Origin of the sequence: Haloferax prahovense DSM 18310, from assembly GCF_000336815.1 — an archaeon.
Lineage (GTDB): Archaea > Halobacteriota > Halobacteria > Halobacteriales > Haloferacaceae > Haloferax > Haloferax prahovense.
The window spans coordinates 1-57,671 of record NZ_AOLG01000058.1; the positions used below are offsets into that span (position 1 = coordinate 1).

At 64.5% G+C, this 57,671-nt stretch carries 51 protein-coding genes and 1 pseudogene (1 of these 52 running past the window's edge); 26 read left to right on the plus strand and 26 right to left on the minus strand.

Features of this window, described 5'->3' with window-relative positions; translation table 11 throughout:
• Window positions 1–749, minus strand: a pseudogene (locus C457_RS18535) (fumarylacetoacetate hydrolase family protein); the annotation flags it as partial.
• Window positions 750–808: 59 nt separating this feature from the next.
• Between C457_RS18535 and C457_RS20285 the strand changes: the two are divergent.
• Window positions 809–1,210 (plus strand): hypothetical protein, encoded by a 402-nt coding sequence (locus tag C457_RS20285; protein ID WP_152420042.1) that lies wholly within the window; start codon window positions 809–811, stop codon window positions 1,208–1,210.
• Between the two features lie 278 nt (window positions 1,211–1,488).
• Here C457_RS20285 and C457_RS18540 read toward each other — a convergent pair whose 3' ends face one another.
• Window positions 1,489–2,262, minus strand: coding sequence for an SDR family NAD(P)-dependent oxidoreductase (locus C457_RS18540; RefSeq protein ID WP_008097058.1), 774 nt, complete (start codon window positions 2,260–2,262; stop codon window positions 1,489–1,491).
• Window positions 2,263–2,360: 98 nt separating this feature from the next.
• Between C457_RS18540 and C457_RS18545 the strand changes: the two genes are divergently transcribed.
• Complete coding sequence (locus tag C457_RS18545; RefSeq protein ID WP_008097059.1) at window positions 2,361–3,401, plus strand: zinc-dependent alcohol dehydrogenase; 1,041 nt, start codon at window positions 2,361–2,363, stop codon at window positions 3,399–3,401.
• A 390-nt stretch (window positions 3,402–3,791) separates the two neighbouring features.
• Here the strand turns inward: C457_RS18545 and C457_RS18550 are convergent, their stop codons facing one another.
• The 6 genes from C457_RS18550 to C457_RS18575 form a co-directional block, all read right to left on the minus strand.
• A complete protein-coding gene (locus C457_RS18550; protein ID WP_008097060.1) occupies window positions 3,792–5,909 on the minus strand; it encodes a dipeptide ABC transporter ATP-binding protein in 2,118 nt (705 codons plus the stop codon).
• The gene (locus tag C457_RS18555; protein WP_004041131.1) at window positions 5,906–6,826 is read right to left on the minus strand and encodes an ABC transporter permease; all 921 of its coding nucleotides are present in this window, start codon (window positions 6,824–6,826) and stop codon (window positions 5,906–5,908) included. The genes C457_RS18550 and C457_RS18555 overlap by 4 nt, the downstream gene beginning before the upstream one ends.
• Window positions 6,823–7,818, minus strand: a complete 996-nt coding sequence (locus C457_RS18560) for an ABC transporter permease (protein WP_049913740.1) — start codon at window positions 7,816–7,818, stop codon at window positions 6,823–6,825. Before C457_RS18560 ends, C457_RS18555 begins: the two co-directional genes overlap by 4 nt.
• A 51-nt stretch (window positions 7,819–7,869) precedes the next feature.
• Entirely contained in the window at window positions 7,870–9,738 is a 1,869-nt protein-coding gene (locus tag C457_RS18565; RefSeq protein WP_008097063.1) for an ABC transporter substrate-binding protein, read from the minus strand.
• 183 nt (window positions 9,739–9,921) lie between these two features.
• Window positions 9,922–10,677 (minus strand): helix-turn-helix domain-containing protein, encoded by a 756-nt coding sequence (locus tag C457_RS18570; protein WP_008097065.1) that lies wholly within the window; start codon window positions 10,675–10,677, stop codon window positions 9,922–9,924.
• Window positions 10,678–10,835: 158 nt separating this feature from the next.
• Window positions 10,836–12,206: an SLC13 family permease gene (locus tag C457_RS18575; protein ID WP_008097067.1), complete on the minus strand. Its 1,371-nt coding sequence runs from the start codon at window positions 12,204–12,206 to the stop codon at window positions 10,836–10,838.
• A gap of 262 nt (window positions 12,207–12,468) precedes the next feature.
• Between C457_RS18575 and C457_RS18580 the strand changes: the two genes are divergently transcribed.
• Window positions 12,469–13,332 (plus strand): ParA family protein, encoded by an 864-nt coding sequence (locus tag C457_RS18580; protein ID WP_004972235.1) that lies wholly within the window; start codon window positions 12,469–12,471, stop codon window positions 13,330–13,332.
• Complete coding sequence (locus C457_RS18585) at window positions 13,329–13,742, plus strand: hypothetical protein (RefSeq protein WP_008097069.1); 414 nt, start codon at window positions 13,329–13,331, stop codon at window positions 13,740–13,742. The genes C457_RS18580 and C457_RS18585 overlap by 4 nt, the downstream gene beginning before the upstream one ends.
• 472 nt (window positions 13,743–14,214) lie before the next feature.
• On the opposite strand, the gene C457_RS18590 is transcribed toward C457_RS18585, so the two are convergent.
• The 4 genes from C457_RS18590 to solA form a co-directional block, all read right to left on the minus strand.
• On the minus strand, window positions 14,215–16,728 hold the full coding sequence (locus tag C457_RS18590; RefSeq protein ID WP_008097072.1) for a GcvT family protein: 2,514 nt from the start codon (window positions 16,726–16,728) through the stop codon (window positions 14,215–14,217).
• 174 nt (window positions 16,729–16,902) lie between these two features.
• Complete coding sequence (locus C457_RS20735; protein ID WP_008097074.1) at window positions 16,903–17,061, minus strand: hypothetical protein; 159 nt, start codon at window positions 17,059–17,061, stop codon at window positions 16,903–16,905.
• Between the two features lie 34 nt (window positions 17,062–17,095).
• Window positions 17,096–18,850 (minus strand): BCCT family transporter, encoded by a 1,755-nt coding sequence (locus C457_RS18595; protein ID WP_008097076.1) that lies wholly within the window; start codon window positions 18,848–18,850, stop codon window positions 17,096–17,098.
• A gap of 284 nt (window positions 18,851–19,134) precedes the next feature.
• The gene (gene solA / locus C457_RS18600) at window positions 19,135–20,277 is read right to left on the minus strand and encodes an N-methyl-L-tryptophan oxidase (protein WP_008097077.1); all 1,143 of its coding nucleotides are present in this window, start codon (window positions 20,275–20,277) and stop codon (window positions 19,135–19,137) included.
• 198 nt (window positions 20,278–20,475) lie between these two features.
• On the opposite strand from solA, the gene C457_RS18605 reads away from it, so the two are divergent.
• Window positions 20,476–21,618 (plus strand): aromatic ring-hydroxylating oxygenase subunit alpha, encoded by a 1,143-nt coding sequence (locus tag C457_RS18605; protein WP_008097078.1) that lies wholly within the window; start codon window positions 20,476–20,478, stop codon window positions 21,616–21,618.
• A complete protein-coding gene (locus C457_RS18610) occupies window positions 21,611–21,985 on the plus strand; it encodes a hypothetical protein (RefSeq protein WP_008097080.1) in 375 nt (124 codons plus the stop codon). Before C457_RS18605 ends, C457_RS18610 begins: the two co-directional genes overlap by 8 nt.
• Window positions 21,986–22,016: 31 nt before the next feature.
• Here the strand turns inward: C457_RS18610 and C457_RS18615 are convergent, their stop codons facing one another.
• A complete protein-coding gene (locus tag C457_RS18615) occupies window positions 22,017–22,667 on the minus strand; it encodes a helix-turn-helix domain-containing protein (RefSeq protein WP_008097082.1) in 651 nt (216 codons plus the stop codon).
• A gap of 248 nt (window positions 22,668–22,915) precedes the next feature.
• Between C457_RS18615 and C457_RS18620 the strand changes: the two genes are divergently transcribed.
• The gene (locus C457_RS18620) at window positions 22,916–23,788 is read left to right on the plus strand and encodes a hypothetical protein (protein ID WP_049913725.1); all 873 of its coding nucleotides are present in this window, start codon (window positions 22,916–22,918) and stop codon (window positions 23,786–23,788) included.
• Between the two features lie 5 nt (window positions 23,789–23,793).
• Here the strand turns inward: C457_RS18620 and C457_RS18625 are convergent, their stop codons facing one another.
• Both C457_RS18625 and ilvA read right to left on the minus strand, forming a co-directional pair.
• Window positions 23,794–24,174 (minus strand): Rid family detoxifying hydrolase, encoded by a 381-nt coding sequence (locus C457_RS18625; protein WP_004972257.1) that lies wholly within the window; start codon window positions 24,172–24,174, stop codon window positions 23,794–23,796.
• 122 nt (window positions 24,175–24,296) lie between these two features.
• The gene (gene ilvA, locus C457_RS18630; protein WP_008097085.1) at window positions 24,297–25,538 is read right to left on the minus strand and encodes a threonine ammonia-lyase; all 1,242 of its coding nucleotides are present in this window, start codon (window positions 25,536–25,538) and stop codon (window positions 24,297–24,299) included.
• Window positions 25,539–25,908: 370 nt separating this feature from the next.
• Here ilvA and glyA point away from each other — a divergent pair, with 370 nt between their 5' ends.
• Both glyA and C457_RS18640 read left to right on the plus strand, forming a co-directional pair.
• Window positions 25,909–27,156: a serine hydroxymethyltransferase gene (gene glyA, locus C457_RS18635; protein ID WP_008097091.1), complete on the plus strand. Its 1,248-nt coding sequence runs from the start codon at window positions 25,909–25,911 to the stop codon at window positions 27,154–27,156.
• Window positions 27,157–27,388: 232 nt separating this feature from the next.
• A complete protein-coding gene (locus C457_RS18640; protein ID WP_004972263.1) occupies window positions 27,389–27,808 on the plus strand; it encodes a GlcG/HbpS family heme-binding protein in 420 nt (139 codons plus the stop codon).
• Window positions 27,809–27,868: 60 nt separating this feature from the next.
• Here the strand turns inward: C457_RS18640 and C457_RS18645 are convergent, their stop codons facing one another.
• The 3 genes from C457_RS18645 to C457_RS18655 all read right to left on the minus strand — a co-directional run bounded on the left by C457_RS18645 (window position 27,869) and on the right by C457_RS18655 (window position 31,806).
• A complete protein-coding gene (locus tag C457_RS18645; RefSeq protein WP_008097094.1) occupies window positions 27,869–29,026 on the minus strand; it encodes a M20 family metallopeptidase in 1,158 nt (385 codons plus the stop codon).
• Between the two features lie 116 nt (window positions 29,027–29,142).
• Window positions 29,143–30,375, minus strand: a complete 1,233-nt coding sequence (locus tag C457_RS18650) for a Cdc6/Cdc18 family protein (protein ID WP_004041152.1) — start codon at window positions 30,373–30,375, stop codon at window positions 29,143–29,145.
• An 864-nt stretch (window positions 30,376–31,239) separates the two neighbouring features.
• On the minus strand, window positions 31,240–31,806 hold the full coding sequence (locus tag C457_RS18655) for a TATA-box-binding protein (RefSeq protein WP_008097102.1): 567 nt from the start codon (window positions 31,804–31,806) through the stop codon (window positions 31,240–31,242).
• Between the two features lie 289 nt (window positions 31,807–32,095).
• Between C457_RS18655 and tenA the strand changes: the two genes are divergently transcribed.
• The 3 genes from tenA to C457_RS18670 are packed head-to-tail and all read left to right on the plus strand — an operon-like array spanning window position 32,096 to window position 35,111.
• A complete protein-coding gene (gene tenA, locus C457_RS18660; protein WP_008097104.1) occupies window positions 32,096–32,761 on the plus strand; it encodes a thiaminase II in 666 nt (221 codons plus the stop codon).
• Entirely contained in the window at window positions 32,758–33,588 is an 831-nt protein-coding gene (locus C457_RS18665) for a TenA family protein (RefSeq protein WP_008097105.1), read from the plus strand. Before tenA ends, C457_RS18665 begins: the two co-directional genes overlap by 4 nt.
• Window positions 33,582–35,111, plus strand: a complete 1,530-nt coding sequence (locus C457_RS18670; protein WP_008097106.1) for a sodium:solute symporter family transporter — start codon at window positions 33,582–33,584, stop codon at window positions 35,109–35,111. The genes C457_RS18665 and C457_RS18670 overlap by 7 nt, the downstream gene beginning before the upstream one ends.
• Before the next feature lie 47 nt (window positions 35,112–35,158).
• Here C457_RS18670 and C457_RS18675 read toward each other — a convergent pair whose 3' ends face one another.
• Entirely contained in the window at window positions 35,159–35,551 is a 393-nt protein-coding gene (locus C457_RS18675; RefSeq protein WP_008097107.1) for a pyridoxamine 5'-phosphate oxidase family protein, read from the minus strand.
• 285 nt (window positions 35,552–35,836) lie between these two features.
• Between C457_RS18675 and C457_RS18680 the strand changes: the two genes are divergently transcribed.
• Window positions 35,837–36,856 carry a lipid II:glycine glycyltransferase FemX gene (locus C457_RS18680; protein ID WP_008097108.1) on the plus strand — a complete coding sequence of 340 codons (1,020 nt, stop codon included), beginning with the start codon at window positions 35,837–35,839 and terminating at the stop codon, window positions 36,854–36,856.
• 18 nt (window positions 36,857–36,874) lie between these two features.
• On the opposite strand, the gene C457_RS18685 is transcribed toward C457_RS18680, so the two are convergent.
• Together C457_RS18685 and C457_RS18690 are read right to left on the minus strand one after the other, a co-directional pair.
• A complete protein-coding gene (locus C457_RS18685; protein WP_008097109.1) occupies window positions 36,875–37,885 on the minus strand; it encodes an aldo/keto reductase in 1,011 nt (336 codons plus the stop codon).
• 81 nt (window positions 37,886–37,966) lie between these two features.
• Window positions 37,967–38,704 (minus strand): sporulation protein, encoded by a 738-nt coding sequence (locus tag C457_RS18690; RefSeq protein WP_008097110.1) that lies wholly within the window; start codon window positions 38,702–38,704, stop codon window positions 37,967–37,969.
• 318 nt (window positions 38,705–39,022) lie between these two features.
• Here C457_RS18690 and C457_RS18695 point away from each other — a divergent pair, with 318 nt between their 5' ends.
• On the plus strand, window positions 39,023–39,586 hold the full coding sequence (locus tag C457_RS18695) for a hypothetical protein (RefSeq protein ID WP_233516867.1): 564 nt from the start codon (window positions 39,023–39,025) through the stop codon (window positions 39,584–39,586).
• Between the two features lie 88 nt (window positions 39,587–39,674).
• On the opposite strand, the gene C457_RS20465 is transcribed toward C457_RS18695, so the two are convergent.
• On the minus strand, window positions 39,675–39,890 hold the full coding sequence (locus tag C457_RS20465; protein ID WP_004971465.1) for a hypothetical protein: 216 nt from the start codon (window positions 39,888–39,890) through the stop codon (window positions 39,675–39,677).
• Window positions 39,891–40,275: 385 nt separating this feature from the next.
• Between C457_RS20465 and C457_RS18710 the strand changes: the two genes are divergently transcribed.
• From C457_RS18710 to C457_RS18720, 3 genes are all read left to right on the plus strand, one after another.
• A complete protein-coding gene (locus tag C457_RS18710) occupies window positions 40,276–40,515 on the plus strand; it encodes a hypothetical protein (RefSeq protein ID WP_049913727.1) in 240 nt (79 codons plus the stop codon).
• A 746-nt stretch (window positions 40,516–41,261) separates the two neighbouring features.
• The gene (locus C457_RS18715) at window positions 41,262–41,690 is read left to right on the plus strand and encodes a DUF7539 family protein (RefSeq protein WP_049913728.1); all 429 of its coding nucleotides are present in this window, start codon (window positions 41,262–41,264) and stop codon (window positions 41,688–41,690) included.
• Window positions 41,691–42,361: 671 nt separating this feature from the next.
• Complete coding sequence (locus C457_RS18720) at window positions 42,362–42,970, plus strand: hypothetical protein (RefSeq protein WP_008097117.1); 609 nt, start codon at window positions 42,362–42,364, stop codon at window positions 42,968–42,970.
• Window positions 42,971–43,075: 105 nt separating this feature from the next.
• Here C457_RS18720 and C457_RS18725 read toward each other — a convergent pair whose 3' ends face one another.
• Window positions 43,076–44,284 (minus strand): CBS domain-containing protein, encoded by a 1,209-nt coding sequence (locus C457_RS18725; protein ID WP_008097118.1) that lies wholly within the window; start codon window positions 44,282–44,284, stop codon window positions 43,076–43,078.
• Between the two features lie 312 nt (window positions 44,285–44,596).
• Between C457_RS18725 and C457_RS18730 the strand changes: the two genes are divergently transcribed.
• Window positions 44,597–45,025, plus strand: coding sequence for a universal stress protein (locus C457_RS18730; protein WP_008097119.1), 429 nt, complete (start codon window positions 44,597–44,599; stop codon window positions 45,023–45,025).
• A 123-nt stretch (window positions 45,026–45,148) separates the two neighbouring features.
• Window positions 45,149–47,329, plus strand: a complete 2,181-nt coding sequence (locus tag C457_RS18735) for a heavy metal translocating P-type ATPase (RefSeq protein ID WP_008097120.1) — start codon at window positions 45,149–45,151, stop codon at window positions 47,327–47,329.
• A 227-nt stretch (window positions 47,330–47,556) separates the two neighbouring features.
• Here the strand turns inward: C457_RS18735 and C457_RS18740 are convergent, their stop codons facing one another.
• From C457_RS18740 to C457_RS18750, 3 genes are read right to left on the minus strand one after another with little or no spacing between them, the layout of a single operon-like run.
• The gene (locus tag C457_RS18740; RefSeq protein WP_008097121.1) at window positions 47,557–48,366 is read right to left on the minus strand and encodes a molybdate ABC transporter permease subunit; all 810 of its coding nucleotides are present in this window, start codon (window positions 48,364–48,366) and stop codon (window positions 47,557–47,559) included.
• A complete protein-coding gene (locus C457_RS18745) occupies window positions 48,347–49,309 on the minus strand; it encodes an extracellular solute-binding protein (RefSeq protein ID WP_008097122.1) in 963 nt (320 codons plus the stop codon). Before C457_RS18745 ends, C457_RS18740 begins: the two co-directional genes overlap by 20 nt.
• Window positions 49,310–49,313: 4 nt before the next feature.
• Window positions 49,314–49,787 (minus strand): molybdopterin-dependent oxidoreductase, encoded by a 474-nt coding sequence (locus tag C457_RS18750; protein ID WP_008097123.1) that lies wholly within the window; start codon window positions 49,785–49,787, stop codon window positions 49,314–49,316.
• Window positions 49,788–49,992: 205 nt separating this feature from the next.
• Between C457_RS18750 and C457_RS18755 the strand changes: the two genes are divergently transcribed.
• From C457_RS18755 to C457_RS18785, 7 genes are all read left to right on the plus strand, one after another.
• The gene (locus tag C457_RS18755; RefSeq protein WP_008097124.1) at window positions 49,993–51,255 is read left to right on the plus strand and encodes a glycosyltransferase family 2 protein; all 1,263 of its coding nucleotides are present in this window, start codon (window positions 49,993–49,995) and stop codon (window positions 51,253–51,255) included.
• Window positions 51,256–51,385: 130 nt separating this feature from the next.
• Window positions 51,386–51,976 carry a hypothetical protein gene (locus tag C457_RS18760; RefSeq protein WP_233514286.1) on the plus strand — a complete coding sequence of 197 codons (591 nt, stop codon included), beginning with the start codon at window positions 51,386–51,388 and terminating at the stop codon, window positions 51,974–51,976.
• Window positions 51,977–52,069: 93 nt separating this feature from the next.
• A complete protein-coding gene (locus C457_RS18765; protein ID WP_008097127.1) occupies window positions 52,070–52,795 on the plus strand; it encodes a hypothetical protein in 726 nt (241 codons plus the stop codon).
• Window positions 52,796–52,853: 58 nt separating this feature from the next.
• Window positions 52,854–54,689 carry a spermidine synthase gene (locus C457_RS18770; RefSeq protein WP_008097135.1) on the plus strand — a complete coding sequence of 612 codons (1,836 nt, stop codon included), beginning with the start codon at window positions 52,854–52,856 and terminating at the stop codon, window positions 54,687–54,689.
• Window positions 54,690–54,695: 6 nt separating this feature from the next.
• Window positions 54,696–55,226, plus strand: a complete 531-nt coding sequence (locus C457_RS18775; protein WP_008097136.1) for a DUF2617 family protein — start codon at window positions 54,696–54,698, stop codon at window positions 55,224–55,226.
• 22 nt (window positions 55,227–55,248) lie between these two features.
• A complete protein-coding gene (locus C457_RS18780; RefSeq protein WP_008097137.1) occupies window positions 55,249–56,205 on the plus strand; it encodes a hypothetical protein in 957 nt (318 codons plus the stop codon).
• 201 nt (window positions 56,206–56,406) lie between these two features.
• Window positions 56,407–57,671, plus strand: the 5' portion of a protein-coding gene (locus C457_RS18785) for a pentapeptide repeat-containing protein (RefSeq protein WP_008097138.1). 1,039 nt of this gene lie beyond the right edge of the window; 1,265 of the gene's 2,304 nt are visible here — the first part of the coding sequence; it begins with the start codon at window positions 56,407–56,409; its stop codon lies off the right edge, out of view.

Consider the following 57,671-nt stretch of genomic DNA (forward strand, 5'->3'; position numbering starts at 1 on the left):
GTGTTCGTGGCGTCGTCGTAGACGACCTCGCCGTCGCGCTCGATGGTCATGCTCATCTCTAACTCGTGAGGGTCGTCGATGTCATCGGGCGTGACCACGCACGGGCCGAGCGAACAACAGCGGTCGTAGACCTTCGCCTGCGGCAGATACAGCGGGTTTTCGCCCTCGATCGACCGACTGCTCACGTCGTTGCCGACGGTGTAGCCGACGATTTCGCCACGCCGCAGGACGATACCGAGTTCGGGTTCGGGGACGTCCCACTGGGAGTCGTCTCTGACGCCGATGGCGTCGCCCGGTTCGACCGTCCGAGAGGGGGTGGCTTTGAAGAAAATCTCCGGCCGGTCGGCATCGTACACGTCGTAGTACATGTCCGGCATGGAACTCTCTTCTTCGCGCGCCTGCTCGCTGATCTGGTANCTTTGAAGAAAATCTCCGGCCGGTCGGCATCGTACACGTCGTAGTACATGTCCGGCATGGAACTCTCTTCTTCGCGCGCCTGCTCGCTGATCTGGTAGGTGACGCCCGCCGCCCAGACTTCTTCGGCGTCAACTGGGACGGTCGTGTGCTGGTCGACGAACTCTTGGTCGACGACGTCGGCGTTTTCGGTGAGTTCAGCGGCGAGTCGGTCGATTGGGATTCGGGCGATACCGGCCNAGGTCCTGGTCGGCGGTCGTGAGGTCGTACGTCGTGGAGTCGCGAGTTGCCGTGAGACAGCGCTCTCCCGACACCTCAAGCTGGTGGTACTGCATTCAGTATCCCCATTACCATCTATTGTTATAAAAGTACGTCCCGACGTGGACACCAACTGGTGGCGGACGGCGCGGAATCGCGGGACGAGAGCGAGTTCGAGAGGAGATCGTATCCGAGCGACGAGGAGCCGACCGCCGAACGGCGGCCGCGACGTGACCGCCGAGGGCTCGGAACCGTCGTGCTGGCATCCGACAGAGATGTTCTCATCGTCAGAACACGGGCGCAGAGAGACGGAACGTTCGACGTTCATGATTTCGGCCGTTTCGGACGTGTTCTCACAGTCTGCCGCCTCCCCGAAGAGACACGTCTGCCAGAGACAGGAGAGATAGTCCGTCTTTGCGTGCGTATCGTTGACATTCAGCGTATCTTCGGCCCGGGGGCGGCCGAATCAACAAGTTCTCTATCACAGAACGATAGGTCGTCGATATCGACCGGGAATGTTCACAACGCAAGCGCTTGACGCTGGACGGTCGCGGTCCAGATTACACAGGTACGCTTGTAATTCAGAAGGGCGGACGCCGGCGAAAGCGACCGGACTGGGCGAGCATCGAGGGGAGTCATGATGCGAGACCGAGTGTGATTCCGCGCCGTAGACACCGTTCTCCATTACAGAATTTCCATCAGGTCACCCTTCGGAACCGGCGGTGACCGCGCGTCGAAGACAGTACGGATGTTCGAGAGAACCCTCTCGGCCGGCGACGGGATGACGACGTGCGGAAGAAGATACGGAGGGTCGCGTCAGAACGCGCTGTCGGCGAACCCGCCGTCGACGGTGACGACCTCACCGGTCACGAACGAAGACGCGTCGCTCGCGAGGTAGACCGCCGCGCCGACGATTTCCTCTCGCTCCGCGACTCGGCCGAGCGGCGTTCGCTCGTCGATTCGCGTGCGTTTTTCGGTCCCTTCGGCGTAGGTGTCGGCGTTCTGTGGCGTGATGACGAATCCCGGCGCGATGGCGTTGACGCGTATCTCGGGCGCGAGCTCCTTCGCCGACGCGCGGGTGAACGCCTCGACGCCACCCTTCGCCGCCGAGTAGGCGGGGAGGTTCGCCATCGAGAGCCGCGCGGCCAGAGAGGAGATGTTGATAATCGACCCGCCGTCGGCGACCGCCGGGGCCATCGCCTGCGTGACGCGGCGGACGCCCCCGAGCGCGATGTCGGTGACGTGGTCCCAGGCGTCGTCGTCGATGCCGCGGACCGAGTCGCGCGAAATCGCGCCCTGCGAGGCGACGACCACGTCGATACCGCCGAACTCCTCGACGGCGCGCTCGCGGACGCGTTCGAGCGAGGCCCGGTCGGTCACGTCGCACGTCTCCCGAACCGCGTTCGCGCCCAACTCCTCGACGGCGTCGGCCGTCTCGTCGACCGCCGACTGGCGTCGACTGGTTGCGAGTACGTCCGCCCCCTCGCTGGCGAATCCGAGAGCGATTGCCTGTCCGATGCCGCTTGTCCCGCCGACGACGACAGCGCGCTTGTCACTGACGGAGACTGGCGTGTGCTCGTATGCGACCATGGTTCCAGTCCGCACGGTGCCGACATGATAGTTGCGGAACGCGCGATGGGAGTGCCGCATGCAATACGTTTTTACCGACCCGTGCCACATGTGCTCTCATGCGAGGACTTGCCAAAGTGGAGCGTAGCTCCGGCGCTATGGAGTTCGTCGAGCGACAGAAACCGGAACCGGACGCCGGAGAGGTGCTCGTGGAGGTCGACTACGCCGGCCTCTGCGGAAGCGACGCGGGCATCTACGAGTTCGAATCCGCCTTCGAGCGGATGGAGCTCCCGACCGTCATCGGCCACGAGTACGCCGGGCGCGTGGTCGAAGTCGGCGACGGCGTGACTGAGTTCGGCGTCGGCGACCGCGTGGTCGAACGGCCGATTCGGGGCTGCGGCGAGTGCTATCAATGTCGCATCGGCGAGGAGAACGTCTGCCAGGACGCGGTCATCACGGGCGTCGACCACGACGGCGCTTACGAGCGGTTCATCGCCGTCCCGGAACGCGCCCTCCATCCGATTCCGGACGACGTGGAACAGCGACACGCCGCGGTCGCCGAACCCACGAGCATCGCCGCACGCGCCGTCATCGAGAACTCTCGCGTCGGCGCGGGCGACCGCGTGCTGGTCGAAGGACCCGGTCCGATCGGTCTGCTCACGGCCCAAGTCGCGGCCGCACAGGGCGGCACCGTCGTCGTCTCCGGCGTGGGACAGGACGCCGACTATCGGCTCCCGCTCGCGGAGGAACTCGGCTTCGAGACCGTCAACGTCGCCGACGACGACACCGAGGCGCGCCGCGAGCGACACACCGGCGGCGTCGGCTACGACGTGGTGTTCGACACGACCGGCCACCCCTCGGGGCTCACGACGGCCGTCGAAGAGGTCCGCAAGGGCGGCCAAATCGTCCTCGTCGGTCAGACCGGTGAGACCTCGATGCCCTACTCCCCGCTCGTCCGGGCCGAAATCGACCTGCAGTGCTCGTACGCGTCCATGTACGAGGACTTCGAGCGCTCCTTCCGGCTGATTCGCGACGGCGACGTGGACTGCGAGACGTTCGTCGACACCCGGTTTTCGCTGCTCGAAGCCGACGAGGCCTTCGAGACGTTCATCGAGGGCGGGACGTGCAAGCCGGTGTTCGATATCTCGGAGTTGGCGTAAGGAGGGTTCCGGTCGACCGCAACCCAGACCGAGAACTAGTATAGTATATTAAACACAATATTAGATTCAGGCGAAGAAAGACACATCGGCCACAATCCCCCCTAACTGTGGCCATAATAAAATTTCTTGCCCAATCTAACTATTAAAAAATAAATATTCAGAATATAACATCCGCGATAGTTTGAATAAACAGTCGGATGTGTAGACTATAACACACAAAATAAACCAAAATAGGCAAATAAATTCAATTTTTTGATAGCATTTTCGATATATCTCCCGCCACTATTGTTTTCTTCATACAATTTTAATGCGCCAGTCGAACCTTGAACCGGGACATGGGACTACCGGGAGGTCGCCAAAGGACGAAGCGAGGAGAGTCGAAGGGCGGCGTCAGTCGCTGGCCGAGTCGCCGCTGGCCGGCGGCGAGAACTCAGGGTCCCCGTATTGAGAGTCCGAGCGGTCGTCGGCGAGGTCGTCTGCGGCGGGGGTCTCCCCGTCCGGGAAGTAGCATGCGGCGCGGTGCTCGCCGCTTCGGACGGTATCGAGTCCGGGCTCGCTCTCCCGGCACTCGTCTTCCGCCTTCGGGCACCGCGGAGCGAAGACGCAGCCCGACGGGAGGTCGACCGGATTCGGTGGCTCGCCGTCGAGCAGAACGCGGTCGCGGTCGACCGTCGGGTCCTTCTCGGGAGCGGCCGCGAGGAGCGAGGTGGTGTACGGGTGTTTCGGCTCGGCCGCGATGGACTCGACGTCTCCCTCCTCGATGACCCGACCGAGGTACATAATCGCGAGACGGTCCGACACCTGCACCAGACTGGCGAGGTCGTGGGAGATGTAGACGATGCCGATGTCCTCGGTGTCCGCGAGTTCACGCAGGAGGTTCAGCAGGTTCACCTTCAGCGACACGTCGAGCATCGACGCCGGCTCGTCGCAGATGAGGAAGTCGGGGTCGAGAACGAGCGCCTTGGCCACCGCGACGCGCTGACGTTGGCCCCCCGATAGCTGGTGCGGGTACTGGTCGAGGAACTTCCGCGCGGGCGTGAGCCCGACTTTCTCCAACGTCTCGATGATGGCCCGTTCGCGCTCGTCGGTCCGGTAGTCGTGGATAGTGAGCGGTTCGCCGACCAACTGCCGAACCGTCTGTCTCGGGTTGAGCGAGTCGAAGGGGTCCTGGAATATTATCTGAACCTTCCGGCGGAACTCGCGCATGTTCCCGTCCGCGTAGTGCTCGTAGGGCTCGCCGTCGAAGACGAACTCGCCGCCGGTCGGCTGTTTCAGGAGCGCGATGGTCTCGCCGAGCGTCGACTTCCCACAGCCGGACTCGCCGGCGATGCCGAGGATTTCGGACCGCCGGACGCGCAGGGAAACGCCGTCGACGGCGCGGACGTAGTTCGGGTCGTTCCCCCTGAGTTGCTCCAAGAGCGGCTGGCTCTGCTCGTAGTACTTCTCGAGACCGTCGGTTTCGAGGAGCACCTCGCCGCGGTCCGATTCGTCGTGACTGTCGGGGATGCCCCACGTCTCCGGGTCGGTGGCATCGCGCCGCATCTGGGCGGCTTTGGTGACGTGGTGGCACGCCGAGCGGTGGTTACGGTTCGGCAGGTCGACGAGGTCCGGATGGGACGCCTCGCATTCCTCGGTCGCGAACGGACACCGGTCCTTGAAGACGCACGCGCTGGGTTCCTCGCTCAGGTTCGGCGGTGACCCCGGAATCGAGACGGGGTCTTGGTCGCCCTCCTCTATCTCCGGGAAGGAGTTCTTCAGCCCCATCGTGTACGGGTTCGTGGGGTTCACGAGGACGTTGTCGACGCTTCCCTGTTCCATGGCTTTTCCGCCGTAGAGGATCGAAAGCTCGTCGCACGTCTCGGCGATGACGCCGATTTCGTGGGTGATGAGCAGCAACGAGCTGTCCATCCGGTCCTGTATCTCCAGAATCTTGTCGATAATCTTGTCCTGAACGATGACGTCGAGCCCCGTGGTCGGCTCGTCGGCGATGATGAGGTCCGGTTCGAGCGCGAGCGCCATAGCGATGGTCACGCGCTGGCGCATCCCCCCGGAGAACTCGTGGGGGTAGTCGTCGATTCGGTCGGGGTCGAGTCCGACGATTTCGAACAGCTCTCGGACCCGCGAACGCGCCTTGTCGTCGGTGACGTTCCGGTGGGTCTGAATCGCCTGCCGAATCTGCGCGCCGGTGGACATCACCGGGTCGAGCGAGTCCATCGCGCTCTGGGGGATGTAGGCGATGTCCTCCCAGAGCACGTCGCGACGCTCGCGCTCGCTGAGGCCGGTCAGGTCGCGGCCCTGGAATTCGATGCTGCCGGATTCGACGGAGCCGTTGCTGGGGAGGAGACCGAGAACCGCCTCGGCGAGCGTCGATTTCCCCGAGCCGGATTCGCCGGCGAGGCCGTAGTTGACGCCCTCGTCGATGCTGAACGACACGTCGTTGACGGCGTGGACGGTTCCGCTGTCGGTCGAGTACGTGACCGTGAGGTCTGTGATGTCGAGGAGGCTCATTGTTCGGTCTGAATCTCCGGGTTGATGACTTCTTCGTAGGCGCGGCCGATGAGGAACACCGAGGTGGTGATGGCTGCGATGCCGAGTGCGGGCGGGAGCACCCACCACCAAGCGACGCGCATGTTGCCCGATTCGAACACCTGTCGGAGCATCCGGCCCCAACTCGTGACGGTCGGGTCGCCGAATCCGAGGAACGCCAGGCTGGCCTGCGCGGCGATGGCCCACGCGATGCCGTAGGCCGTGTAGAGAAAGCCGATGGGGAGCACGTTCGGCGCGACGTGGTAGAGCATCGTCCGCAAGTCGCTCGCGCCGCTGGCGCGCGCCGACTTCACGAAGGTGCGCTCTCTGACGGAGAGGACCTCGGAGCGGACGACGCGCGCGGGCATCTTCCAGAGGAACGCGACGATGATGCCCGTCATGAGCCAGACGCTCGGCGTCACGAACGTCAGGAGTAACAGCGCCATCGGCGTGAACGGCAGCGAGAACGTGAGGTCCGTGAGACGCATGAGAACCTCGTCGACCCAGCCGCCGTAGTACCCGCTGACGAGCCCCACGAGAAAGCCGAGCGCACCGGTCCCGATGCCGCCGAACAGGCCGACGATGAACGTCGGTTGCGCGCCGGCGAGGAACTGGCTCAGGACGTCTTTGCCGTAGGCGGTCGTCCCGAACGGGGCCGCGCCGGTCGGTTCGGACAGCCGGAGCATCGAGCCGGCGTCGTCGCGGACGGTGTGCTCGATGGGGTCGTGCGGGGCGAGCGCGGGGCCGAGGAGACCGAGGAAGACGAACGCCGCGACGATGAGGACGCCGGCGAACGCGAGGCGGTCGCGTCGCAGGAACGTGAACTGGTCGCGGAGCGTCTCCGCGACCCCCTCGACGCGCTTTTTCAGTTCGGCTTCGGGCTTCGTCTCGGTGCTCACGCGGCACCACCTCCGCTGGTCGAGACGGTCGGGTCGAAGTAGGCGTACAGCACGTCGGCGACGAGGTTCGCCACGATGACCGCGAGCGCCATGATGAAGACGGCGGCCTGCACCAGCGGGTAGTCCTGCTGTTGGATGGCGAGCACGAGTTCGCGGCCGATGCCGGGCCAGCCGAAGACGACTTCGAGCAGGATGAGTCCCTGGAAAATCATCCCGAGACGCAGCGCGAAGTAGGTCAGAATCGGCAGCATGGAGTTCCGACCCGCCCGCGCGAGCTGCTGCATCTCCGAGAGCCCCTTCGCGCGGTGGAGCTTGAGGAACTCAGAGCCCCGCTTTTCGACGACGCCGTTGCGTGCCAACAGCAGGAAGTCGCCGCTGTAGTACAGCACCGACACCGTAAACGGCAGGATGTAGTGGTGCAGGAAGTCGAGCGAGGCGAACGTCTCGACGTAGCCCTCCGGCGAGGCGCTGATAGAGCGCATCCCGAATGCGGGCACCAGTTCGAGGTTGTACGCGAAGATGATGACGAACAGGATGCCCGTGATGAACACCGGCGTCGACCGGAGGAACGTCGTGGCGATGATGCTGAGCTTCTCCAGTTTGCTCCCGCGGTTCCAGCCGACGTACATCCCGAGCAGGGAACTCAGGACCGCCGTCGTCACTAACGCGGGGACGAGCAGGATGAGCGTGTTGACGAGCCGCGGGGCCAGTACCCCCCAGACGGGCTGGCTCCGCAGGATGGAGTAGCCGAACTGGAACAGCAGGATGCTCTGGAGGTAACTGAGGTACTGCCGCCACATCGGCTGGTCGAGGCCGTACATCGCTCGAATCTCGGTGATTTGCTGCTGGCTCAGGTTGCCCGCGGTGACGAGGGATTCGAACGGACTCCCCGGGAGCAACCGCAAGACGACGAAGATGACCGAGACGGCCACGAGGGTGAGCACGATGGAGATGGCGAGCCGCTTTGCGAGAAACCGCTGGAACTCGCTCACGGTCGGACCCTCCAACGCCACGAGTGGGTAGTGTTCGACATGCGTGTCACCTCACGAGAAGTCCGCCTGTCCGAGCTCGTCGCGGCGCTTGTGCATGTTCCCGGGCTGAATACGCTCGACGAAGGCGGCCCACGCGTCCCCGTTGGGGAACCGGAGGTTGCCGTCGTCGTCCCGCGTGTAGCCGGCCTGTTCGAGGAGCGATTTCGCCCCGTCGATGTCGAACTCGTAGTGGGTGGTATCCGACGTGTGCCACGGCGTGAGGTCCGAAATCGGGTTCTCCCCGCTCGGGACGGTCGCGCGGTCCTGCAGCACGTCGGCAGCGAAGCCCTCGGTATCTATCGACTTGGCGAGAGCGACGCGGAACTCCTTGTCGCGAACGAGCGGACAGGAGAACATCAGCTTCGTGTCGAGCGGCGCGAAGTTGCCCGAGGTCATCTTCTCGACGCCGGCGGTGCTCGCGGCGCGGTCGGCCTGCGAGTTCGAGAGCGTCGTGCCGATGGCGTCGATTTCGCCGCCCTGCAGCGAGCCGATCATGGAGTCGATGTTGCCGACGTTTATCCAGATGACGCGGTCGACGCCCTCGCCGGTCGTGGCCTGGTCGCCGAGCACGTCTGCCCGCCAGTCGTCGTCGAACATCCAGTGACCCTCGTTTTTCGACACCTCGAAGCGAGTACCCTGCTCCCAGTTCTCGTACGTGAACGGCCCCGTGCCGACGGGCGACTCGGGGTTGTGCTGAGACGGGTTCTCCACGTCCTCCCACTTGTGCTTGGGGATGATGACGCTGCGAACGACGCGCTGGGTCATGAACGCCGCGTCGGGGCCCTTCAGATTGAACCGAACCTCGTGGTCGCCGAGCACCTCGACCGACTCGACCGGCTCGTAGAACGGCGTCTGACTGGTCGAGGAGTGTTCCTTGTACAGTTCGACGGTGAACTTCACGTCCTCCGCGGTGAACGGCTCGCCGTCGTGCCACTCGACGCCCTCGCGAAGAGTGAGTTCGACGGTGGTGTCGTCGACGAACCCGCCGCCGGTCGCCAGCGCGGGGACGACTTCGAGGTCCGGCGTGGCGTCGAAGAGGCCGTCGTAGATGAACGTCAGCCGCTTCGCCTCCGCGCCGCCGGCGGCCCACGGGAGGTTCAGCGAGTTCATCGAGGTGGTCACGCCCTTGATGTAGGTCCGGTCGTCGGTCTGGGGTTGCAGGTTCACCTCCGACCAGACGAACGAGTCCTTCGTCGGGCCGTTACCCGGCGTCTGGACGTAGCCGCTCCAGCGCTCCGTGTTGACCGCGGTGATGATATCGGGGAACAGCGTAATGAGCGCGCCCACGTCCTCGCTGAAGATGCGCTGCGCCTCGGCGACGAGCTCCTCGCGCTCGGGTCGGTCGGTCGTCTGACTCTGTTCCGTCAGCACCTCCTGCAGGTCGGGGTGGTAGTAGTTGTCGTAGTTCGAGAGGCTCGTCTCGCTCCGCCGCATCAAAAGCGGGTTCGGGTCCAGCCCGCGTTGCGGGTCCGGACCGTGGGTACTCATCGAGATGATCGCTTCGAGCCCCTTCGTGTCCCAACTCTGGGCGTACAGTTGGTTCAGCGGTCGATCGTTGAGTTGCGTCTTGACGCCGAGGGCGTCGAGCCCACGCTGGACCATGAGCGCGTGTTCCCGCATCCACGGGTCGTCCTCGCTCGAAAATTCGAGCGGGACGGGGTCCAACACCGCACCCGCGGTCGCGCTGTAGTCGAGCGGCGGTTCGTCGGCGTCGATGGTCTCCCACTCGCGCCAGTACTTCGTCTCGACCGTCTCCGGGGTTCCAGAAGGAACGTCGGGAGTGAGGCTCGACCCGCCGTCAGTCCCGCCGTTCCCGCTCCCGCCGCCACCGGTACACCCGGCGAGTCCGGTCACGCCGAGGGCGGTCGCAGTCGCCGCCACGTAGTCGCGTCGCGTAAGGCCAGTTCCACGTTCGACACCCGAACTATCACGATTTTTCTCCGACATTGCGACAGCCTGTTATGGAGTATCTTCCATGGTGCTGTTCCCGATACGCCCCGATATCTATCGTTCTTTATATACTCGGTCGCCGAGATGCGGCAATATTCTCCAACAAGGGCTGAGCTACTCCTGTCGCGGACCGTAGATGAGTTCGAGCAGATTTCGCTCCGCGGTCCGGAGTCGTTCGCTCAGCGTGGACTGAGCGATACCCAGTTCCTCGGCGAGTTCGGTCTCAGAGGTCTCCCGCGGAATGTGGAAGTAGCCGTGGTTGAATGCCGTCTCCAGAACCGCGAGTTGGTCGTCGGTCAGCTTAGAGATTAACACCTCCTTTAATCGGCCGCTGTCGAGCGGTTCACCCGGGGCTTCGTCCTGCGTCACGGAGCGGAGTTCGAACTCCCCGAGCGTCTCCTGAATCTCGTCGGCGNCCTCCTTTAATCGGCCGCTGTCGAGCGGTTCACCCGGGGCTTCGTCCTGCGTCACGGAGCGGAGTTCGAACTCCCCGAGCGTCTCCTGAATCTCGTCGGCGAGTTCCCTGAAGTGGTCCCAGTCCTGGGCGGTGGCGACGACCTCGAAGACGCCGTCTTGGAGGACGATGCGGTTCGGAATCGTCTCCTGTCTGAGAACCAGTCCGAGGATGAACGGGTACGACTCGTTGGCGAGAATCGTCACTCGACGTATCTGCACGTCGGTCGAGGCGGTCGGAATCTCCTCGTCGTAGAAGACGGTCACGCCCGAGATGTCGGCGAGGAGGGACTCCACGTCGAAGGGGGCGTTCGAGGCGATGGTGAGCGACTCGATCCACGTCCCGTCCTCGACGTAAAACGCGTTGTCCAACTCGATGCTCCGGGCGTCTCGCAGACGGCGGTCTATCTTCGACATGACGCCGGTCGGGGCCGTCGTAAACTCAACACGTAAGATGCGAACTCACCCGTACCGGGCAGATACCGCTCACCTACAAATAGCCCGGTGGTTGTCGCAACGGGGGGCGTCACCGAAACCTGGATTCGCGCGGACGGGTCGGTGCGCCGGTCGCCGACTCAGGCGACGAGCGGCCAATAAAAGAGCCACGAGAGGGTCACGACGACGAGCGACAGGCCCATCGTCACGAACCCGAACAGCGTCACGTCCCGATTCGTCAGCGGTCCGCGGTCTAGCGAGACGAGGACGGCAGTCGTGTTGAACGGGAGAATCGTCGTCGACCCCACCACGAGGAGGACCGCGAGTCCGAGATAGAGCCGCGTCACGCCGAACGTCTCCGCGAATCGCAGCACGATGGGGAGAATCACCACGATGGCGGCCGACCCGGTCGAAAACAGCACGCGAACGGTGACCGCGAACCCGAGGAGCAGTCCGACGAGTTGCCAGTGACTGAACGCCTCGAACGGGACGAACCGCGCGAGGAGGTCGACGACGAGCGCGATAGTTTGGGTCGCTTCCAGGGCGTCCAGAATCGACAGCGTCGCGCCGATGAGAAAGAGGACGCCCCAACTGAGTCCCTTGACGTCGTCGGCGTCGATAACGTCGACTCCCGGAAGCGCGAGGACGGAGACCGCGGCGACCGCCGGGAGAATCTCGGGAAGTCCGGCGAACGACCCAACGACCCACGCGAGGACGGTCCCGGCCATCACCGCCGCGACGAGTCCCTGTTCGCGGGTCAACTCGCCGTCGGCGGACGCATCCGCAATCCCCGACGTGCCGGGGTCGACAGTCGAGTCGGCGTCGACGGTGTTGAGGAGACCGGCAGCCGCGGCGGCCAGTACGTAGAGCGCCACCGTGGGTGGGACCATCAAGACAGCCCACTCGACCCACGAGAGCGGGCGGACGCTCGTCGCGAGGATGCCCGAGGTGACGAGCGCCATCCCGCCGCCGGTCATGAGCGCCATCGACGCGATGGGGTTGATGTGACCCAAGAGGAGGAACGTCGCGCGCTCGAACCCGCTTCCCGACGGGAGGTCGAACTCCTCGGTTACCTCCTCGACGATGGGGATGAACGCGACCGCGCGCGCCATCGCCGACGGCATGAACAGCGCCAGCACGAGGACGTTCCGCGCGATGGAACGAAACGCCCCGCGGGGGGTGCTGTCCGGGGACAGCAGTCGGTTCGCTAACTGGGTGTCCAACCCCACCGACCGGACCGCGTTGCCGAGGAGTAACAACACGAGGAGGAAGTAGACGAGCGAGGAGGTGAAGCCGCTCACCGCGGCCTCGAAGGAGTCCACGACGCCGAGAGCGTACAACAGGGAGACGCAGGCCAGACTCGAAATCGCGTACGGAACCGGCTTCGTCAACCAAAGCAGGAGCGCGACGACGAAAACCGAAAGCGCGTACTGCGACCGAACCGGAAGGACGGAGACGGGGTGGAGGCCGACGACCGCAAGGAGCAAGGCGGCGGCGACCGCGAGCGTCACCGTCTGCGACGAGAGTTCGGGGGCGCGCAGCCCTCGACCGGGCAACCAATCTATCACGAATGTACCTGCACACAACGGGTCCAAATAGCTACTGCCGGCGACAATTCGGGCCGCCAGTCGGGGGGAGAGCGCGAATCGAGTCGATACAATCCCCAGCCTGAATAATTTGGATTATTTAGATAATTTGAGTTGTCCAAAGAGTCGGAGTAACCATAATTATTTCAACTGCGCCGAGAATCTCGCTATCACGGATATCCCCATCATGTCACGTGCAGTCAGCGTCTGTCTCCTCAAAGGCGGTATCGGCAAGTCGACGACCTCCATCAACCTCGCCCGCGAGCTCGCACACCGGGGCAGCGACGTACTGCTCGTGGACCTCGACCCGAACGGACACACCACGACAGGGCTCGGATTCGGCGAGGAGTTCTACTCGGAAGCGCACCTCGGCGACGTGCTCCTCGACGACGCCGAGTTGGAGCCGCGGGAGCTCATCTTGGAGACCGGGTTCGAAATCGACCTCCTCCCGTCGAACGACCGCATCGAGCAGGTCGAGTCGGACCTCGGCGGCGTGATGATGGGGTCGGCGCGGCTCAAACAGCGCGTCATCGACCCGCTTCTCGGCGATGACTACGACTACGTCGTCGTGGACTGCCCCGCGGCGCGCGGGAAACTCAACGACAACGCGCTGTACGCCACGCAGAACCTCGTCTTGCCGATGCGCCCCGAGTCGGGTGCGCTCTCGGGGCTCGAAAAGACGGTCAAGCGGCTTATCACGCCCGCGCGGGAGCACTTCGACCTCGAAATCCTCGCGGTCGTCCCGACCGACCTGCGGGACCGAATCGACCACGACCGCCCGACGAGACGGCTCGTGGAGGCGCTCGTCTCGAAGCCGAACATCGCGTCGAAGCTCCCGAACTTCGCGTACACCGACCCGGAGGTGTTCGAGGCCATCGACGACGGCGAGTGGGACGACGACCTGCCGAAGCCCGGAATTCGGCACCGCTCGGCCATCGACGCGTCGATTCGAGAGCACATGCCGCTTCGGGACTACGACAGCACCTGCGACCAGTTGGCGTGCTACGACGAACTCGCGCAGATCGTCGAAGAAGGCGAGGTGGCCCGATGAGCGAAGACCCCTTCGGCGACCTCGACGCCGCGATGGGGAGCGGGGAGTCCGCGTCGGAACCCGAATCCGAACCGGAGCCCGAGGGTGCTGACGCCAACGACGCGGCCGAATCGGAAGTGGAGCCAGAATCGGAACCGCTCGACGAAATCGACCCCCGCGAGCGCCCCGCCTTCGAGTTCGACGAGACCGTCCACAAGGCGCTGTACGTGCTCGAAGCGGTCGCCGACGAGTTCGACGACATCATCACCTACGACGTGGAGCGCGAACTGACCCGCGACCACGGACTCAAGGGCGTCACGAAGAGCGAACTCCACAACGCCGCGCTCGCCGTGGCGACCGAACATCCCGAAGAAATCGTCGAACGCGTCCTCGAACAGCGCGGCGTCGACAACGACGAGAGTTCTGAATAATTCGGATAATCCGCCTTCGTCAAACCTCTTAGCGCCGGACAGAACACGTGCGGAACGACAGCGGGAGCGAAACGCCCGTGACAGCGCTAGAGTAGTGTGACGGCCACCCACGACTAAAGTCGTGGGCTTCCCACGAGCAAAGGCCCGCTGGTTTGGGAGATTTAAGGTTTGCACACCGACCGGGTGCAGGCACCGCCACGATACCGTTACTCCTATCGTCTCCCCGTAGGGCGGATTCGGAGGTACTTGGTTGTTTAACGTCGGTATCCAACCTATTTCGAAGGGGATACCTTCGACTGTCGGTTGGGGAATCCGATACTGTCCAATTGTCCCGGTATGGGCGCGGACGTGCCGCGTCGGATAGCACCCAATACAACAGCGAACACGTTAACAGTATCGTGCGCCGATTCAGCCCACGACTTCAGTCGTGGGCTTTCTCGGCTAATCTCAGTAACGCGAGAGGAACCGGCGCTCACCGAATTATCTTGTCGCGGCCGGGGTCGAAGAGCGGCCCTGACCGGACCGTCGCGGAGTAGGCGTCACCTTCGTACCGGATTTCGACTTCCTGTCCCGCGCTGGCGTACTGTTCGGGGAGGTAGGCGTACGCGATGCCGGCGTCGATAGTGTAGCCGTAATCCGCCCGACAGCAGTAACCGACGACGTCGCCGTCGGCGAACACCGGGTGGCCCGCGTCGACGACGGCCTCCTCCTCGTCGAGCGTTATCGGGACGATGCGGTCGCTCGGGCTGTCGTCGTTTTTGTCTTCCACGAGCGCCGCCTTCCCGACGAAGTCCGTGTCGAGGTCGACCGCGAAGCCGATGCCGGCCTCGTACGGGTTGTGTTCGGGCGTGAGGTCCGTCCCCCAGAGACGGTACCCCTTCTCCATACTCGTCGAGTCGAGCGCGGCCCAGCCGACGGGAGCGATGTCGTACTCCTCGCCGGCCTCCCGAATCGCGTCCCAGAGCTGGCACCCGTACTCGGTCGGGGCGTAAATCTCCCAACCGAGTTCGCCGGCGTACGAGAGTCGAAGCATCGTCACGGGGATGCTCCCGAGATAGGTCTCCTGTGCGGAGTAGAACGGGAATTCGTCGTTCGAGAGGTCGGCCTCGACGAGGTCCGAAAGCACCTTCCGGGAGTCGGGCCCGAAGACGCCGATACCGGTCCGACTGGAGACGTGCGCGGTCACGTCGACGGAGCCGTCGTCGGGCGCGTGTTCTTTGACCCACCGCGAGTGGAGCGTCGCCGAGCTTCCGCCCCCGGTGAACAGCACGAACCGGTCGTCGTCGAGACGGGCGACCGTCAGGTCGGCGAGCACGCCGCCGTCTTCGTTGAGCATCGCCGAGTAGCGCATCCGGCCCGGGGTGACGTCCACATCGTTCGTCAGGAGCCCCTGCAGGAACTCCAGCGCACCCGGTCCCGTCACTTCGATGGGCGTGAAGGTCGTCATATCGACCATGCCGACCTTCTCGCGGAGGTGCTGGTGTTCCGCGCCGTGGACCTTCGACCAGTTCTGCGAGAGCCAGTCGGGGCGGTCCGGAACGTCGTACGTTTCGAGGAGCGTCTCGTTGGACTCGTACCACTGCGGGACCTCCCAGCCGTCGCTGTCGTAGAACTCCGCGCCGAGGTCGGCCTGCCGGTCGTAAAACGGGCTCCGGCGGAGGGCACGCTGTCCGTCCGGCTGTTCGCGCGGGTGGATGAGCTGGTACACCTCCCGGTACTGTTGTGCCCCGCGGCCGTAGGTGTACTCTCGGCTGCCCGTGTGAGACTGGAACCGGGAGACGTGCGCTCCGGAAGCGTTGACTCGGGAGCCGTCGAGCCGCGGCGTCCCGTCCTCCATCCAGCTGGCGACGATGTCGCCCGCGCCGCCGGACTGCGTGACCCAGACGGCGAGCGCCCACCAGAGTCCCTCCGTGTCCTCGTCCGGCCCGAGGATGGGCATGCCGTCGGGGGTGAACGAGAACATCCCGTTGATGGCGGAGGTCCACTCGCAGTCCGCGAAGCCGGGGACGAGTTCGCTGGCGGCGTCGAACGCCGACCGGTCGTGGTCCGGGTGGGTGTTCTCGTAGAAGTGCTCGTCCGTAAACTCGCGGAGAGACGGGTATTCGAGTCCGAGGTCGTCGAGCTTGTCGGGACCGTAGATGTCCGACGGGTCGACGAGGAGCGACTCGTGGTTGTACGAGCCGATACCGTAGCGCTCGCCGTGCTGTCGGTAGTACAGCGAGTGGTCTTGGTGCCGAAGCAGCGGCTGTTCGATTTCGCGCGACGCGCCATCGAGTTCGTCCAGTTCGTCGGAGACGAGATACTGGTGTGCGCAGGGCACGAGCGGGATGTCCGTGCCGACCATCTCGCCGAACAACGGCCCCCAGATGTTCGTGGCGACGAGCACCTCGTCGGCCTCGATTCGGCCGTGTTCGGTATCGACCGCATCGATACTGCCGCCGGAGATGTCGATGTCCGTGACCTCGGTGTGGCCGTAGAACTCGACGCCTGCCTCACGTGCCTGCTCCGCCATCGACTCGGCGGCACTAACGGCGTCGGCCTTTCCGTCCGACGGGACGTAGTACCCGCCGTAGATGACGTCGGAGTTTATCTGCGGGACGCGCGCTTCGACCTCCTCGGGCGTGAGAAGTTCGCCCTCGTCGATGCCGTACGACTGCCCCCACTCGCGCTTGCGTTTGAGGAAGTCCCAGCGCGCCTCGGTGTAGGCGACTTCGATGCCACCGCACGTCCGGAAGTCGCCGAACCCGTCGTAGAGGTCGCGCGTGTACGACGCCATCTCTGTCATCAGCTTGTTCCCGGCCGTCTGGAACACGAGTCCGGGCGCGTGAGACGTCGAGCCCCCGGTCTCGAACAGCGGTCCCCGGTCGAGGACGACGACGTCGTCGCGACCCGACTCGGCGAGGTGATACGCCGCGCTACAGCCGACACAGCCGGCCCCGACGACGACCGTTCCGGCGCGTTCGGGAAACGTAGACCATGTGCTCATATACCAAACAGTAGTGACCGCGGCCTTCGGATGTCTCTCTGGGTCCACTATCTGAGGTGTATAAGTTCCGGGGGTGACGAGAACCGGGTCTGGCCACGGACGAGCGTCACTCGCCAACGAGTATTTCTCGCCGACGAGCGTCACTCGCCAACGAGTATTTCTCGCCGACGAGCGTCACTCGCCGACGAGGTACTTCTCTCTGAGGTAGATAACGAGGCTGGCGCTCAGGAACGCGAGACCCGCGCCCTGTAGCTCACCGACAGTCATCGCGAACAGCGCGACGACGAAAAGGAAGACCGCGAACGCCGCCGAAGCGACAGCGAGCGCGTTCATCGATAGCGTAGAGTCATCGATTCGGTGCTTCCGTTCAGTCGTCCGTCGTCCCGGATTTCTCTCGGATGTTGGTCACGACCGACGTCCGAGACCGACCGACGTCGATGTCGATATCTTCGTCACCCAGGTTCTCTATCCGCTCGGCGAACTCCTCGGACTGCAGGAGTTCGTACTCCTTGTCGAGGCCGAGATAGACCGTGTAGCACGTGACGACGAGGACGATAGCGAACGGGAATCCCGTCGCGATAGCCGCCGTCTGGAGTGCGTCGAGCCCGCCGCCGTAGAGGAGAAGCGACGCGACGACGCCCTCCGTGACCGCCCAGAAGATACGCTGCGTCCGCGGAACATTGTGTTTGCCGCCCGACGTGAGATGGTCGACGACGAGCGACCCCGAGTCTGAAGAGGTCACGAAGAACGTCACTACGAGCGTCACCGCGAGCAGTCCCGAGACGGCGCTGAACGGGAACTGTTCGAGGAGCGCGAACATCGCGACCGTCTGTCCGGCCTCGCCGTAGGTCGCGAGGACGACGCCGTTGCCCTGAAGCGAGTTGAACAGGGCGCTCCCGCCGAACGCCGAGAGCCAAACGGTCGAGAACAGTGACGGCAGGACGAACACGCCGAAGACGAACTCGCGGACCGTCCGTCCCTTCGAGATGCGCGCGACGAACATGCCGACGAACGGCGACCACGCAATCCACCACGCCCAGTAGAACACCGTCCAACCGTTGACGGTGGACGCACCGCCGCCGAGCGTGCCGGTGAAGAACGCCAACGAGAGGAAGTCGCTGAAGTAGTTTCCGAGCCCCTGCACCCACGCGCCGAAGATACTCATCGTCGCGCCGGCGACGAGCACGAACGACAACAAGACGAACATCAGAAAGACGTTCAGCGTGCTCAGACGCCGGATGCCGTCTTCGAGGCCGGCCGCGACGGATGCGGTGGCGATGAGAGTAATCACGGCGATGAGCCCAATCTGCATCCCGGTGTTGTTCGGAACGCTCAGGATGCCGAGCATGCTCTCGCCGAGGATGTACGATAGACCCGTGTTTATCTGTGCGACGCCGAGTCCGAGCGACGTGGCGAGGCCGAACAGCGTCGCGAACACCGACACGAGGTCGATGAGATGGCCCGGCCAGCCGTAGATTCGCTCACCGAGGAGCGGCCAGAAAATCGACCGGAAGGTGAGCGGAAGCCCCCGATTGAACGAGAAGAACGCGAGCCCCAGTCCGACGAGGCCGTAGATGGCCCACGGGTGGAACCCCCAATGGAAGAACGTCTGGGTCATCGCGGCGATGCCCGCGCCACCGGACCCGGCTTCGGCGTCGAAGAAGCCGGGGACGTTGGTGAAGTAGTACAGTGGCTCCGCGACGCTGTAGAACATGAGTCCGATACCCATGCCCGCGCTGAACAGCATCGCCATCCACGAGAAGTCGCTGAACTCCTTTTCGGCCTCGACGCCGCCGAGGGTTATCTCGCCGTACTTACTCAGCGCGAAGTACGCCAAGACGACGATAAAGAGATTGACCGACAGGAGGAAGAACCACCCGAAGTTACCCTCGAAAAAACCCCTGACGCCCGAGTAGACGCTCGCCGCCTGCTCGCCGAGGACGAGCGTCACGGCGACGAAGGCGCCGATTATCAAGAGCGCGGCCGGGAAGACGACGGGGTGGATGTCGAGCCCCCAGCGTTGGATGTTCCCATCACCGGGTTCGCGCTCGGTCTCCGGGTAGAACAGGTCCGCCTGTAGTTCGCTCGTAGACCGGTCGGCCGAGTCGTTGCTATTCGGCATTCGATACACCCTCCGTTAGGAATCGCCTCTGGAATTCGTGTACGCTCATATCGTTGTCCCGCTGTGGGGCCACCCGCGGTCACCGTCGAGGTCGGCGCCTGCTCCGACGCGTCCACTCGAGCTATGACACGAGCCCACACCCCTCACGATTCAACCAACCCATCGGTATTACACATCTTAACCGATAGTCTTCGATAATAGTGGCATTTATACGCAAATAGAGGAACGTTGCGAAAGTTATATCCTCAAATCGGTTGACGGGGTGAAACCGAAAGCCGCGGTCGTCACTCGAACCTGTCGAGCGAGAACATGTCGAGCGGCAGGTCGCTTTCGCCGTCGACGGCGAGGTCGGCGAGGATTTCGCCGATGACGCTGGCGAACTTGAAGCCGTGTCCCGAAAAGCCGGCCCCGACGGCGACCTGCGGGTGGTCGGGGAGCGTGTCGAGGATGAAGTGTTCGTCCGGCGAGTTCGTGAACATGCACGTCGCGAGCGACATCGTCGGCCCCGCGGCCTCCGGGAAGTACTTCTCCGTGACGTCCCGGAGTATCGCCTCGTCGGCGCGGTTCGGCTCGCGGTCGAAGTCGTCGGGGTCGACTTCCTCGTCGCGGTGGTGGTACTTGCCGAGTTTGAAGCCCGGCACGTCGTGGACCGGGAACCCGTAGAACCGACCCTCGGGGACGCTGAGGTTCCAGACGGGGAACTCCTCGGGCGCGAACGTCGACGGCGACTCCGGTTGGAACCACGCGAGCGCCTGTCGCTCGGGGACCGCAAGCCCGTCCAGGGCATCGGCGAGTTTGTAGTTCCACGCGCCCGCGGCGAGCACGAGCGCGTCCGCGACGTACACGCCTCGGTCGGTGCGGACGCGCACGCCACCGTCGTTCGTCTCCGCCCAGTCTTCGACTCGCTCGCGGGCGCGAATCTCGGCACCCCGCGCCTGCGCCGCCTCGGTGTGCGCGATAATCGCCTGCTCGGGGACGATGAACCCGCCGTCCTCTTGATAGACCGCCCGGTACTCCTCGGGGAGTTCGTAGCCGGGGAACCGCTCGTTGACTTCCGCACCGGTCAGCACCTCGTGCGGGATGTCGTGTTCCTCACAGGAACGCTTCGAGCCGGCGAACACGTCGTTGTCGACCGGCCCGGCGTCGATAGAGCCGGTTCGGTGGATGACCTCGCGCCCGGTCTCGTCGGCCAGGTCGTCCCAGAGGTCGTACGCCCGTTCGATGAGCGGGACGTACGAGGGGTGTTCGTAGTACGCGCGCCGGATGATGCGCGTGATACCGTGAGACGACCCCTGCGAGTGGGGAATGTCGTATCGTTCGAGACCGACGACGTCGAGGCCGCGGTCGGCGAGGTGGTACGCGGTCGCGCTTCCCATCCCGCCGACCCCGACCACGGCGACGTCGTATCGGTCGTCGCGGACACTCATTGTGTCCGTCGGTTCGGAACGTCCCCCCTTCACTCTTGACCTGTATCACGGAGCCCCTTTTTCCGTCGTCCGACTCAAAACCCGTCGAGAGCGTCGCTGACGGCCGAACCGTCGCGCCACCGCGATTATCCACCGCCACTTATACGGGTCCACTATTCCCGACGAACCCTTTTCCAAAGATGTGTGTTTCTTCCTCCCATGACACGGTGGAACAACAATCGTGACGAAATCGGTGCGGTTAGCGCCGACATCACTGCGGAAACGAACGCGTTGCCGGCGAAGTACTTCACGGACCCCGAGGTCCACGAGATGGAAAAGGAGAAAGTGTTCGGTCAGTACTGGGTCTACGCGGGTCACGCGACCCACATCCCGGACGCCGGCGACTACTTCACGCGAACCATCGGCGGCAAGCAGATAATCGTCACCCGCGATGACGACGGCGACGTACGGGCGTTCTACAACGTCTGTGCCCACCGCGGGTCGAAGATGCTCGACGACACGCCGATGACCGACCCCGGAAGCCTCAGTCGAATCACCTGCCCGTACCACCTCTGGGCGTACGAACTCGACGGGTCGCTCCAGAGCACTCCGAAGAGCTTCGAGGAGGCGAGTCTGAACCCCGACCTCGACGACGACGCCGTCAGCGAACTCGACCCCGAAGAGAACGGCCTCATGGAGGTCAATACGGACGCTATCGGGCCGCTCGTGTTCGTCAACTTCGAGGACGAACCGAGCCTCTCGCTGGCCGAACAGGCCGGGTCGATGAAGACCGAACTCGAAGACCTGCCGCTCGGCGAGTACGAACACGCCCGCCGCTACGTCTCCGAAGTCGAGTGCAACTGGAAGACGTTCAGCGGGAACTACTCGGAGTGCGACCACTGTCAGGCGAACCACCAAGACTGGGTCCGGGGACTCGAACTCATGGACTCCGAACTCGAAGTCAACGACTACCACTGGGTGCTCCACTACAAGCACAAAGAGGACGTCGACGACGAGATGCGCATCCATCCCGAGCACGAGGCCAAGTTCTACTACTTCTGGCCGAACTTCACGGTCAACATGTACGGCACCGCCGACGGCTACGGTACGTACATCATCGACCCCATCGACGAGGGGCGCTTCCAACTCATCGCGGACTACTACTTCCGCGACGCCGACCTCTCGGAAGAAGAAGAGAAGTTCGTCCAGACGAGCCGACAGCTCCAAGAGGAGGACTTCGAACTCGTCGAACGGCAGTACGAGGGGCTCAAGTCCGGCGCGCTCGGGCAGGCACAGCTCGGTCCGAACGAACACACCGTCCACAAACTCCATCGACTCGCACAGGACGCTTACAATGCCTGACGACGAGGATGCCAAACTAGCCGAAAAACCACGCGCCGGCGTCGTCACCTGCCCGGCGTGCGACCTCCACGTCTCCGTCGCGGAGCCGAACGACGCCGTCGAACTGTACCGACGACACGCGAACGTCACCGGCCACGACGTCGAGTGGGAGCGCGTCGCGTTCGACGCCGAGGCCGAGAGCGACGACGCGAAGGAGGCGCTCATCGAACTCGGCGAGGACCACCCCGACGGCGTCGCGCTCGGGCGACTCGCCGCGGCGCTCGCAGACAACGGCGTCGCCATCGGCGAAACGCTCGACGCCGTCCGCGACCTGCGGATGAGCGGCGAAATCTACGAACCGCAGGACGACTACGTCCTCGCCGTCTGACTCCCACACCTTTTTTGCGGGGCTCACCCGGTCACTCGTCGAGAAGAATCGACTCGACCAGCTCCGCGGTCCCCCGTCTGATGCGCCCGCTGACGGCCGTCGGCGAGATGTCGAGTACCTCCGAGAGGTCGTCTAACGCCGCCTCTCGCGGCTCCTCGAAATACCCGTGTTCGTAGGCGGCGACCAGCGCGTCGCGCTGTGCGTCGGTGAGTTTGCTCGGCTCGCCGTTCATCCAGCCGTCCTGTCGGAACATCCGGTTCAGCTCGAAGGTGATGTCCTTCGCCTCGCAGTACTCCCACAGCTCCGAGAGCGCCTCGCGGTCCGATAGCTGGAGACGGACCCGCCAGCCCGCCGTGTCGTTGCTGCACGCGTCGAGCATGAGCCCGCCGAGCTCCGTGACGATAGGCGAGAGGAGAATCGCGTCCGTCGTGTGTCCGATGCGATACACCGCGGCGTCGTCTCGCTCGGAGACGAGTCGCCAGTCGCTGACTGTGTGGTCGACTTCTAACGCCGCTTCGAACGCCGAGCACTCCGCGCCCTTCACGACGAAGAAGAACAGGCCGGTCTCGGGGTCCGTCGCGGACTGCGAGACGACGTCTATCTCGCTCGCGGCTTCCGACCGAATCGTCGGCGTCAGCGCGAGGTCGTCGTGCGCGATGTCGGCAACAGTTATCAAACTCATCGTGTCTTTACCTCGTAGTCCAAGGGGTTCGAGACCGAGCAAACCAGAGCGTCGGATCGGTTGAAGTACGCGAAGTCGTTTCGACGTTCGCGGTGAAAACGTTTCTCGTGAGCACGATATAGTAGTTTGAACAGCAGATTCTTGTTAATAGTTTTCGCCGCATATTCTGTGGGACTATATAAATCCACTCAGTATTCCACACCGCTTTTCAGGGAGTCCCGGCGCGTCCGTGGTGACCGAGACGGACAATGAGTGTGGGCACATCGCTTCGGCGACTGGGCGAATTCCTCGAAGAATGCGAGCGGACGGACGCCGCGAGCGTCCAAGAGTCGTCCGTGGCGGTCACGGAGACGGGCGCGTCGGCGGACGTCGAGTTCGCGCTCTCGTCGAGCGCCGGCGGCGGCTCCGGCGTCGGAGTCCGAGGGACCTCTCTCGACTCCGACGGGACGATTGGGCTCACGCTCGAAGTCGACGACGTGTTGCCGAGCGGTCGCGAACACGTCGCCGTCGATGCCGCGGACGTCTCGCTCGACGGGGAGCCGTCGGTCGTCGTCACGGTTGCGGCCGATTCGACGCCGACGGCTCCGAAGGAGACGGGCGACGCCGATACCGAGTCACCCGAGACCGTCCGGAACCCGAACGTGCCGGCGTTCGAAGACACGCCGTACCTCGAAGCCGTGTACGCGCGGTACGAGACGTTCGAGCGGATGGCCGACGCCTTCGAGATGGACGTGACCGACGAGACGGTCCGCAGGTACATGATAGACCAAGGCGTCCACGAGCCGTCGTCGTATGAAACGTCGCTCGCCGGCGAGCCGGCGGCTATCGAGCGAGCGCCGACGCCGGCCAACGACGCCGGCGAATCGCCCGAGGCGCTCGCCGACGGCATCGGCCTCCCCGAGTCCGTCACAATCGACCAACTCGCCGACGCCGCCAACGACGCCAAGACCGTCTACGAGTTCGGGAAGGTGCTTGGCCTCGAACGTATGGACGCGCTCGAACTGCTCCAAGACCTCGACTTGCTCGAATTCGTGATGGGCCGTCTCACCACCGACGACGACCCCGATGTGAGTCGAGAGGACGTCGTGGCGCGCATCAGAGCGTCGGCCGGAGAGAAGTAGCGGCGTTACTCGACCGCGGCGATGGCCTCGATTTCTACGGCCGCGCCCTTCGGCACGTCGCCGACGCCGACCGCGCTCCGAGCGGGCGGTTCCACGTCGAAAAAGGCGCTGTACGCCTCGTCGAACGCGTCGAAGTCGTCGATGTCGTCGAGGAACACAGTCGTCTTGAGCACGTCTTCCGGCGTCAGCCCCTCGGCGGCGAGGATGGCCTCCACGTTCCGAAGGCACTGACGCGTCTGTTCTTCGACCGATTCGTCGTCGAGCAGTTCCCCGTCCGGGGTGAGCGGGAGTTGCCCGGCCGTGACGAGGATAGAGCCGTTCGTCGTCGCTTGACTGTACGCCCCGACCGCGGCGGGCGCTTCGTCGGTATCGATGATTCGCTTCACGGGGAGAGTGTCGGCGTTCCCGTCCTTCAAGCTGTGTCCCGACGGAACTCGCACGAGGTATCAAAATAAAGGTAGGTTGTGCTGAGACCGCGAGAGCGACCGAAACCGACGAGCGACGCGGGCTATCGCCGGGCCGAAACGTCGTCGACCGCGTAGCCCGCGTCTTCTATCGTGTCCACGACGGCCGCCGCGTGTTCGGCCCCTTTCGTCTCGATGCGGAACAGAAGGTGCGCCTCGCCGACGTCGAGGGCGTCGACGGCGCGGACGTGGCGAACGTCGTGAATGTTCGCGTCGCGGTCGGCGATGAGTCGAGAGAGCCGCGCCATCTCGCCGGGCTCGTCTCGGATTCGGACCCGAAGGCGCAGCGTCTGCCGGCGGCTGGTGAGCGCATGGACGAGCACCGTCTGGAGCATCGTCATGTCCAGATTCCCTCCGCAGAGCAGCGGCATGACGGTCTCGCCCTCGACGTCGAGGTGGTCGCTCAGCACGGCGGCGACCGAGGCGGCACCGGCACCCTCCACGACCTGCTTGGCGCGTTCGAGCAAGAGGAGGATGGCCTCTGCGATTTCCCCGTCGGAGACCGTGACGACCTCGTCGACGTGTTCCTCGATGGTTCGGAGCGTCAACTCCGAGATGCCGCCGGTCGCGATGCCGTCGGCGATGGTGTTCGTGTCGTCGAGCGTCACGGGAACGCCTTTGTCGAGGCTCTCGTGGACCGTTTCCGCGCCCGCGGCCTGCACGCCGACGACGCGAATCTCGGGGTCGTGGTGCTTGATGGCGGTCGCGATACCCGAGATGAGCCCGCCGCCGCCGATGGGGACGACTACGGTGTCCATCTCGGGGAGGTCGCGATACATCTCGACGCCGAGCGTTCCCTGCCCGGCGACGATGTCGCAGTCGTCGTACGCGTGGACGAACTCGGCGCTCGACTCCTCGGCGAGCGACTGCGCGTACGCCATCGTCTCCTGGAAGTCCTCGCCGACGAGTTCGACCGCCGCGCCGTAGTCGCGCGTCGCGTCGATTTTCGTCTGCGGGGCGTTCTCCGGCATCACGACCGTGGAGTCGGCTCCGCACTCGGTCGCGGCGAGCGCGACGCCCTGGGCGTGGTTGCCGGCGCTCGCGGCCACGAACTCGTCGATTCCGCGGTCGGTGTCCTGTCGAATCTTGTTGTACGCGCCCCGCGTCTTGAACGACCCCGTCCACTGGAGATGTTCCATCTTCAGGTAGACGTCCGCGCCGACGAGGTCGCCGAGCGAGGTGCTCCGCTCTATCGGCGTCCGCTTGACGACGCGGTCGTTTTCGAGTCGCTCGCGCGCGCGTTCGATATCGCGGTACTGTACCGGGAGCGACTCCGTCTCACTCATCGGCGACTCACCCCGGCGGTCGGTCGCACGGCGCGCCGGGACGGCAGGCGCGTGTCGCCTCGGGTTCGGGACTGTCCGTAAACTGTGATAGTTCTTAGCACGGTATGTGAGAAACGTGACGAAGTTCCAATATAGAGCTATCGCCGGTCGGCGCTCGTCTGGGTGAGAACCGAGCACAGTACATGCCGTTTTTGGCAGTCAACAACCTCAATTCGGATTATTCGCAGACAGCCACAACGGGCGCTCGTCGCGCCTCTCGGCCCGACCACAGAACATATTCGTTCTGTCAAGTTGTGGTTCTCGCCCGGCGTTCCACCCTCGTCTCGGGGGTCGGCGAAGCGTTATACCGCAGAGTCGAGATGCACCCACGATGCCTTACGACACCGTTCGAGAGACCGACCCGGCCGTCGCCGACGCGCTGACGGGCGAACGCCGGCGGCAGAACGACACGCTCGCCATGATAGCGAGCGAGAACCACGTCAGCGAGGCGGTTATGGAGGCCCAAAGCTCGGAGCTGACGAACAACTACGCCGAGGGCTACCCGGGAAGCCGGTACTACGGCGGCTGCGAGTACGCCGACGAAGTCGAACAACTCGCCATCGACCGCGCGAAGGAACTCTGGGGTGCCGACCACGTCAACGTCCAACCGCACTCGGGGTCGCAAGCGAACATGGGCGTGTTCCTCGCCGTGCTCGACCCCGGCGACAAGATTCTCTCGCTCGATTTGACCCACGGCGGCCACCTGAGCCACGGCCACCCGGTGAACGTCGCGGGGAAGACGTACGAGGTCGAACAGTACGAAGTCGACGCCGAGACCGGCTACGTCGACTACGAGCAACTCGCCGAGAAGGCCGAGGAGTTCGACCCGGACATCATCATCTCGGGGTACTCCGCGTACCCGCGGGAAGTCGAGTGGGAGCGCGTGCAGGCCGCGGCCGAAGCGGTCGACGCGTACCACCTCGCCGACATCGCCCACATCACCGGCCTCGTCGCCGCGGGCGAACACTCCTCGCCCGTCGGCGTCGCGGACTTCGTCACCGGCTCGACCCACAAGACGATTCGCTCGGGTCGCGGCGGCATCATCATGTGCGACGAAGAGCACGCCGACGACGTCGATTCCGCGGTCTTTCCCGGACTCCAAGGCGGACCGATACTGCACAACGTCGCCGGCAAGGCGGTCGGCTTCGGCGAGGCGCTAACCCCTGAGTTCGAGGAGTACGCGTCGCAGGTCGTCGATAACGCCGCCGCCCTCGGCGAGCGGCTACAGGAGCGCGGCCTCGAACTCGTCTCCGGGGGCACGGACACCCACTTGGTCCTCGTCGACCTCCGGCCGTCGCACCCGGACACGACCGGCAAGGACGTCGAAGCGGCCCTCGAAGAGGTCGGTATCGTCCTCAACGCCAACACGGTTCCCGGCGAGAGTCGCTCGGCGTTCAACCCCAGCGGTATCCGCGCCGGCACGCCCGCGCTGACGACCCGCGGCTTCGATGAGGAGGCCTGCCGAACCGTCGCCGACCTCATCTACGAAATCGTCGACGCGCCGCACGACGAATCAGTCAAGGGGTTCGTCGACCAGAAGGTCGACGAACTGACCGACGAGTACCCGCTGTACGACTGAGTCGACCCCGGCCCCAACCCGCGCGACTCACCTCGGACCGAACGGTCCCGGTTCGCGACCGTCGGCGGCGACATGAATTGTCAGTATTTCTACCACTATTGTTTTGCCGGGGAACCGCTCCGGGCGAGACTCAGACGCCCGAAATCGACGGATAGAAGCAGATTCAGTCGCCGACTCGGCGCGGCGGCGCACGTATAAGTAGGGCCGTCGAGACCGGTTTCGACGAAGCGATATGTCCGATGCAATCAATCTCGAGACGGCGAAGGTACTCATCGAAGCGGCGGAAGCGGAGGCCGAATCGATGGGACTGCGAATGGTGATTACGGTCGCGAACCCGGAGGGTAACCTCATCGCACAGCACCGAATGGACGACGCGTGGCTCGCGAGCGTCGACATCTCTCGAAACAAGGCGTACACGGCGGCCGCGCTACAGACGCCCACGCACGAACTCGCCGAGCCGACACACCCCGGCGAGTCTCTCTGGGGACTCCAAACGACCGACGAGAATCGGCTCGTCGTCTTCGGCGGCGGTTATCCCCTCGAAGTCGACGGCGAAATCGTCGGGACCGTCGGCGTCAGCGGCGGCGAGGTGTCCGAAGACATGGCGGTCGCGAGCGCCGCAGTCGAGCGGTTCGAAGAGCTCGTCGAATAATCGAAGTCGCTGTCAGCCGCTTTTTTCGAGTCGTTCGGCCGAGGGCCGACGTTCAGACCGTCAGTTCTCCACGTCTTCGAACAGTCCACGGAGTGCCGTGCAGAGAATGTCGTACCCGGCTTCGACCTCCGACAGCTCGATGTACTCGTCGTAGGCGTGGGCCTGCGCCATCGACCCCGGACCCCACGTAATCGCGTCCATCCCGGCGTCGTTGACGAGGTTCCGAACGTCGGTCGCCGCCCGAATGCCCCACGGTTCGGGGTCGGTGTCGGCCCGCTCGGCGGCCGCGTCCCGAAAGCGCGTCGCGATGTCGCTGTCGGTCGGAACCGCCGCCGACTCGTAGACCCGCGTTCGCGCCCACTCGACGTGCAGGTCGTGTTCGGCCGCGACGTCGGAGAGCACCGCGTCGATTTCGGCGTCGACCTCCTCGACGGACTCCGAGGGAACGAACCGCCTGTCGACCGTTATCGTCGCCCCCTCCGGGACGACGTTCTCCTTGGTCCCCGCCTCGAACTGCGTGACCGTCGCAGTCGGCCGGCCGACGAGCGGGTCGGACCGCTGTCGAATCCGCTCGTCGTACGCCGCGAGCGCGTCGAGGACGAGTCGGGCGTTCCCGATCGCGTTGTCGCCCTCGTCGGGCCGACTCGCGTGCGATGGGTCGCCACCGACGGTAATCTCGTACCAGCCGAGGCCCTTCGCGCTCGTCGCGGTTCGCAGCGACGTGGGTTCGAGCACGACGCCGTAGGTGCCGTCGTAGCCGCGTTCGAGGAGTGTCTTCGTTCCCGGTTCGGCCGTCTCCTCCCCGACGGCGGCGTGGAACACGAGCGACCCGTCGAGGGATCCGGAGTCGAGCGCGTCGGCGAATTCGACCGTCGCGAGCATCGCGAGGGCGACGCCGCACTTCATGTCCGCGCTCCCGCGACCGTACAGCCTACCGTCTCTGACAGTCGGTTCGTACGGCGGGAGGTCCCACTGGTCGCGGTCGCCCGCCGGGACCACGTCGAGGTGGCCGTTGAGGACGACCGAAGGCTCACCGTCGCCGACGCGGGCTACGACCTGCGGTCGGTCGGGATACGGTTCCTCGACGAGCGTCGCCGAGACGCCCCGAGATTCGAGCCAGTCGTACACGAAAGCCGCCGCCGCCCCCTCGTCTCCCGGCGGGTTCTCGGTCTCTATTTCGACGAGACTCGTGAGCAACGATAGTAACTCCTCGTCCATGATTTCGGTCGTCTATCGACAGAGACGGGCGTGTGTTAAGGGTTCGTGCGATAGCTTTTTTTCCAACTCGACCGTCAGCGTGGAAGATTCCGTGCGAACGCACGCGTCGGGCATCGCTATTCGAGCGTGGAGATACGACTGTCTCGGAGAAGCACCCGCTTGACGATGTCCGGGTCCTCGAGAAGGCGGTGGGTCCCGTGGACGCCCTGCCCGCGGCCGCGACCCCGGACTTCGGACTGGATGACGTTGAGGAAATCGAGTTCCTGCAGGAGTTCTTGGACGCGGCGCTCCGAGAGTTGGTCCATGTCGAGGTCGTCGGCGACGGTGAGGTACTGTCGATAAATCTTGTTCGTCGTAATCTCGGCGGTCTTTCGGCCGCCGGTCTGGAGAACGAGGGAGTAGAGGACGGCCTTCGACTGCGTTGCGGTCCCTTCGAGGAGTTCGCTGAAGCGGTCGGCTTCGCTCTTTTCTTTGGCGGCCCGCACGTGGTCGTCGGTGACGGTCTCCGCGCTCTCGTTTCGGGCGATACGACCGGCGTTACGGAGGATATCGATTGCCTTCCGCGCGTCGCCGTGTTCCTGGGCGGCGAGCGCGCTCGCGAGGGGAATCACGTCGTCGGTGAGGACGCCGGGCTTGAACGCGTCCTTCCGGTTTTCGAGGATTTCGCGGAGTTGGTTCGCGTCGTAGGACGGGAAGACGAGTTCGTCGTGGGCGAAACTCGACTTGACGCGCTCTGTGAGTTCCTCGGGGTAGTCGATTTTGTTCGAGATGCCGATGATACCGATACGGGAGTCCACTATCTTCTGGTTCTCGCCCGCGCGCGAGAGCTTTCGAAGCACCTCGTCGTCGCGGAGCATGTCGATTTCGTCGAGGATGACGATGGTCACGTCGGAGCAGGTGTCGAGCACCTGCCACAGCCGGTTGTAGTAGTCGCCGGTCGACAGCCCGCGCTCGGGAATCGTCATCCCGCTTTTCGACGGGTCGTTGACCTGCGAGGCGAGCGTCTTGATGACCGACGCCTCGGTGTGCTGTTCGCCGCAGTCGATGACGGCGATGCGAACGTCGACGTCCTCGCGGACCGCCTCGTGTTGGAGCCGCTCGCTCACGAGACGCGCGGTGAGCGTCTTTCCCGACCCGGTCTTTCCGAAGATAAACAGGTGGGTCGGTTCGCGTCCGAAGATGGCGGGGTTGAGCGCCTGTGCGACTTTCGACATGTGCTCGTCGCGGCCGACAATCTTGTCGGGACCGGGGAGATGAGAGATTTTGAGGATATCCTCGTTCGCGAAGATAGGCTGGTCGTAGCGGAACAGCGGGTCGCGAGTCCCGCCCTCGCTCTCGTCCGATGTCATGTGAGTTCGGTATTCATACTCACCCGTAATAAAGGTGAAGGGGTGGACTCGCGTTTGTAACAGCGACAAATACGGCCGTTTGAGCGGTATTTCAGTCCCGGTTTTGGATTCGACGATCAACGAGTAGTATCGCGCAAGTAAGGCTGTCAGACACCACCCTCGCGTTTGTAACGCGCGAGACGGTCTCGGGGGAACCACTCACTGGAGGGGTACGCTCGCGTTTGTAACTCGAGTCGCGAGAGACCACCCTCGCGTTTGTAATTGAACGGGGGGAGTACCGTCGCGTTTGTAACGTTGAGCGTCGAAAGCACCGGTGCAGACACACCACCCTCGCGAATGTAACGCGAATCGGCGTGGGGGTGGTCCGCAGGTCGAGTGATTTCCGGATATTTTTGCTTCTATATTTACAAACGCGAGGGGGGTGTGTCGAATTCCTCTAGGGTCTGGCGTAGCCGTTACAAACGCGAGGGGGGTGTGTGTGTACTCCCGAGCGCAGACGGACGAATCATGAACAACACCCATTTCGAAGAACAGCCACGACACCTCGACACGCATCCAACGACGCGATGCCGTTCTCCTCACTGACGCACCGAACTAACACTAGTAGCTAGACTACTAGTTCTACTACTCAACACAACACCACAACACCACAACACCACAACGACAAGCAACGAATCAGAGACTAAAGGAGACGGGGCGGACGAGAAGCGGGAGCCGACGGACAACAACCCGAAAACAGCCACCGTCAGCACCGATACCGTCTCCCGACCTCCAGTTAACCGCCTTCCCAACTTCGCCAACACGTCAGTACGTCACCCGGTGTCTCAACGGCCACCGAGTACCCGTCGACTACCCACCGAGTGCTCACCCGAACAGTCCGAGCTCGCGAACGTCCTCGTCGACCGTTTTGAGCGCTGCTTCGGCGTCGGCAGTCCGCTTCGCCCCCGTAATCACGATTTTTCCGCTTCCGAACATGAGGACGACGACGCTCGGTTCGTCGAGACGGTAGACGAGTCCGGGGAACTGCTCGGGTTCGTACTCGACGGCTTCGAGACCGAGACCGATGGCCAGCGCGTTCAGGTTGAGCGCCTCGCCGAGGTCGGCGCTCGAAACGATGTTCTGGACCGTAATATCCGCATCCTCGGGAACGGGCACGCCGAGGTCGGTGAACTCGTCGAACAGCGTTTCGATGGCCGTGCTCACGTCGTCGACGCTGTCCGCGCCGGTACAGACGATTTTCCCAGACCGAAAGACGAGACACGCCGACTTCGGGTCTCGGGTTCGATAGACGAGTCCGGGGAAGTTCTCGGGGTCGTAGTCCGTCCCGTCCATATCGAGCGAGAGTCGTTCGAGGTCGAGTTCGACCGGAACCTCCGTCGAAGCGACGACGTTCTGAATCTCGATGGACCCGACGGCGTTCACGTGCGACATCTTGTGGATTCGTTGACACTCGTCTGTCTTAAACTACCGGGGTCGTTCATCCGCGTTAATCACCGGACAACCGGACAATCGGGAGACTAACCGGCCGTCAGACGGAAGCAGTCGAAACTGGGTAACGGCCCGGATTTGGCAACAGTCGAAACTGAGAACCCGTCGAACGGGAGGCGAACCCGCCGAACAAATCCGATACGATAGCCCGAGACACCCGCTCTCCAGATTGGATAACCAATGAATACCACCTCATCATAATTCTTTTTAGCGTCTTCTTCGATTACTCGCCATGGCGTTCACAGACACGATACACGACGAGGCCGACGAGTTCTGGTCGGCCATCCTCGACCATCCGATGGTCGTTCGACTCGGGGAGGGGAGCCTCGACGAGGAGCCGTTCCGCTACTGGGTACGGCAGGACTACGTCTACCTCGTCGAGTACAGTCGGCTCTTCGCGCTCGGTGCCGCGAAGGCCCCGACGCTCGACTCCATGCGGACGTTCGCGAGCCTCCTCGAATCGACCGTCAACGAGGAGATGGACCTCCACCGGAGCTACGCCGCCGAGTTCGGCATCGACCCCGCCGAACTCGAAGCCACGAGGCCGTCGCCGACGACCCGGGCCTATACTGACTTCCTCGTTCGTACCGCGACGCTCGGCTCCTTCGGCGACATCGTCGCCGCCCTGCTTCCGTGTATGTGGGGGTTCAACGAGACGGGACGCCGGCTCGCCGACGCGGGGGCTCCGGACCACGAGCAGTACGCCGCGTGGGTCGAGATGTACGCCGGCGACGAGTTCACCGAACTCACCGACTGGTGTAAGTCGCTCATGGACGACGTGGCCGCGAGCGCGACCGAGTCGGACCGCGAACGCTACCGCGACCTGTTCCGCACGTCGGCGCAGTACGAGTACCTGTTTTGGGACGCCGCCTGGCGGCGAGAGGAGTGGCCCCTATGACCGACACGGACTCGTCGACCCCCGAGACGTACGACGAGTTCGCCGCGTCGCGGTCCGACCCGCGCTTTACCGACTGGCTTCGCGAGCGCGCGGGCGACTCGTGGCGCGACGCGACGAGACATCGACTGACGCGGGAACTCGCCGCCGACGAACTCACAGACGACGTGTTCAGACAGTACCTCGTACAGGACTACGCCTTCGTGGAGACGCTCGTCGGCGTCTTCGGCCACGCCGTCGGTACCGCGCCGACCATGGAGTCGAAGTCGGAACTCGTCTCGTTCCTCGGCGTTCTCACCGACGACGAGGACGACTACTTCCTCCGGGCGTTCGACGCGCTCGACGTGCCCGAGTCCGTCTACTCCGACCCGGAGACTACGCCGGCGACGCGCGCCTTTATCGACCTGCTCGAACGCGCCGCGGGGCAGGGCGGGTACGCCGAGACGCTGGCGGTGCTCGTCCCCGCCGAGTGGGTCTATCTGTCGTGGGCGACCGCCGCGGCTGCGACTGACCCCGCGACCGATACCGGTGCCGACGAACCACCCTCGCGGTTCTACCTCTCCGAGTGGGTCGACCTCCACGCGGTCGACGACTTCGCGGCGTTCGTCGAGTGGCTCCGGACCGAACTCGACCGCGAGGGCGCGGCCGCCTCCCTGCGTCGGCAACGGCGGCTCGAGCAGTTGTTCCGTCGCACGGTCGAACTGGAAGTCGCGTTCTTCGACGAGGCGTACGAACTGGCTCCGTCCGGCGATTTGACGGTACCTACGACTTCGTCCGCGTCCTCGAAGTCGAGCGGTCGCTCTTCTCAACCGGGTGACGGCCGATGGTGAGTTCGACCGTCGCGCTCGGCCTGACCGTCGCGACGCTCGTCGCCTTTACCGGCGTCGGCGTGTGGTTCTCCCGCGGTCGCGTCGGCTCCGTCGAGGACCTCATCAGCGCCCGCGACTCCGCGGGGAGCCGGCGGACGACGGCGACGCTCGTCGCGTCCGTCATGGGCGTCTGGGTGCTCTTTTCGGCTCCGGAGGCGGGTGCGAGCTTCGGTATCGCGGCCGTCGTCGGCTACGCGGTCGGCGAGGCAGTCCCGATGCTCGTCTACGCCCGCCTCGGCCCGCGAATCCGGGAACTCATCCCGGAGGGTCACTCGCTGACCGAGTACGCCCACGCCCGGTACGGGTCAGCGATGTACGCCTTCGTCCTCCTCGTGAGCGCGCTCTACATGTTCATCTTCCTCGCCGCCGAGCTGACCGGCATCGCGGGTGCGCTCTCGCTCGTCGCGGGCGTCCCACAGTGGCAGACCGCGCTCCTCGTCGGCGGCTTCGTCCTGCTCTACACGAGCTACGGTGGCCTCCGGGCCAGCATCGCGACCGACGCGGTCCAAGCGGTCGTCGTCATCCCGCTCTTGCTGCTCGCGTTCGCCGGCGCGCTTGTCGCGCTCGGCGGTCCCGCCGCCGCCATCGACGGTATCACGGCGACGAACCCCGCCCTTCTCGACCTCGGCGCGGTCGCCGGCCTACAGTTCGGCCTCGCGCTCGCGTTCGCCATCCTCGGCGCGGAACTCATCAACCAGACGTGGTGGCAGCGCATCTACGCGGCCGATTCGTCAGAGACGGTCGGACGGAGCTTCCGTACCGCGGCGCTCGCCAACGGCGCCATCGTGTTCGTCACCGCCTTCTTCGGCGTCGTCGCGGTCGGTAACGCCGCCGTCGTCACCGACCCCGCGAGCGCGGGCTACAACGCCGACGCCGCCTTCTTCGTCCTCCTCGGCGAGGCGTTCCCCGAGTGGCTCGTCCTCGCGGCGGTCCTCCTCGCGCTCCTGCTCGTGATGAGCTCCATCGACACGCTGTTCAACGCGCTTTCGAGCCTCGTGACCGCCGACCTCGCCCGCCTGCTCGCGGAACCGAGCGACCGCCACCTCGCGCTCGGGTCGAGAGCGCTCACAGTCGTCGTCGCGGCCGCTGCGATTTACGTCAGCCTCCGGGCCCAGAGCGTCCTCCGGCTGTTCTTCTTCGCCGACCTGCTCGGCGCGGCCGTCGCCTTCCCCCTTGTCTACGGGCTGTACTCGACGCGAATCACCGGCCTCGGCGCGCTCGCGAGCAGTCTCACCGGACTCGCCGTCGGCCTCGCGTTCTTCCCCGACCTCCGCGGCGTCATCACGTCGATTCCGGTCGTCGGCGGCCTGCTCCCCGCCGCCGACCCGCTGTATCTCAGTTCCTTCGGCGGGGCGTTCGTGGTGTCGACGGCGGCGGCGCTCGTCGCCGCCCGACTCACGGACGCCGGGTTCGACCTCGGTCGGCTCTCGCGGGAGATTCGCCGGTTCGACGACGGCCGAACTGAGGCGCCGTCGTCCGACTGAGGCGCCGTCGTCTGACTCTCTCGCCTTACTATCCCGGCTGGACGGCTTCAGTACTCGCTGACCGTCACGGTCCCCACCGAGACCCGGACGAGTTCGTTTTCGGGCCACGCGGATTCTTCGGCCCCGTACTTCCGGTTGATTCGCCGGGTCGCGTCTTTCCGGGGGTCGTCGTCGGTGACCACGGTGGCCGTCCCGAGAATCGTCACCTTCCACTGCGCCTGTCCGTTCTCGTCTTTCTGGATTGAGAGCGCGACGCGCGGGTTCTCGCGGATGTTTTCGAGCTTTCGACCCGTGGTGAGAACCTCGATTACTCCGCGGTCGTCCGCGTAGTCGAACCAGACGGGTGCGACGTGGGGACGGTCGTCGACACTGGTCGCGAGGTGCGCCATGAGCGGTTCGCTCGTCACGAGCGCCGCGGCGCGTTCGGAGAGTCCTGCCATATGCTAACTATCGTCGTGTCGGCGTAAAACGGTGACTTCGCTCCGGTTTTACAAACGCGAGGGTAGTCCCCGCGCTGCTGGTCACGTCCCGTCGAGTCGCTGGTCGCGCCACGTTCCGCCTCGTGGACGCTCGCGACTCCCGTAATCTCGCTCACCAATCTGCCCTGTTCACTCGCTCCTAACGCCAGCCGAAACGCGGTTTGGCTCCGTCCAAATTCGGTGAAATGGGCCTCATAACGGGTTCATAACAAAGTGGTATGACGCGACAGTTCAGGCACCCCACTCATGAGTATCGAGGTTCGACGGGCGACTGGAGACGACGTCCACGGCTGGGACGCGTTCGTCGAACAGTCCCCGCACGGCAACGCGTTCCATCAGTACGACGCGCTTGAGATTCAGGCGGCCCACGCCGGCGCGGAGTTGATACCGCTCGTCGGACGCAAAGGTGAGGAAGTCGTCGGACTGTTTCCGATGTTCCGCATCGACAAAGGACCCATCGCGACGGTGTTCTCGCCGCCGCCGGAACTGCGAGTCGCGTATCTCGGACCGGTCCTGTTGAACATGGATCACATGAAACAGCGAAAGCGCGAGGGCCGGCACCACGAGTTCATCGACGACTGCCTCGAATGGGTCCGCGACGAAGTTCGACCGCGCTACACCCATATCCGCCTCGACGGCCGGTACGACGACCTCAGGGCCTTCTCGTGGAACGACTACGCGATAACGCCGCAGTACACCTACCACGTCGACCTCTCGCCCGGCGCCGACGACGTGTTCATGAGTTTCAGCAGCGATGCCCGGTCGAACATCCGGAACGCGCCCGACGACGCGTACACCATCGAGGAGGGCGGTCCCGAGGAAATCGAACAAATCGTCGAACAGGTCGCCTCGCGCTACGAGGCACAGGGCATCTCGTACCGGTCGACCTCGTCGTTCGTCAAGGACCTCTACACCACCCTCCCCGAGGGACAGATTCGACCCTACGTTCTTCGGACCGACGGCGAGTTCGTCGGCGGCATCCTCGCCGTCGACTACAAGCAGACGGTGTCGCGGTGGCAGGGCGGCGTCCGTGCCGACGTGGACTCCGAACTCGCCGTCAACGACCTGCTCGACTGGCGCATCATGCGCGACGCGATGGACCGCGGGCGGACGACCTACGACCTCGTCGGCGCGAACAACCGCCGCATCAACCGGTACAAGGCGAAGTTCAACCCCGAACTCCACCCCTTCTACAGCCTCGAACGGAACGCGGCGGGGATGAAGACGCTCGCGCACCTCTACAAGACGATTCGCGAGGGCGTGTGATACTTCGCAGATTGGCCGTTAGAGCCCCGCGTAGGGGTCGGGCTTCGCCTCGGTCAGGCGGTCGACCTGCTCGTCCGTGAGGTCGATAGTCGCGGCTTCGAGGTTCTCGGTCAGCTGTTCCACCGTGCGCGCGCCGACGATGGGGGCCGTGACGCCGTCGCGGTGCATGAGCCACGCGAGCGCCGTCTGGGCGGGCGTCGCGTCGACTTCCTCGGCGACCGCGTCGAGTTCGTCGTGCACGTCGAAGTTCTCCGCCGTCAGATACGACTCCTCGAACCGGCTGGACTCCGCGGCGCGGGACTCGCCGGTGAGGCCGTCCTCGCGGGTGTACTTCCCGGTGAGGAAGCCCTGTCCGAGCGGGCTCCACGGACAGACCGCGATGCCGTACGAGCGGGTCATCTCGAGGTAGTCTCCCTCGATTTCGCGGTCGACGAGGTTGTACCGCGGCTGGGCGACGGTGAACGGCTCCCAGCCCTCGGCGCGGGCGATTTCGTTCGCCTTCGCCACCTTCCACGCGTTCGGTCGGAGGGTCGACGCGCCGAGGTAGTGGACCTTTCCGTCCTCGACGAGGCCGTTGAGGGTCTTCATCATCTCGCGGGTGGGCGTCTCGTCGTCCCAGCGGTGGATGTAGAGCACGTCCACGTAGTCGGTGTCGAGGCGGTCGAGCAGGGCGTCGATGCGGTGGCGGATGTTCTTCCGGTTCGTCCCGCGGCTGTTCGGGTCGCCGTCGCGAATCTGCCAGTAAATCTTGGACGCGATGGTGAACCGTTCTCGGTCTCGGTCTTCGAGCCAGTCGCCGATCCAGCGCTCGCTCGCGCCGCCGCCGTAGATGTCCGCGGTGTCGATGAAGCGTCCGCCGGCCGCCTCGTAGGCGTCGAGCAGTTCGTGCGCGCGCTCCTCGTCGATCTCGACGTTGCCCTGTTCGGTCTCCTTGCCGAACCGCCACGTCCCGAACTGGAGTTCGCTCGTCTGGAGGCCCGTCTCGCCGAACGGCACGAAGTCCAGGTCGATGTCTTCGGGTGTCGTCATGCTCGCACAGATACGCCGAATCGACGCAAAAACGTTGGGTAGCCGGAAGGCGATTGGGGTGAGTCGCCGCTGTCTCCGCTCTCAGGCGTTCGCGCGAATCAGCGACTCCAGTTCGTCGCGCACCTCACCCGCGTCGGTGGTCCGGACCGTCGTCTGGACCGTCCGCTCGTCCAAGTCGCTAAGCTCGCTCAGCACGCCGCCGCGACGGTCGACTTCGATGTGCAGTTCGAGCGCGTCTTCGCCCGGTCGCGGCACGACTTCGAGTTCGTCCAACTCGCCGGCGAACGGCCCCGACGTGGGTCGGAACTCGAACTCCTGGACGAAGCGCCTGCTCGCGGTGAACACGTCGTGGGGGTCGGCCTCGCACTCGGCGCTGTGCAGCGAGAAGCCGAGGTCGTCGAGCGCGTCGAAGACGGCCTGAAGCCGCGGCGTCGGCTGGACGTTCAGGTAGTCTTTGTCTTCGGGGTCGACGGCCAACTCGATGTCGAGTTCGGTTTCGACCCACACGTCGACGTTCCCGAGGGTGACGGGCGTTCCGCGAGGGATGTCGAGCGAGACCGCTCGCGTCTCCCGCTCGTCCGGTTGGATAGTGAGGCTTTCCGCGAGGGTGTACTGCGCGATATCCACCTCTCGGTAGCCCTCTTCGGTCCGGTAGCGGGTCTCCAGTTCGAACCGAATCTTCCCGATTTCCTGTTCTGTCGAACCCCCTTCGATGCGCACTTCTGCATCGACCGTCTCGCCGGCGCGGACGGTGTCGGAGGGGAGGACGGTATCGACGGTCGCGTTGCCGATTCCGATTCGTGCGAGGACCTTCTTCATGATGCACACCGACCGTCTCGTTCGCGGTGTAAGTATCTCGTGGCTCGCTACTTTCCGAGCGACAGTTGATCTCCTGTGCGACCGATTCGTTGATGCACACGCGTCGAGCCTCCAGAGGATATGGACTTGTCTCCCGACCGGGACTTGTTGACCCGCCTCAAAAAATATAAGAATTATGAATTTTGTGACGGATGAGAAATTCAAAATTGTATAATAGCCACCGAACCAGTTCCCTCAGGTGATTTTGATAGTGTCCAGATATGACAGATAAATATCTATTTACCCACCGACATTGTCTATCACCCGAGGTGTTCAGAAGTGACAACAAAACCCCGAACTCGACGAGCCGTCCTTCGGAACGCGGCGGGACTTGTGGGTCTCGTCGCGTTCGCCGGCGTCGGCACCGCGAGTTCGACCGCGAAAAGCCAGTTCGACGACGAAGACGGCAACGGTATCCCTGACGAGGGGGAGGTCGTTACCGGCGCGTACAAGTCGGTCTTGGCGTACGAGGGCGAGTACGGTTCGGGAGCGTATCCGCAGGAAGACTGGTACTGGGACCTCGGCGACGGTCGGGTCAGCGGGACGGTCGACAGCATCGACGAGCTTGACCAGGACCGTCTCACCGTCTGTGAGTACAAAGTCCAGTACCGGGGAACGTACGCGAACGACCCGTTCTTGGACACTGGCTGGGTCAGAAACCAGATCAACTGCCGCGGCTACGACGACAACGGGAACTACAACTACAACATCGTCCACGAGACGGACCCGCGGTACACGGGCGACCGCCCGCCGGCGTTCGGCGGCGACTGGGAGTACCAGACGTACGTCGTCTCCGGCGTCGGTAATCAGGTCACCCGGCCGACGTCACCACCGGGACAATAAGTCGCCGTCATCGCGATGAGTTCGTCTCGCGTCGGCTTTTTTGTCGACGGTCCGCACTCGCGCGCCTCACAGCCCAGCGCGACACGCCTCACGTCACGTACACGTCGCCTTCGACTTCGTAGAGGTAGCCCTTGTTCAGGAGCTCGTCGACGGTTTCGGGGTCTTCGCCCGCCGAGCGCACCCGGCGGCGCGCGTCCGCCACGGGCATCCCCGAGTCGCGGTCGGCGACGAGAGGCCGAAGGTGTTCGAACGCTCGCGTCGCGCGAGGAGAAAGCGGCGTGTGTCCGCCCTGTTTCGATGTCATCGAGTCCTCTATTCGCGACCACGGAACGCTCCGTAAAGAAGGTGGGTGCCGATTCGGTCTCTCGCGGGGTGGCCGGGTTCCGTCGCGCTTCGCTCTCCGTTTTCGACTCCGTCGGCGAGCCCCGCCCGAGGCAACCCATTGGCCTCGTTCTCCATATCGACAGTGCTGCCGAAAACGGTGTATCGGTCGACCTTCTCGCCGCGAAGGAGGTTCACCGTGCACACTGCGAAACGGTAGTTCTCGGTAGAACCGAGCCAGAGTGTATCCTCACCGCTGTCCGAACCGGTGACCCCGAGTGGACGAGAATCACCTCCGACGGTGGGCGATGACACGCTACCGGCTGAACCATGATGGCTGTTAACATCGTGGAGCACGATATCTGCGTATGTCTCGTCACGTGGCTTCCTTCGACATCGACTCAAAGACCGATTCGTACGCCGCTCGACGCATCTTGGAGCGAGTCTACGATACGATTCGAGAGGAGTCGTCGAGCGGCCGAGATGACTCGACCGGCACAAGCGAACTCCTCGAATCGTTCAAAACGCTCCGAGACGCAGCGAAACGTCCAACGGCAGGCAAGCTAACGATTACCTACGAACAATACGACGACGGATTCGAGAACTGAGCTCGCGGAACATCCGTCGCCGGAAGAGACGCGCAACCTCAGTGTCCCGCCCGCCAGCGTCCCCCAAGTTCTTCACGTTCGCGATCAGTATATTCTCCACTCCGAAAGACGGTCACACGTCCGTTCTCTTCGCTCAGCGTTACACTGGCAAGAACTTCTTCTCGGAGAGATACTTCTAACGCACTGAGATGTTTGGTTCCCATCCAAGCGGCAGAGGCGATGGGTGTCTCTTCGACCGCTTCAGTAGTATTTGGAGTCCGAACGCGAACCATCTGTTCTTGGATTGTCTTATCTGCGGCAATAACGACTGCTCCATCGCAGCTGAATGCCACGTTGCGGGCTGCGTCGATGAACTCATTGGATGTGATGCCGACTGACCGGCACTGTTTGACGGGCCACGTGTTGTCTCCCAGTGGATCGGTGTATCTTCCGAAATCTATGTCCGCGACGACAATAAAATAGAGACTCGGTCCGGTCACGTATGGTTCGTCCCACCGGCTGAAAGAGAGGCTCAAACTCTCCGCGACATATCTGAGGATGTCGATAGTCTCTGGAATTGTGGCGTACTCCGCTTGACTGTCGTTAGCTTCTACGATAGCTCTCTCACCGACATACTCGATGTACGGGGAGACGCTGTTTGAATGCTCTGCCCGTGATAGAGACGCCTAAGGGACATCACCGCTGACGTACCTACCATCCGTAGACGCTGTACAAACACTCATTCGGCTTGCACCCCTTCTAGAAGCATGGCCGAATTTCCAGACGAACGACAACTCGTACTACGGGCGCGTTCCCGGTTGGACCAGTGGACGAGAAGTGCCAGGATGGAGGCGTACACTGAACTGTTCGAAGGTGACGACCCCATCCTCTCCCTCGAGGAAGTGCAACTGCTCGATGCGCTCGACTCCGAACTGGAACGAGAGGGAGGCGATGGTGTCTGGGGAACCGATCAGTACGGAATTCACACGGCGGGAACCTCGAGTTCGGACTCCTCACTCGGCGTCGTCTGTGTGTACCACCCACAGATCACCAAAGACTCCGTCCTTCGCGGGGCAGACGACCTCGACGACGAGGCCGAAGAGCGACTCAACGCGGCACTCTGGCGGTACAGTGAACGGGTTGCGACGCTCATCGAAGAGGCACTCGGTGAGTTCACCCGTCAAACACAGAGCTGAGGTTCGTCTCGCCACTTTTACTACACTGTCTCCGGTGTGCGACTACCGTCTGGTTCGCCCGTGTTCCGGTTCGAGATTTAAAAATACGTCTTCCTCAGCCCCGCACTCTGGACAGGCGTGCATGAAGTGGAGACCGTCCTCGTCGCGCTTTTCGATCCGCCACTCCGACTGAGCGCGGGCTTCGTTCCCGCATACTGGACAGCGTTTGGGATGGTCTTGGAGATATGTGCTCATGAACTCGATGAACGATTTCGTCCCATGGCGGTATGACCGCATATCCGCATGTATACTGCGGCCACGCTATTAGTTATCACTCACCTGATTGGCCGTTTGCACGCGGGAGAGTGGGCGATAACCGTTGCTGAACTCCTCGAACTGGATTCGATATCGACTCCTCCGAAGCACCGAATCACCCGCCGAGAGTCGTGATCTAGACGTGTCTCGGTGAATCTCTGTTTCGGAGTGCGGATAGTGTGTCCGCACTGTGCGAACGGACGACAGGGTAAACCGTCTCCCCGGCGTATCTCAAGTGGTAGCCGTACGGCCGAACCGGTGACGACGCGTGTCGATGCAGTCCGTGTCTGCCAGACGGATATGGGCCACTCGGTGGAACACACAGCAAGCCGACTCACTTTCCGCTCGCTGCGTCCGGTACACCAAAGCCGCCAATTATGACTGAACACACAAAGAAAACGATAGAAACGCGAACGATCGACGGCGTCGAAGCACTGGTCAACGTAGATTCGGAAGAGATCTTCATCGATCTCCCCGCGTCGAATCCACGGTACATCCGCGTTCAGAAAGGCGGCCGTATCCAAGAAGGCGACGTCGGTACTCAGTCAACTGCTGAGATGGCTGGGCCGCTACTCACGCACTGGGTCGTCGAATCGATAACCGAAGAAACCGTAATAGGGAGAGATACCGAGACCAACGAGACACGGGAATGGGACCGCGAACAGCTCATTCAGCGCCTTGGGACCGGTGGACTCAGCGCAGAGCTGGCGACGTTCGGACGGGTAAGCGTCACCGAACTCGAAGAGTGGCGCGAGAGGCACACCTCCGAAGGTTCTGAAGAGGCTAAGCCGTACGTGGTTGTTACTGCGTACGGCAACAATGGGGAAAAGTTCACACAACTGTACGCGGCGACCGAGGCTGGCAACTGGGATTCACTAGAAGTAGTACAGCAAGATTCACACGTCCAGGCGCTCAGCGACGAGCTACGGACACGCTTCGACGACGCCGTCCGCGAGGCGCTCGAAGTCGAACAACGGTATCAATAGATTCGCCCTTAGTGCAATCTGCCCCTCACGGATTATCGGTCAACCGACCATACTGGTTGTCCGTCGATCGACGCCGACCAGCCCTCTCGTGGGAAGGTGAGTTCGTCACCCGCTGAGCCACCAGCCGTAGAGGTGCTCTTGAGACTCAGCGTCGGATTGCTTCTTCGACTGACCGTACGTCTTCCCCTTGAGGAGTTGGCGTTCGACCGCGTTCGCGGCGAGTCGGAGCGCGTGGGTGGCACCGTAGCCTTCGCCATCGGCCGTGAAGTAGCCGCGGTCAGTCACCAGTCGAATCCGTGCCAACACGAGTGGTACACCCCGGCTCTGTTCTTTGTGTTCCTGTAGTTCGATACTGGCCTTGATGACGCTCATCTCGCCGTACTTCGAGGTGACGCTCTCGATCAACGCGGAGACGTCGTCGTAGTCCATCCCCTCTAGCAAGTCGAGTCCGAACACTTGCACGGCGTTCCGGTCGTCGCGTTCCCAGGTGAGCGCCTCAATGACGTCCGTCTTCGTGATGATACCGACTGGGTCGCCCGTTTGGTCGGCCGTGACGACGAGCGACGAGACCTCGTGTTCGAACATCGTTTCGACGACCTCGTCGAGGGGGGCGCTTCGGCGGACCGTCACAACTGCATCGGACATCAGATTCCTGACCGGAAGGTCGAGCATCCGGTCTGAGTCGCCCTCACGAGCACCGAATCCGCCGTGTCTTCCCCCAGAGCCTCCGCGGCCACCGAAACTCCCCGGTGATCCCCCTTGGCTCTTGCTGCCGCCTCGCGTCGTGAATTCGATAACGTCGTACAGACTTACCATCCCCACAAGGTCGTCCCCGTCGATAACAGGGAGGTGGGCGATACCGGATTCCCGAAGCACGTTAAGGGCTTTTCCGATCGTCGTCTCGGGGGCCGTGCTGACGAGCTTCGGCGAATACGCGTCTTCGACGGTCGCGGCATCGAGAAACGGACGCACAGCTTTGAGGACAGCATCTGCGGTCACCACACCGAAGATACGCTCTTCATCGAGTACGGGAAGCGTTTTAGCCTCGCTCCCGATCATGAGTCGCGCGACCTCCCGAACGTCCTCGGTGCGTTCGACGGTCGGGACGTGCTGGGCCTGTGAGCCGACCTTTGCGGAGGGCTGGTTGGACGAGGAAGCCAACTGTCGGCGGCTGACGACACCACGATACTCGTCACCGTCAGTCACCACGACGGCATCGAGTTCTTGATTCTCGAATGCGCCGGCGACCTTCGACAGCGGCGTCCCGATATCGAACTCGGTGAACTTCGTGGAGAGAATTTCGGAGATATCCATGAGTAACTCTCTAGTGAGAGGGGCGCTGGACGGTTATGCCTGTCCCACACTTGGGGGTCGGAGGTGTTCGAAGGGCGGCGTTAGGTCGACGGAGAACGCCAGCAGTCCAACGAGAAGGCTACACCCGACGGCGACGACCCCCGTCGCTAGCACACTCACGTCGCCACGCGAGGCAGCTGAGTGCGTTCAACCGCCGAATCCGGCCGAGTGATGTCCACGACCCGGTCCGTGTGAACGCTCCTCCTTCACGAATCGTCGGTGCGCCACCCGCGCGGCAGTACGCTCATCCCTACTCACCACGAAGTGTTCCTCATGCCGGTCAACGTTCTCGTCGCCTTCGATGGCTCTCCGCTTTCAGAGCGCGCGCTCGCATATGCCATCGAGACCTTTCCGGACGCGTCCATCACATCGATGTACGTGATTAATCCGCTCGACTCGGTTATCGACGTGGAGGCTGGCGGCTTACCAGTCGCCGAAGACTGGCACGAGAATGCGAAAGAAGTCGCAACCGAAATCCACACGACGGCCACGGACCTCGCGGCGGAACGGAATACCGAACTCGTTACCGTCACGGAAGTCGGCAAACCGGCACGAGCAATCTCGGAATACGCCGACGACCACGACGTCGATCAGATCGTCATGGGCAGCCACGGCCGCTCGGGAATCGACCGTGCGCTCCTCGGGAGCGTTGCCGAGACGGTTACCCGCCGAGCGCGGATTCCGGTGACGATCGTCAGTTGAACCATTCGGACCAGAAGGACTCGAGGGCGGTCGATAGTGGGGACCCGCTTCGTCTGCACTGAGACAGGGACACGATGACAGACCGACAATACAGAATCAGGATGCAGTGTATGGAGAGACCGCGTGACCGTTACTAAATCACCCTCGCTCTCGACGTGTGCTGTCCAGATCGAACGACGAGGCGGTCGCGGCGAAGCGGGAGCGCGAGCCCTCGCACGACACCTCCGGGACACGCCCGGCGTCCACGACGTCGACGTCTCGTTCCGAACGGGGAGCGTTCGAATCACCTACGACGAGAGCGTCACCTCGGAGGAACAGCTTCGAGAAGCGGTTCGCGACCGCGACGTCTCGATTCGGGACGACCCCGACACGGCACCCGACGAGGCGACCACCCGCTCGGACCTCAGGCGGGAGGCCGTGTTCGTCGGGCTGACGCTGATCGGCATGGTGACCGGCCTGGCGACGGGATGGCTCGGTGGACCGTCACTCCTCATGTGGGCCGGCTACGGCGTCGCGTACGCCTTCGGTGGCTGGTACGGGCTCAAGGGGGCGATCGAGACGCTTCGTCACGGCGCTGTCGACATCGACCTGTTGATGATCGTCGCCGCGCTCGGGGCGCTCTCTATCGGCGCACCGTTCGAGGGAGCGATGCTCCTCTTCCTGTTTTCGCTGTCGAACACGCTCCAGCACTACGCGATCGGCCGCTCGCGCCGGGCGATCAAGTCCCTCGTCGAGATGCGGCCGGACGAGGCGCAGGTCCTCCGCGATGGTGCGGAGGTGACAGTTCCCATCGAGGAGGTCGCCGTCGGCGACGTGTTCGTCGTCCGCCCCGGCGACAGAATCCCGCTCGACGGCATCGTCACGTCCGGCGAGGGAACGGTGGACCAAGCCTCGCTCACCGGCGAATCAGTTCCCGTACCCAAGGTGCCCGGTGACGAGGTGTTCGGCGGCACGATAAACGAGAGTGGGAGCCTCGAAATCGAAGTCACGCGGCAGGCACACGAGTCGGCGATCAGCCGTCTCATCCACATGGTCGAACGCGCCCAAAGCGAGAAAGCCCCGACACAGCGGCTCATCGACCGTCTCGAACAACCGTACGTCCTCGGCGTGTTCGGGCTCACGATTGCAGCTATCGCCGTTCCGGTCGCGCTCGGGAACGAGTTCACCGGGACGTTCTACCGCGCGATGACGCTCATGGTCGCCGCCTCGCCGTGTGCGGTCATCATCTCGACGCCCGCGGCAGTCGTCTCAGCTATCGCCTCCGGAGGCAGACAGGGCGTCCTGTTCAAGGGCGGCGAGCACGTCGAGACCGCCGCGCGTATCGATGCGGTCGCCTTCGACAAGACCGGGACGCTCACGCAGGGAGACACGCAGTTGACTGACGTGTTCGTCCGTGACGGCACGGCAGACGAGACGCTGACCGAGGACGAACTCCTCTCTATCGTGGCCGCGGTGCAGGCCCGCTCGGAGCACCACCTCGCCCGTGCGACGGTACGGGCGGCAGATGCTCGCTCACTCGACGTCCCCGACGCGGAGCGGTTCCAGTCGGTCGCCGGGAAAGGGGTCAAAGCGGACGTCGACGGCACGACGACGCACATCGGGAACCGCAGTTACTTCGAGACCGTCCTCGGGGACGCGGCGATCGACGGTCTCGAACCGGGCCTCGACCGTCTCCAGACGTTAGCGGCGGAGGGGAAAACGAGCGTCCTCGTCGCCCGAGAGCACCACGGCGACGTCAGCGTGTCGGGGTGGCTCGCCTTCACCGACACCGTTCGCCCTGGCGCGGCCGAGATGATCGACGACCTCCGCTCGCTCGGCGTGGAGCACATCGTCATGCTGACGGGCGACAACGAGCGCGTCGCACAGCGCATCGCCGACGAAGTCGGCATCGACGAGGTACAAGCCGAACTGCTCCCGGAGGAGAAAGTGGCGACCATCGAGGACCTGGTCGGGCGATTCGAGAACGTGGCGATGGTCGGCGACGGCGTCAACGACGCGCCGGCGCTCGCCACGGCGACCCTCGGCATCGCGATGGGCGGTGCGGGAACCGACGTCGCGCTCGACACCGCTGACGTGGTGCTGATGGGCGACGACCTCAGCAAGATTCCCTACGTGCTCGGTCTCGGACGCAGGACTCGCCGGACGCTCACCATCAACCTCGCAATCGCCTTCGGCGCGATTGCACTCATGGTCGGTGCGATCCTCCTCCGAGGTATCCCGCTCCCGCTCGCAGTAGTCGGCCACGAGGGCTCGACGGTCATCGTCTCACTGAACGGCCTTCGGCTGCTCGGCTTTCGTGGGTGAGCACGTCACGGGCGACGGAGGCGAACTCCCCCAGGTCGCTCGGAGGACCGCCGGTCTGTCGCGATGACGAGAGGCCGGCGGGCTTTCCAACCAGCCTGTTCATCTACACGCAGGCCGTACGTTCCAGTATGAAGACGGTTCACCGGTTCCTCGCGGCTGCGGGCTTCGTCGCGCTGTCCGGTATGGTGAGCTTGCCGCCTTGATGGCTCCTGTGCTCCTGCCCGTCCTCACTCCCACGGGTTCGTCCCCAGCGCGTGGACCAACAGAATCGCCCCGACGGCGATGCCGACGAGGACGAGCGCGACCGGGAACGCGGCGTCGAGGCCGGTCGAGAGGTACGACACCCAGATCTGCACCGGGAGCGTCCGCGGGTAGTACGCCAGCATGAGCGTCGCGCCGAACTCGCCCATCGCCCGCGCGAACGTCAGGGTCACCCCGGCGAGGATGCCCTGCTTCGCCAGCGGGAGCGTCACGCGCCGGACGCTCCCGATGCGGTCCTCGCCGAGCGAACGGGCCGCCGCTTCGAGTTGCCTGTCCACGCCGTCGAAGGCCGTCTTCGCGGTCACGACCAGAAATGGCGAGGCGACGTAGGTCTGCGCGAGGACGACCCCGACCAGCGAGCGCGTCAGCGGGACGCTCGTCAGCTGACCGAGGCCCGCGGGGCCGACCAGCTTGAGCAGTAACATCCCGCTGACGACCGGCGGGAGGACGAGCGGGAGCATGACCATCGCCAGAATCACGTCGCGGCCGCGGAACGACGTGCGCGAGAGCCAGTAGGCCAAGGGGAGGCCGAAGGCGACGGCGACCAGCGTGCTCAGCGTCGCCGCGACGACGGAGTTGGTGGCGGCGGTCACGACGACGTCGCTCGTCACGTCGCCGACCAGCGACGCCGGCGACTGCGCGAGGACGAGCGCGCCGATGGGAAGCAGGTAGTAGACGAGGAGCATCCCCGCGAGAAGCAGGGTCAGGCCTCGCCACGTCTCGGGCAGGAGTCGCGTGACGCCGCTCTCGCGGCGGTTAGGCGCTCGGTGGGACATCTCCGAAGTAGTGCGGGTGGCTCGCGCGCACGGCGAACCCGGAGGGTTCGAGGAACTCGCCGGCGGTCCCGACGAGCGCCTCGAACACCGATTTCGACGCCGCCGTGTCGGTTCGTCGCGTCGCGGCGTACCGGATTGGGCCGCCGCGGACGGTGATACCCTCCGGGAGCGTGTAGGAAACCGTCGCGTACGCCGACGCGTGTTCGGGGTCGCTCAGGTTGATTTCAGCCGGGAGTTCGAGGTACGGGTAGTCGCGTTCGACGGCCATGCTCCGGTAGACGAACGCCGCGTCGATGCCGCCGGCGTCGAACTGCGCGAGCAGTTGCGTCTCGGGGTAAATCTGGTCGCGGCGGAGCAGGTCGGTGGCGAGCGCCGGCCGGCCGTAGTAGTCGGCGGCCAGCGCGAGCGCGAACCGCGTCCGGTAACCCAGCGGGTCGAGGTCGGGGTCGGTTCGGCCGAGGCTGACGTCGTCGTCGAGGAGGGCGTCGGGCCACGACGCGGCGTCGGCGACTCGCTCGCCGCCGTCGGTCTGGGGGTTGTACGCGACGACGAGCGCGTTGTTGGCGAACGTCGCGTACCACGGGACAGAAAGCGGCGCGTCGAACAGCGTCGGGTCCGCGAGGGCGACGATGTCGGGGTCGCGTTGGTCGTCGTCGACCATCCGCGCCACGCGGGCGGAACCGTGTGCCTCGACCTCCACGCGGGTTCCCTCGGGCGATTCGAACTCGGCGGTGAGCGCCCGCTGGAGGCTCCCGGCGGCGAGAATCGACACGGTCGGCGTCGACCCGGCTCGACCGAGACAGCCCGCTGTCGCGGTGAGGCCGGCCGCCGCGACCCCACCGACGGACGCGAGGAACGCCCGCCTGCTCGACCCGTTCGCGGAGTCGCTGGTGTTCTCCGCCGCGTCCGTTCGGGTCGGCCGACTCCGTCTCTCTCGCGTCATCTGGTCAAGGTCTCTTGGAGATGTCTTCGAGCGATTCGGGGTCGGTAGACGGGTCGAGCGCGCGTGCTTCGACGGCGCGGACGCCTTTCACCGTCCGCGACCCGTCGACGTCGGGCGCGATAAAGCGCGTCTCGTAGTCGTGCTCCTCGCCTATCGGCGTCCCGTCGCGGGCGTAGGCGAGCACGGCGTCGAGAGCGTCGTACACGTCGATACAGACGCGATACCCGTCGGCGCTCTCGACGACGAGGTGCGTCGTCTCGTCGTCGAGGTCGACGTCATCGAAGAGGTCGAAGACCGGAACCCCGGTCCACGTCGCGGTGTGGCGCGTCCCCGACGCGCACGCGACCGTCACCGTTCGGTCCTCAGCGGGGAAGTCGAGTAACTCCGCGCCCGACAGCGACGCTCGGTGGTCGCCGCGGAGGAGAATCGGCCCGGACGGGACGGTCGCCGGACGCGACCGGTCGTGTTGTGCGTGCATGCGTATTCACTAGTCCGATATTGGTTGACTCTAACGGTGTGTGTAACCTCAAACAATTAAGGGTTTATAACTGTCTGAAAATGAGTCTCCCGACGTGCTGGGTAGACGGACGTCGGAACCCGGGCGCGAGGTTTCGACTCGGTTGCGAGTCGGCCGATTCCGACGTCCGAACATTCATTATTTCAAGAATGTATGTTTAATCTATATGTTTGGGGTCCAGTCCGAGTTGGCGGTGTTCGTCCTCCTGATGCTCGTCTGGACCGTCTTCGTGCTGTATTCGGCCTCGGTGTTCACGTGGTTCGTCGAGGTGCTCGTCCTCGCGTGGCGACAGACCATCCCCGCCGGGGACGTCGCCTACGGCTACGACGACATCCAAGTTCGCATCATCACCATCGACGCGGCCAACATCGTCCAATCGACGGTGAATGCGGTCCCCGACGACCTCGCCGACGTTCGGGTCGTCGCCGAGAAGCCGATTTCGGTCGACGGCGCGACGGTCCACGCCGTCCCGGAGGAGTTCACCTGCACGGCGTCTCACAAGGGCCGCGCGCTCGAATGGGCGCGCCGCGAGATTCCCTGCGACAAGGAGTTCGTCCTCTACCTCGACGAGGACACGCTGATGGCGAACTTCGAGGGGTTGCCGGAGGGCGACATCATCCAGATAACCGAACTGCCGGTGTACACCGGGTCGTGGGTAACGTACCTCTCAGAGGTGTTCCGTATCGGCTACCAGCGCGAACAGCGGGCGTTCGGCCGCTTCAGCTTCCCGCTGTACGCGTGGGGCGGCGGCATCGCGATTCGGACGAGCCTCGAAAACCGCATCACGTGGGACTCGAAGACCATCACCGAGGACACGGACTTCGCGTGGCGCGCCGCCGCCGCCGCCGACCTCGATTTCAGCGTGCTGAACTGCAAGTTCCGCAATCAGGCCCCGCCGTCGGTGATGACGATGCTCAAGCAGCGTCGACGGTGGTTCTCCGGGACGCGACAGGATTCGGACCTCCTGCCGCTGCACTATCAGCTGTTTCTGCAGTTCCGCCTCGTCGCGTGGGGCTTTTCGCCGCTCATCCCGCTGATAACGCTCGTCACGTTCGTCATCCCCGGCGCGCTCCCCGACTTGGTGCTCTATCGGGTCGGCTCCCTTCTCGAGTTCGCCACGCTGTTCGTCGTGACGGGTGCTGGCGTGGCAAGTTACTGGTCGGAGTCGAAACTCACGCTCCTCGCGGTCCCGTGGACGCCGATTCTCGTCGTTCTCAACACGGCGGGCGCGCTCTGGGGGTTCGTCTCCCCGGTCGAGCACTTCGCCGTCACGACCAAGGTGCCGCTGGAGACGGTCGAAAAGCGCAACCCCGCGTTCGAGCCCGGCTCGCTCACGAAACACGACGGGCGGAACGACTTACCCGAGCATCTGGACGTGAACCGGCTCACGAGCGAACTCCGCGAATCGCTTCACATCCCTGATGATTGATGTGAGACTCTCGTTCCGTCTCGTTCCCCGGGACCCGATGATCACGGGTCCAACGACCCTCCGGTGGCTGGCTCTCGCGCCGTGACAATCGAGTCGCCGATTGATGCCCTCGCAGCGCGTCTCTTCGCGCATGAACGCGCACGCGAACACCGGCCCCGACCGCGCTCGCAAACACGAGCCCTTCCCGGCGTACGGGCCCGTGGACGCGGCGCTCGGGTTCGTCGTCTTCTATCTGTTCGTCGAGCGCGCCACGCCGACTCTCGTCGACACCGTGACGGGTGTCGTTCCCGGGCTCTCGGCGTCGGCGGTCGGCTTCGGACTCGCGGCGTTCTTGTGGTTCATCTTCGTCGTGACGACGCTCGACCAACTCCGCCGGCAACTCGCGGCGCTCGGGGTCGTCGCCGGGGACGCCGGCCGACCCGACCGCGTAGCGTCGGGATGGGCCGTCCCCAGCGTCCCGCGACTTCTCGTGTACGCCGTCGTCACCGTCGTCGGCGGCTCTATCGCCGTTCTCACGTTCGACCGCGCCGTCGATGCGGGCATCGCGTTCATCCGGCTCGCCACGGACCTCGGTGTCGGCGTATTCCCGTTCGGCGCGTTCCCGCTCGTCGAGTTCCTCGTCATAGTCGTCTTCTTCGTCGCGTTCGGCGCGGCGACGCACTCGCTCGACAGGGTCGTCATCGGGAGCGTCAGGACCGCGTTCGCGACGGTCCGCCCGTAAATCCGTCAGCGGACACGACGTTCTCTCCGGCGAGACGTATCGAACCACAAGACTGTTATCCTAGTTTTCTGATTGACAGAGACGAGAGTCCCCATGAAGCGTCGTACGTTCCTCCAACTGACCGGCCTCGGGGCCGTCGGCGGACTCGCCGGCTGTCTCGGTTCGAACTCCCCTCCCCCGCGAAAGTCGAGCGTCGTCTCCGACTTCGAGGTCTCCGACGGCTCGCTCGTCGTCGACCTCGCCGACCAGACGTGGGTGATGTCCCGCTACGAAGCCAACGAGCAGTCGTCGCTGTCAGGGTTCGACCCGCAGTCGCTGGCCGCGCTCAGCCCCGTCGGGGTTGCGAGCGCGAAAGGCAAGGGCGGCGGCGGTGGCGGCCGCGGCGCGACCGGCCGCGGCACGGGCGGCTACGCCTCCGCCCCGCGGACGGTCCACGGCCACGCGTGGTACCACGGCGGCGACTACGCCGACGACTGGTACGAGAACAACGCCGGCAAAGTGAGTCGGTTCCCCGTCGGCGTCGCCGCGCTCGGTATCGCCTACCTCGGGTCGACCGCGGCGATGCGAGACGACGCGCCCGACGCCGGCCCGGTCCCGTGGGACCGTGAGATACAGGACCCGAACGAAACCGTCGAGTACGACATGGCGAACGGAAGCCAACTCGGACGAGACGGCTGGTACCGCGTCGGCGCGCACGTCGTCGGCGACGACGTGAACCACGACTTCCGCTGGGAGTGTTACGACCTCGAAGTCACCGACGGTATCGGTGACGCGGGATACTCCATCGAGGAAGAGTGGAAAGTCTCTCCGCGCATCTGAGCGCGGCTGACGCGCGCTTTCCCTCGCCCTCTATCATTCACCCACTCGCCCTCCATCGATGTCCAACACGCGAATCGACACGGCGACGCTCCTGACGCTCACCTTCGTGGTGTCGTTCTGTAGCTTCGCCTACGAGTTCGTCTACTCCGAACTGCTGACAGTGATGTACGGCGGGACGGTCACCCAGTACGTCATCACGGTCGGGCTGTACTTCTTCAGCCTCGGCATCGGCGCGGCGCTCTCGGACGACCTCGACGGCGCGAACCTCGGTGGGAACTTCTTCCGCACCGAGGTGCTCCTGGCCGCGGCCGCACCCGCGGGCTTCCTGCTCATCGTCGGTCTCAACAGCGTCCGCATCCCGCAGGCGGTGCCCGCGGAGGTCATCTGGACCGTCGCCCGCCTCCCCGTCGTCGTCGTCGGATTCCTCTCGGGGTTCGAACTCCCGCTTTTGACCCGCATGTTCGACGAACTCGACGACGACGGGTCGGCGACGCCCTCGTGGCTCCGAACCGCAGGCGCGCGAATCCACGATTTCGTCGTCGCCGCTGTCGGTACCCTCTGGACCGTCGAGCGGACCGAGGGCCGCAGAAGCGGGCTGTCTGTCATCCTCGCGATGGACTACGTCGGCGGCCTCGCCGGTGCCGTCGTCTACGCCCGCGTCCTCTACCCGGGTCTCGGCCTCATCCCGACGATATTCGTGCTGGCGCTCCTCAACGGGGTCGCCGCGCTCGTCTTCGTCGCCCACTTCGGCGAGTGGTCGTGGTGGCCCTTCAGCGACGCCGCCCCGTCCGCAAGCCCCGCCTCGTCCGCCAGCGCCGCACACGGCGGGAACGCGACCGACAGCGCCCGAGCCGACCGGTCGCTCTCGGCCGCCCGGGTCTCGAAGACGCTCCTCGTGGTCTGTCTCCTCTTGACGGCGACCTACGCGGGCGTCGTCGCCAAGCACGACGTCGCCGACGAGCGCCTGTCGCAACTCTACCTCGAACAGCAGATAGAAAACGAGTATCCGCCGGGCGCGATGCGCGCGACGGTCACCTCACAGGAGACGACCGCCTACCAGCACGTCATCAGATACAACCGCACGTGGACCGGCACCGGCCCGAACCCGCACTTCGACGGGCGGACGGAACAGTGCCTCCGCCTCGGCGCGGCCGTCCAACTCTGCGAGAGTTGGGCCGACAGCTACCATCGGGGGCTAGTCGACGTGCCGATGTCGCTGGTCGAACCCGGCCCGGAGACCAAGGTACTCGTCGTCGGCGGCGGCGACTGGATTGCCATCGACCACCTGCGGGAGTACGGCGTCACCGTCGACCACGTCGACCTCGACGGCGAGTTCATGCGCGACGCGAAGACGGACCCCTTCTTCGGCCGCTGGCACGACGACGCCCACGAGTACGACCGGCTGAACACGACGGTCGCCGACGGCTACCGGTACCTCCAAGAGACGAACGAGACGTACGACCTCGTGTTGCTCGACGTGCCCGGCGCGACCGACGACGACCTGCTCACGCTCTACTCGACCGAGTTCTACCGCTCCGTCCGGACCCACCTCTCCGAGGACGGCGTCGCGGTGACGTGGGGCTACTCGCCCGACGCCTACCCCGAACACCACAAGGCGTTCGTCAACACCGTCGGGGCCGCGGGTTTCACCCAAGAACTTTCCTACTGGGTGCGCGAGGACCTCGACGACGACGGCGAGACCGAGCGCGTCGAGCAGTTCTACGTGCTCGCGCCCGGCGACCGGCCCCGGCTCACCGGCGACGGCGCGACCCGGTACGTCCGCGCCCGCGAGGAGCGCTACGGCTCCGCCGAGTGGCACGCGGTCCCGCACTACCGCGGCGTCCGCGAGAACTCCATCTTCCACCCGAACTACGACATCCTCGTCGACACCTGATTTCCCATGCCCTCCCAACCACCTTCCACCACCGAACCGCCCGCCGCCTCCGACCCGTCTCCGCCGGCCGAGACACCGACCGAACTGTACTTCGGCTACAGCGCCGACGCGCCAGACCTGACGACCGTGGACGTGAAGACGGTCTCCCCGGCGACGCTCGCGGGCGAACCGGCGGTCCTCACCGTCATCGGCGAGTCCCACTACGTCGGCCTGCCGGCGCTCGACTTCCACGAGCTGTGTTCGTGCAAGCCGCTGCCGCACGAACGGACGCACGAGACGCCGCTTTCCGTCGGCTCGGAACGCGAGTTCAGCTTCGAGAGCGACCGACTCGACGCCCAAACAGTCGTCGAAGGCCGGCCGCTTGACGCCTTCCCCGGTCCGGACGACGCGACCGTCGCCTATCGGTTCGGCCCGGAGGCGTGGACCACCATCCGCGTCGGCGACGGCGGCTACGAGACGTACCACACCTACCCGGAGCACGACCTCGCGCTGTACACCGAGACGACGATGACGCCCGAACGAGAGGCTCAGCGATGACTCCCGAACGAACTACCCAACGATGACCCGAAACGCCACCACCTACGACGGCGACGTGACGCTCAACGGCTCCGAACGCCCCCCGGTCGAACTCCGCGACCCAGCGGACGTGTTCGTCGGCGGCGCGAGCGTCGCCGGCGACCTCACCGTGCAGAACGCCGAGTACGTCTTCACCCACGCGCCGGTGACCGACGACGCGGCCGTCGGCGACGCGACCGTCGAGACCGAAATTCGCGGCAGCCTCGAAGACGGCTACGTCCAGTCGGTCGACGGCGACGTGCTCCTCGGCGACGCCGAAGACGTGTTCATCGCGGCCGCCGCCGCCGACGGTGCGGTCTCGGCACCCGGTGCGGAGAACGTCTACGCGGGCGAGGCGACGCCCGGCGCCGCTCCCGACGACTACGACGTGTCCACCTTCGGCTGGAAGCAGTCGGGGAGCGCGACCGACCCCGATACCGGCGTCTACGCGGTCGGCATGGCCCACGACATCGACCTCACGAAGGTCAACTCCGACGTGGAACTCTACCTCGTCGGCCACGGCCACGAGGTGCGGGTCGAGGGCCGGGGCGCGGCGGTCTCCGTCCACTTCGTCGGCTACGACAACACCGTCAGCGTCGGGCCGTACCTCGCGTCGAGCGTCGAGACCGACACCGGGTTCGACAACGCGGTCGACGCCGACCCCTACCCCGCCGAGGACCTCGTCGAGATGTCCCGAAGCGAGGCCTACTCGAACGCCGGGTTCGGCCGCCGCAAGGTGACGTTCCAAGAGCCGGCCGACGGCGACGAGTGGTGTCCGAACTGCGGCAAGCCCGCCGAGGCCATCATCGAGCGCCACCAGATGGAGGCCTTCTTCCTCTTCGGCTGGCCGCTTTGGACCTTCGAGCAGAGCACCAACCCCGCCCGCGAGTGCGAACACTGCTCGCCCAACGCGATTCACGCCGAACTCTCGGCGTCCGAGCGCCGCGAGATATTCGACTGACGCCGACGGCGGTCCGAAGATATATATCAAAACACCAGACAATGTTGCACATACGACTGTCCGCGCGTTCGACCGTCGCCCCGAAGACCGAACGCGCCCGCCGGGTCTGCACCCTCAGCTGCACCCGCCACACCCGCTGTCCCCGGCACACCCGTCCGCCCCTCCCCAGCCATGTCGAGAAATGAGTCCACGCCGGCGTTGATGTCCTCCTCGTCGTGCCGGTACACGTTCGACCCGTCGGTCCAGACCGACGCCCACCTCCAGACGACGTGGGAGTGCCCGCACGAAGCCCACCCCGAAAGCGAGTTCTGCGTGTTCCACATGAGCCGCGACGAGCGCGCCTCGCTCGACGTGACCGGCGACGACATCGTCGGCGAACTCCGGGCGAACCTCCAGTCGCCCGACACCCGCGTCAACGAGTACGTCGGCGCGGACCTCCCGCACCTTTCGCTCACCTACCAGGACATCAACGGCGCGACGAACCACGTCCTCAACTTCCAGCACGCCGACATCGAGGGGTTGGACCTCACTCACGGCCGCCTCGACCAGGGGTTGATTCTCCGCGAGGCGACGGTCGGCCGCCTCAAACTCGACGAGGCGGTGGTCACCGGCGACGTGGACGCTCGGGAGGTCACCGTGACCGGCGCGGTGACGACCAACGAGGCGACGTTCGAACAGGACGTCCGCTTTTCGGAGGCGACCTTCCGCGGCGAGGTCCGCTGCGACGAGACGGTGTTCCAGGGCGACACCAGTTTCGCAGACGCGACGTTCCACAGCACGGCGCGCTTCCGCAACGTCGAGACCAGCGGGAGCAGCCACGTCCTCGACGACAACATCACCTTCGCGAACGCGACGTTCCGCGACGACGCGAGTTTCAGACAGGCCATTTTCAATTACGTGACGTTCGAGGGCGCGCGGTTCACCGCGGGGTCGGATTTCGAGCACGTCGAGTTCGAGGGCGACGCGCGGTTCGACGGCGTCCGCTTCGACGAGATGGCCGACTTCGACGAGGCGCGGTTCGACGACGACGCGAGCTTCGCCGACGCCCGGTTCATGCAGTTGGCCGAGTTCCGCGGCGTCGAGTTCAACGGCGGGAGCCGGACGACCCACGACGACGTGACGTTCGAGGGCGCGACGTTCGAGGGCGAAGCGGACTACAAGCTCGCGCGATTCCGTTATTCGGACTTCAAGGACGCCGTGTTCAAGGGCGCGGTCAACTTCGACCGCGCGACGTTCACCGCCCGCACCGACTGCTATCGCCTCCGCGTCGACGGCGCGTTCGACCTCTCTTTGGCGTCGTTCGGCGGGCAGGCGAACTTCGACGAGAGCGAGTTCCGCGACGCCGTCGTCGCCGAGGAGACGACGTTCGGGTGCGACGCCTCGTTCGAGGGGGTCGAGTTCGAAGCGAACGCTCGGTTCGGCGAGGCCCGGTTCGAAGAGGACGTGAGCTTCAAGACCGCGGCGTT

Coding starts and splice junctions, on each gene's coding strand:
- C457_RS18540 (WP_008097058.1), bottom strand. CDS start 2,262: ATGGTCGCATACGAGCACACGCCAGTCTCCGTCAGTGACAAGCGCGCT.
- C457_RS18545 (WP_008097059.1), top strand. CDS start 2,361: ATGCGAGGACTTGCCAAAGTGGAGCGTAGCTCCGGCGCTATGGAGTTC.
- C457_RS18550 (WP_008097060.1), bottom strand. CDS start 5,909: ATGAGCCTCCTCGACATCACAGACCTCACGGTCACGTACTCGACCGAC.
- C457_RS18580 (WP_004972235.1), top strand. CDS start 12,469: ATGTCACGTGCAGTCAGCGTCTGTCTCCTCAAAGGCGGTATCGGCAAG.
- C457_RS18585 (WP_008097069.1), top strand. CDS start 13,329: ATGAGCGAAGACCCCTTCGGCGACCTCGACGCCGCGATGGGGAGCGGG.
- C457_RS18590 (WP_008097072.1), bottom strand. CDS start 16,728: ATGAGCACATGGTCTACGTTTCCCGAACGCGCCGGAACGGTCGTCGTC.
- C457_RS20735 (WP_008097074.1), bottom strand. CDS start 17,061: ATGAACGCGCTCGCTGTCGCTTCGGCGGCGTTCGCGGTCTTCCTTTTC.
- C457_RS18595 (WP_008097076.1), bottom strand. CDS start 18,850: ATGCCGAATAGCAACGACTCGGCCGACCGGTCTACGAGCGAACTACAG.
- solA (WP_008097077.1), bottom strand. CDS start 20,277: ATGAGTGTCCGCGACGACCGATACGACGTCGCCGTGGTCGGGGTCGGC.
- C457_RS18605 (WP_008097078.1), top strand. CDS start 20,476: ATGACACGGTGGAACAACAATCGTGACGAAATCGGTGCGGTTAGCGCC.
- C457_RS18610 (WP_008097080.1), top strand. CDS start 21,611: ATGCCTGACGACGAGGATGCCAAACTAGCCGAAAAACCACGCGCCGGC.
- C457_RS18615 (WP_008097082.1), bottom strand. CDS start 22,667: ATGAGTTTGATAACTGTTGCCGACATCGCGCACGACGACCTCGCGCTG.
- C457_RS18620 (WP_049913725.1), top strand. CDS start 22,916: ATGAGTGTGGGCACATCGCTTCGGCGACTGGGCGAATTCCTCGAAGAA.
- ilvA (WP_008097085.1), bottom strand. CDS start 25,538: ATGAGTGAGACGGAGTCGCTCCCGGTACAGTACCGCGATATCGAACGC.
- glyA (WP_008097091.1), top strand. CDS start 25,909: ATGCCTTACGACACCGTTCGAGAGACCGACCCGGCCGTCGCCGACGCG.
- C457_RS18640 (WP_004972263.1), top strand. CDS start 27,389: ATGTCCGATGCAATCAATCTCGAGACGGCGAAGGTACTCATCGAAGCG.
- C457_RS18645 (WP_008097094.1), bottom strand. CDS start 29,026: ATGGACGAGGAGTTACTATCGTTGCTCACGAGTCTCGTCGAAATAGAG.
- C457_RS18650 (WP_004041152.1), bottom strand. CDS start 30,375: ATGACATCGGACGAGAGCGAGGGCGGGACTCGCGACCCGCTGTTCCGC.
- C457_RS18655 (WP_008097102.1), bottom strand. CDS start 31,806: ATGTCGCACGTGAACGCCGTCGGGTCCATCGAGATTCAGAACGTCGTC.
- tenA (WP_008097104.1), top strand. CDS start 32,096: ATGGCGTTCACAGACACGATACACGACGAGGCCGACGAGTTCTGGTCG.
- C457_RS18665 (WP_008097105.1), top strand. CDS start 32,758: ATGACCGACACGGACTCGTCGACCCCCGAGACGTACGACGAGTTCGCC.
- C457_RS18670 (WP_008097106.1), top strand. CDS start 33,582: ATGGTGAGTTCGACCGTCGCGCTCGGCCTGACCGTCGCGACGCTCGTC.
- C457_RS18675 (WP_008097107.1), bottom strand. CDS start 35,551: ATGGCAGGACTCTCCGAACGCGCCGCGGCGCTCGTGACGAGCGAACCG.
- C457_RS18680 (WP_008097108.1), top strand. CDS start 35,837: ATGAGTATCGAGGTTCGACGGGCGACTGGAGACGACGTCCACGGCTGG.
- C457_RS18685 (WP_008097109.1), bottom strand. CDS start 37,885: ATGACGACACCCGAAGACATCGACCTGGACTTCGTGCCGTTCGGCGAG.
- C457_RS18690 (WP_008097110.1), bottom strand. CDS start 38,704: ATGAAGAAGGTCCTCGCACGAATCGGAATCGGCAACGCGACCGTCGAT.
- C457_RS20465 (WP_004971465.1), bottom strand. CDS start 39,890: ATGACATCGAAACAGGGCGGACACACGCCGCTTTCTCCTCGCGCGACG.
- C457_RS18710 (WP_049913727.1), top strand. CDS start 40,276: ATGTCTCGTCACGTGGCTTCCTTCGACATCGACTCAAAGACCGATTCG.
- C457_RS18715 (WP_049913728.1), top strand. CDS start 41,262: ATGGCCGAATTTCCAGACGAACGACAACTCGTACTACGGGCGCGTTCC.
- C457_RS18720 (WP_008097117.1), top strand. CDS start 42,362: ATGACTGAACACACAAAGAAAACGATAGAAACGCGAACGATCGACGGC.
- C457_RS18725 (WP_008097118.1), bottom strand. CDS start 44,284: ATGGATATCTCCGAAATTCTCTCCACGAAGTTCACCGAGTTCGATATC.
- C457_RS18730 (WP_008097119.1), top strand. CDS start 44,597: ATGCCGGTCAACGTTCTCGTCGCCTTCGATGGCTCTCCGCTTTCAGAG.
- C457_RS18740 (WP_008097121.1), bottom strand. CDS start 48,366: ATGTCCCACCGAGCGCCTAACCGCCGCGAGAGCGGCGTCACGCGACTC.
- C457_RS18745 (WP_008097122.1), bottom strand. CDS start 49,309: ATGACGCGAGAGAGACGGAGTCGGCCGACCCGAACGGACGCGGCGGAG.
- C457_RS18750 (WP_008097123.1), bottom strand. CDS start 49,787: ATGCACGCACAACACGACCGGTCGCGTCCGGCGACCGTCCCGTCCGGG.
- C457_RS18755 (WP_008097124.1), top strand. CDS start 49,993: ATGTTTGGGGTCCAGTCCGAGTTGGCGGTGTTCGTCCTCCTGATGCTC.
- C457_RS18760 (WP_233514286.1), top strand. CDS start 51,386: ATGAACGCGCACGCGAACACCGGCCCCGACCGCGCTCGCAAACACGAG.
- C457_RS18765 (WP_008097127.1), top strand. CDS start 52,070: ATGAAGCGTCGTACGTTCCTCCAACTGACCGGCCTCGGGGCCGTCGGC.
- C457_RS18770 (WP_008097135.1), top strand. CDS start 52,854: ATGTCCAACACGCGAATCGACACGGCGACGCTCCTGACGCTCACCTTC.
- C457_RS18775 (WP_008097136.1), top strand. CDS start 54,696: ATGCCCTCCCAACCACCTTCCACCACCGAACCGCCCGCCGCCTCCGAC.
- C457_RS18780 (WP_008097137.1), top strand. CDS start 55,249: ATGACCCGAAACGCCACCACCTACGACGGCGACGTGACGCTCAACGGC.